This window comes from Mucilaginibacter sp. FW306-07-L, assembly GCF_058782065.1.
The window spans coordinates 344,738-402,408 of record NZ_JBYSXI010000001.1 but is presented as its reverse complement, the minus strand read 5'-3'; the positions used below and the strand labels follow the sequence as shown (position 1 = coordinate 402,408).

48 protein-coding genes and 1 pseudogene (2 of these 49 running past the window's edge) are annotated in these 57,671 nt (G+C 42.2%); 22 read left to right on the top strand and 27 right to left on the bottom strand.

Going from position 1 to position 57,671, the window contains the following annotated elements:
• From AC3WJC_RS01745 to AC3WJC_RS01730, 4 genes and pseudogenes are all read right to left on the bottom strand, one after another.
• Positions 1-1,643 carry the 5' portion of an AAA family ATPase gene (locus AC3WJC_RS01745; protein WP_492397346.1) on the bottom strand. Its footprint begins 538 nt before the window's first position, so the window shows 1,643 of its 2,181 coding nt (coding positions 1-1,643); the start codon lies at positions 1,641-1,643; the stop codon falls past the left edge of the window.
• A gap of 4 nt (positions 1,644-1,647) precedes the next feature.
• Entirely contained in the window at positions 1,648-2,964 is a 1,317-nt protein-coding gene (locus tag AC3WJC_RS01740; RefSeq protein ID WP_492397345.1) for a hypothetical protein, read from the bottom strand.
• A 3-nt stretch (positions 2,965-2,967) separates the two neighbouring features.
• Positions 2,968-4,929 (bottom strand): ATP-binding protein, encoded by a 1,962-nt coding sequence (locus tag AC3WJC_RS01735; RefSeq protein ID WP_492397344.1) that lies wholly within the window; start codon positions 4,927-4,929, stop codon positions 2,968-2,970.
• 2 nt (positions 4,930-4,931) lie between these two features.
• Positions 4,932-5,474, bottom strand: a pseudogene (locus AC3WJC_RS01730) (DNA adenine methylase); the annotation flags it as partial.
• A gap of 24 nt (positions 5,475-5,498) precedes the next feature.
• On the opposite strand from AC3WJC_RS01730, the gene AC3WJC_RS01725 reads away from it, so the two are divergent.
• Both AC3WJC_RS01725 and AC3WJC_RS01720 read left to right on the top strand, forming a co-directional pair.
• A complete protein-coding gene (locus AC3WJC_RS01725) occupies positions 5,499-5,666 on the top strand; it encodes a nucleoid-associated protein (protein WP_492398979.1) in 168 nt (55 codons plus the stop codon).
• A gap of 5 nt (positions 5,667-5,671) precedes the next feature.
• Positions 5,672-6,811, top strand: coding sequence for a hypothetical protein (locus AC3WJC_RS01720; RefSeq protein WP_492397343.1), 1,140 nt, complete (start codon positions 5,672-5,674; stop codon positions 6,809-6,811).
• 192 nt (positions 6,812-7,003) lie between these two features.
• Here AC3WJC_RS01720 and AC3WJC_RS01715 read toward each other — a convergent pair whose 3' ends face one another.
• Positions 7,004-7,138, bottom strand: coding sequence for a hypothetical protein (locus tag AC3WJC_RS01715; RefSeq protein ID WP_492397342.1), 135 nt, complete (start codon positions 7,136-7,138; stop codon positions 7,004-7,006).
• Between the two features lie 38 nt (positions 7,139-7,176).
• On the opposite strand from AC3WJC_RS01715, the gene AC3WJC_RS01710 reads away from it, so the two are divergent.
• The 3 genes from AC3WJC_RS01710 (at position 7,177) to AC3WJC_RS01700 (ending at position 10,069) form a co-directional block, all read left to right on the top strand.
• Complete coding sequence (locus tag AC3WJC_RS01710; RefSeq protein WP_492397341.1) at positions 7,177-7,830, top strand: hypothetical protein; 654 nt, start codon at positions 7,177-7,179, stop codon at positions 7,828-7,830.
• A gap of 617 nt (positions 7,831-8,447) precedes the next feature.
• Positions 8,448-8,831: an Arm DNA-binding domain-containing protein gene (locus tag AC3WJC_RS01705; protein ID WP_492397340.1), complete on the top strand. Its 384-nt coding sequence runs from the start codon at positions 8,448-8,450 to the stop codon at positions 8,829-8,831.
• Positions 8,819-10,069 carry a site-specific integrase gene (locus AC3WJC_RS01700; protein WP_492397339.1) on the top strand — a complete coding sequence of 417 codons (1,251 nt, stop codon included), beginning with the start codon at positions 8,819-8,821 and terminating at the stop codon, positions 10,067-10,069. The genes AC3WJC_RS01705 and AC3WJC_RS01700 overlap by 13 nt, the downstream gene beginning before the upstream one ends.
• Positions 10,070-10,548: 479 nt before the next feature.
• On the opposite strand, the gene AC3WJC_RS01695 is transcribed toward AC3WJC_RS01700, so the two are convergent.
• Genes AC3WJC_RS01695 through AC3WJC_RS01670 form a run of 6 tightly spaced genes read right to left on the bottom strand, consistent with a single transcriptional unit; the run spans position 10,549 to position 16,652 of the window.
• A complete protein-coding gene (locus tag AC3WJC_RS01695; RefSeq protein WP_492397338.1) occupies positions 10,549-11,058 on the bottom strand; it encodes a hypothetical protein in 510 nt (169 codons plus the stop codon).
• A gap of 35 nt (positions 11,059-11,093) precedes the next feature.
• Positions 11,094-12,314: a hypothetical protein gene (locus tag AC3WJC_RS01690; protein ID WP_492397337.1), complete on the bottom strand. Its 1,221-nt coding sequence runs from the start codon at positions 12,312-12,314 to the stop codon at positions 11,094-11,096.
• A 4-nt stretch (positions 12,315-12,318) separates the two neighbouring features.
• Positions 12,319-14,358: a secretin GspD/PilQ domain-containing protein gene (locus AC3WJC_RS01685; protein ID WP_492397336.1), complete on the bottom strand. Its 2,040-nt coding sequence runs from the start codon at positions 14,356-14,358 to the stop codon at positions 12,319-12,321.
• A complete protein-coding gene (locus tag AC3WJC_RS01680; RefSeq protein ID WP_492397335.1) occupies positions 14,264-15,691 on the bottom strand; it encodes a GspE/PulE family protein in 1,428 nt (475 codons plus the stop codon). The genes AC3WJC_RS01685 and AC3WJC_RS01680 overlap by 95 nt, the downstream gene beginning before the upstream one ends.
• A gap of 8 nt (positions 15,692-15,699) precedes the next feature.
• The gene (locus AC3WJC_RS01675; RefSeq protein WP_492397334.1) at positions 15,700-16,179 is read right to left on the bottom strand and encodes a hypothetical protein; all 480 of its coding nucleotides are present in this window, start codon (positions 16,177-16,179) and stop codon (positions 15,700-15,702) included.
• A gap of 50 nt (positions 16,180-16,229) precedes the next feature.
• Entirely contained in the window at positions 16,230-16,652 is a 423-nt protein-coding gene (locus AC3WJC_RS01670) for a type IV pilin protein (RefSeq protein ID WP_492397333.1), read from the bottom strand.
• Between the two features lie 55 nt (positions 16,653-16,707).
• Here AC3WJC_RS01670 and AC3WJC_RS01665 point away from each other — a divergent pair, with 55 nt between their 5' ends.
• The 7 genes from AC3WJC_RS01665 to AC3WJC_RS01635 are packed head-to-tail and all read left to right on the top strand — an operon-like array spanning position 16,708 to position 22,093.
• Positions 16,708-17,658 (top strand): fibronectin type III domain-containing protein, encoded by a 951-nt coding sequence (locus tag AC3WJC_RS01665; RefSeq protein ID WP_492397332.1) that lies wholly within the window; start codon positions 16,708-16,710, stop codon positions 17,656-17,658.
• Positions 17,659-17,662: 4 nt separating this feature from the next.
• Positions 17,663-18,172, top strand: a complete 510-nt coding sequence (locus AC3WJC_RS01660) for a hypothetical protein (RefSeq protein ID WP_492397331.1) — start codon at positions 17,663-17,665, stop codon at positions 18,170-18,172.
• Positions 18,142-18,822: a toxin-antitoxin system YwqK family antitoxin gene (locus tag AC3WJC_RS01655; RefSeq protein WP_492397330.1), complete on the top strand. Its 681-nt coding sequence runs from the start codon at positions 18,142-18,144 to the stop codon at positions 18,820-18,822. Before AC3WJC_RS01660 ends, AC3WJC_RS01655 begins: the two co-directional genes overlap by 31 nt.
• Before the next feature lie 3 nt (positions 18,823-18,825).
• Positions 18,826-20,085 (top strand): hypothetical protein, encoded by a 1,260-nt coding sequence (locus AC3WJC_RS01650; protein WP_492397329.1) that lies wholly within the window; start codon positions 18,826-18,828, stop codon positions 20,083-20,085.
• Positions 20,073-20,444 carry a hypothetical protein gene (locus tag AC3WJC_RS01645; protein WP_492397328.1) on the top strand — a complete coding sequence of 124 codons (372 nt, stop codon included), beginning with the start codon at positions 20,073-20,075 and terminating at the stop codon, positions 20,442-20,444. The genes AC3WJC_RS01650 and AC3WJC_RS01645 overlap by 13 nt, the downstream gene beginning before the upstream one ends.
• A gap of 19 nt (positions 20,445-20,463) precedes the next feature.
• Positions 20,464-20,943 carry a PulJ/GspJ family protein gene (locus tag AC3WJC_RS01640; RefSeq protein WP_492397327.1) on the top strand — a complete coding sequence of 160 codons (480 nt, stop codon included), beginning with the start codon at positions 20,464-20,466 and terminating at the stop codon, positions 20,941-20,943.
• Positions 20,930-22,093, top strand: coding sequence for a type II secretion system F family protein (locus AC3WJC_RS01635; protein WP_492397326.1), 1,164 nt, complete (start codon positions 20,930-20,932; stop codon positions 22,091-22,093). The genes AC3WJC_RS01640 and AC3WJC_RS01635 overlap by 14 nt, the downstream gene beginning before the upstream one ends.
• A gap of 35 nt (positions 22,094-22,128) precedes the next feature.
• Here the strand turns inward: AC3WJC_RS01635 and AC3WJC_RS01630 are convergent, their stop codons facing one another.
• From AC3WJC_RS01630 to AC3WJC_RS01605, 6 genes are all read right to left on the bottom strand, one after another.
• On the bottom strand, positions 22,129-22,590 hold the full coding sequence (locus AC3WJC_RS01630; RefSeq protein WP_492397325.1) for a hypothetical protein: 462 nt from the start codon (positions 22,588-22,590) through the stop codon (positions 22,129-22,131).
• The gene (locus AC3WJC_RS01625; protein WP_492397324.1) at positions 22,590-28,352 is read right to left on the bottom strand and encodes an RHS repeat-associated core domain-containing protein; all 5,763 of its coding nucleotides are present in this window, start codon (positions 28,350-28,352) and stop codon (positions 22,590-22,592) included. Before AC3WJC_RS01625 ends, AC3WJC_RS01630 begins: the two co-directional genes overlap by 1 nt.
• Positions 28,353-28,378: 26 nt before the next feature.
• Positions 28,379-28,759, bottom strand: coding sequence for a hypothetical protein (locus AC3WJC_RS01620; protein WP_492397323.1), 381 nt, complete (start codon positions 28,757-28,759; stop codon positions 28,379-28,381).
• An 83-nt stretch (positions 28,760-28,842) separates the two neighbouring features.
• Complete coding sequence (locus tag AC3WJC_RS01615; RefSeq protein ID WP_492397322.1) at positions 28,843-34,287, bottom strand: hypothetical protein; 5,445 nt, start codon at positions 34,285-34,287, stop codon at positions 28,843-28,845.
• Positions 34,288-34,302: 15 nt separating this feature from the next.
• The gene (locus AC3WJC_RS01610) at positions 34,303-34,896 is read right to left on the bottom strand and encodes a hypothetical protein (protein WP_492397321.1); all 594 of its coding nucleotides are present in this window, start codon (positions 34,894-34,896) and stop codon (positions 34,303-34,305) included.
• Entirely contained in the window at positions 34,893-35,459 is a 567-nt protein-coding gene (locus AC3WJC_RS01605) for an OmpH/Skp family outer membrane protein (protein ID WP_492397320.1), read from the bottom strand. Before AC3WJC_RS01605 ends, AC3WJC_RS01610 begins: the two co-directional genes overlap by 4 nt.
• A 322-nt stretch (positions 35,460-35,781) precedes the next feature.
• Here AC3WJC_RS01605 and AC3WJC_RS01600 point away from each other — a divergent pair, with 322 nt between their 5' ends.
• Positions 35,782-36,339: a hypothetical protein gene (locus AC3WJC_RS01600; protein WP_492397319.1), complete on the top strand. Its 558-nt coding sequence runs from the start codon at positions 35,782-35,784 to the stop codon at positions 36,337-36,339.
• A gap of 78 nt (positions 36,340-36,417) precedes the next feature.
• Positions 36,418-36,684 carry a hypothetical protein gene (locus AC3WJC_RS01595; protein WP_492397318.1) on the top strand — a complete coding sequence of 89 codons (267 nt, stop codon included), beginning with the start codon at positions 36,418-36,420 and terminating at the stop codon, positions 36,682-36,684.
• A 156-nt stretch (positions 36,685-36,840) separates the two neighbouring features.
• On the opposite strand, the gene AC3WJC_RS01590 is transcribed toward AC3WJC_RS01595, so the two are convergent.
• The 3 genes from AC3WJC_RS01590 to AC3WJC_RS01580 form a co-directional block, all read right to left on the bottom strand.
• The gene (locus AC3WJC_RS01590; protein ID WP_492397317.1) at positions 36,841-37,755 is read right to left on the bottom strand and encodes a helix-turn-helix domain-containing protein; all 915 of its coding nucleotides are present in this window, start codon (positions 37,753-37,755) and stop codon (positions 36,841-36,843) included.
• Positions 37,756-37,765: 10 nt separating this feature from the next.
• Positions 37,766-38,695, bottom strand: coding sequence for an alpha/beta hydrolase family protein (locus AC3WJC_RS01585; RefSeq protein WP_492397316.1), 930 nt, complete (start codon positions 38,693-38,695; stop codon positions 37,766-37,768).
• Between the two features lie 399 nt (positions 38,696-39,094).
• Positions 39,095-41,338, bottom strand: a complete 2,244-nt coding sequence (locus tag AC3WJC_RS01580; RefSeq protein ID WP_492397315.1) for a GH92 family glycosyl hydrolase — start codon at positions 41,336-41,338, stop codon at positions 39,095-39,097.
• Between the two features lie 333 nt (positions 41,339-41,671).
• Here AC3WJC_RS01580 and AC3WJC_RS01575 point away from each other — a divergent pair, with 333 nt between their 5' ends.
• The 8 genes from AC3WJC_RS01575 to hemN all read left to right on the top strand — a co-directional run bounded on the left by AC3WJC_RS01575 (position 41,672) and on the right by hemN (position 51,723).
• Positions 41,672-43,276 (top strand): glycoside hydrolase family 31 protein, encoded by a 1,605-nt coding sequence (locus AC3WJC_RS01575; protein ID WP_492397314.1) that lies wholly within the window; start codon positions 41,672-41,674, stop codon positions 43,274-43,276.
• Between the two features lie 39 nt (positions 43,277-43,315).
• Positions 43,316-44,869, top strand: coding sequence for a hypothetical protein (locus tag AC3WJC_RS01570; RefSeq protein ID WP_492397313.1), 1,554 nt, complete (start codon positions 43,316-43,318; stop codon positions 44,867-44,869).
• 362 nt (positions 44,870-45,231) lie between these two features.
• The gene (locus AC3WJC_RS01565) at positions 45,232-45,807 is read left to right on the top strand and encodes a hypothetical protein (RefSeq protein ID WP_492397312.1); all 576 of its coding nucleotides are present in this window, start codon (positions 45,232-45,234) and stop codon (positions 45,805-45,807) included.
• Positions 45,808-45,956: 149 nt separating this feature from the next.
• The gene (locus AC3WJC_RS01560; RefSeq protein ID WP_492397311.1) at positions 45,957-46,880 is read left to right on the top strand and encodes an AraC family transcriptional regulator; all 924 of its coding nucleotides are present in this window, start codon (positions 45,957-45,959) and stop codon (positions 46,878-46,880) included.
• Between the two features lie 116 nt (positions 46,881-46,996).
• The gene (locus tag AC3WJC_RS01555) at positions 46,997-48,187 is read left to right on the top strand and encodes a PAS domain-containing sensor histidine kinase (protein WP_492397310.1); all 1,191 of its coding nucleotides are present in this window, start codon (positions 46,997-46,999) and stop codon (positions 48,185-48,187) included.
• Entirely contained in the window at positions 48,184-49,233 is a 1,050-nt protein-coding gene (locus tag AC3WJC_RS01550; protein ID WP_492397309.1) for a response regulator, read from the top strand. Before AC3WJC_RS01555 ends, AC3WJC_RS01550 begins: the two co-directional genes overlap by 4 nt.
• An 80-nt stretch (positions 49,234-49,313) precedes the next feature.
• Positions 49,314-50,342, top strand: a complete 1,029-nt coding sequence (locus AC3WJC_RS01545; protein ID WP_492397308.1) for a 2-hydroxyacid dehydrogenase — start codon at positions 49,314-49,316, stop codon at positions 50,340-50,342.
• A 13-nt stretch (positions 50,343-50,355) separates the two neighbouring features.
• Positions 50,356-51,723, top strand: coding sequence for an oxygen-independent coproporphyrinogen III oxidase (gene hemN, locus AC3WJC_RS01540; protein ID WP_492397307.1), 1,368 nt, complete (start codon positions 50,356-50,358; stop codon positions 51,721-51,723).
• Positions 51,724-51,793: 70 nt separating this feature from the next.
• On the opposite strand, the gene AC3WJC_RS01535 is transcribed toward hemN, so the two are convergent.
• The 7 genes from AC3WJC_RS01535 to AC3WJC_RS01505 all read right to left on the bottom strand — a co-directional run.
• Complete coding sequence (locus tag AC3WJC_RS01535; RefSeq protein WP_492397306.1) at positions 51,794-53,572, bottom strand: hypothetical protein; 1,779 nt, start codon at positions 53,570-53,572, stop codon at positions 51,794-51,796.
• Positions 53,573-53,649: 77 nt separating this feature from the next.
• A complete protein-coding gene (locus AC3WJC_RS01530; protein WP_492397305.1) occupies positions 53,650-53,997 on the bottom strand; it encodes a hypothetical protein in 348 nt (115 codons plus the stop codon).
• Positions 53,998-54,093: 96 nt separating this feature from the next.
• On the bottom strand, positions 54,094-54,780 hold the full coding sequence (locus tag AC3WJC_RS01525; RefSeq protein ID WP_492397304.1) for a sulfite exporter TauE/SafE family protein: 687 nt from the start codon (positions 54,778-54,780) through the stop codon (positions 54,094-54,096).
• Entirely contained in the window at positions 54,777-55,217 is a 441-nt protein-coding gene (locus AC3WJC_RS01520) for a FixH family protein (RefSeq protein ID WP_492397303.1), read from the bottom strand. The genes AC3WJC_RS01525 and AC3WJC_RS01520 overlap by 4 nt, the downstream gene beginning before the upstream one ends.
• Positions 55,204-56,595 (bottom strand): cytochrome c oxidase accessory protein CcoG, encoded by a 1,392-nt coding sequence (ccoG, locus tag AC3WJC_RS01515; RefSeq protein WP_492397302.1) that lies wholly within the window; start codon positions 56,593-56,595, stop codon positions 55,204-55,206. The genes AC3WJC_RS01520 and ccoG overlap by 14 nt, the downstream gene beginning before the upstream one ends.
• A gap of 12 nt (positions 56,596-56,607) precedes the next feature.
• The gene (locus tag AC3WJC_RS01510; RefSeq protein ID WP_492397301.1) at positions 56,608-57,501 is read right to left on the bottom strand and encodes a cbb3-type cytochrome c oxidase N-terminal domain-containing protein; all 894 of its coding nucleotides are present in this window, start codon (positions 57,499-57,501) and stop codon (positions 56,608-56,610) included.
• Positions 57,498-57,671: the 3' portion of a hypothetical protein gene (locus tag AC3WJC_RS01505; protein ID WP_492397300.1), read on the bottom strand. Its footprint extends 18 nt past the window's final position; only the last 174 of its 192 coding nucleotides appear in the window; its start codon lies off the right edge, out of view; it ends in the stop codon at positions 57,498-57,500. Before AC3WJC_RS01505 ends, AC3WJC_RS01510 begins: the two co-directional genes overlap by 4 nt.

The window sequence follows — 57,671 nt, the reverse complement described above, 5'->3', positions numbered from 1 at the left end:
ACAAGCACAACGCCTTGCGCTTCTTCCATCGTAGCACCATCCCGTTCGAGAATTTGCATGATATCTACAACCAAAGCAATAACACTCTTGTAACCATCACTCATTTTATCGAGTGTGCTGATCGATCCATTGTGGGTAATCAATATTTCATTAGCAGTGGCGCTCTGTTCGATCACATCCTCATTTCGCAAGAGCAGGGCTTTTTTTAAACTGCGGGCCATATACTCAAATCTTTCAGGCGGTAATTGATGTAACCAGCCTGTTGCATCATTTAACGCTATCGTGGGATCGAAGAGATTTTGAATTCGGGCCTGCCCTTCAGCGATTTCTGGTTGAAGCTTCCCCTGCTGCATAAGCCTGGTAGAGCCATAAGCTAATAAATAGTTGCCGAAATTTGTTTCTGAGTACCGAAAAGAATGAGCGTCAAAACGCAGGCTCACAACGTCCCTCTTGCCAACTAATTTTATCTTAACATAACCACTTTCACTGTAGTGATTTAAAAAGGAAGTTGGGCTGATATTCCAACGCTTACAATATTCATTACCCGCCAAGGCAAGAGCGATGGCTTGAAGAATTGAGCTTTTGCCTAAACCGTTTTCGCCAAGAAAAAGTAACCAACCCGCGCGCTCATTTTGATGAGATTTAAAAAGAAGGTCTATTCTTTTAATCCCTTTGAAATTTTTGATCTGAATACGTTCGACGCTATCCAGTTGACTGAACAACGCCGAATTTTCACTGTCGATTGTTTCTGTAGGTTTTGAGATGCTCGCGGTATATTTTCTAAAACTACGCGCATTATCTAGCGGGAACTCTAGTTGCGTTTTCAGACCTTTATTATCTCTAAGAAAACGAATAACGTAGCGACCTATATTTACATCTTCAGCCGACCATTTAAAAAAGAAATACCGTTTTAGGCCGGCAAACTCCAGTCCGCAATTCGTCTTAAAAACCGCCAGGCAACGTTCTTGTGGTACTTGTTCAACAACGCTTTTATTGGGAGCATGCTTATAGATCAGTGATGCAGTGCGAAGTAAGTCAAAATCTGCCCGGTATAATTTGAGCGCTCCTTTGCGGGCTTTTACCAGGTTTTCCCGGTTCAACTTCAAAATTTCTATGGTGATTTCTCCACGCTTGCTGCAGGCAAGTACTTTGCCATCATCATTAAAGTAAAGGTGTTCTTGTGGTTCGTCATAACAGGGATCTATTATAGACGGGTTTTCCTTCAATAGGTCGATACCAAACGTATGCGGCTGAGCACGTATGCCCGTGATCGGGAACCACGTTCCTTTTTGAAAACTACACTCAGAACATGCCAAATTAAGGTTATCCCATTCGTAAGCGAGCCACCAATAGTGGTCATCGTAAAAATCCCTGTTTAAACCGCGTGCACCACGTTGCGGTCTAAAATTGTCAGCCGCAGATGGTGAGAATGAGCCAAGCTTTGATTCACAGTAAACACACTTTTGCTCGAATTCCTCTTGCAATGAAACTTTACACTCCGAAGGTAATTCGGGAAATCTGAAATTATCCTGCCTGCGCTCTGACGTTTCCCTTTTGTAAAAATCATTAACAATGCTTTTTAACCCATATATGGATTCTGAAGCAAAAGACACAGGCGGCGCCGAACGGTAATGTCTGATCATCTTCTTAGGAATGTCGTTGTGAGAATAGTTCTAAAGCTTTTGCTGATGGGTAGGTAGACAATGAAGCAATGCCCTGTGCCAACTCCATAGGCAATAAGGCACCGGCGTATTTATTACTTAGAATTTTAGGCAAAGTAGCAATGATGTTATTGATCGCAATCAACTTATCCACTGCTGGCGAAAGCACACTTTCGTACGTTTCTCCCGTCGGGATATTAAGCAGCAACTTATGGAAGTCATCAAATTTAATAAAAACCTTGGCACCATAATTCGTGTACTCGCCATAAACACTATCGGTATTCGTGTGGAATACTTCGTTTTTGATATATTCGCTATCCGGTATGAAAACAGAACCTTCGGGGGCAGCATCAGAAATTATGCTGAAATGATCATAAAACACCCCTGATTTTTCATATCCGATCATAGCTACTTCATAGCCATTTTCTTTTGCAAAAGAGAAGAAACGTTGTATTGGAGCTTTTAGTTTAGACAAAGTAGCGCGTAAAGAGAGGGGGCCTTCCTTGATCATCAAGCTGCTGCTTAAATTGGCTTTGTTATTTTCCCAGAAATAACGAATCGGTGAGAAAATCATCAGTGTTTCGCAGACGGCCATATAATCCGTGGCCACTTGATTAGGAGCGTAATCTTCTTGAGTGATGTTGAAATGCAGACCAAAAAGATCTGTAATCAACAATTCTTCGGCGCAATTTGAACATTTCCCTTTTTCTTGGTCATAGCTTAATGTCGCGACGTTTTCCCCACAATGCGGACAACCAAAAGGTGTAAGCCCTTTCGCAGTGTCCCCGGTCCATTTTTCATAAGCAATCCACTTTAGCGTTTTCATCATATCACCACTCAGCGAATTATTTAATCCTGCATCATTGATGGATTCAAAAATTATTTCGCGAATACTATTAAGCAGGTTTTTCCCAGGCACAAGTACATGGCGCAAGGGAAAGGCAGTCGAATGGAATAACGCCGAATCCTTCATAAGATCGCGAATAGCGAAAGGGCTAGGGTTCCGCTGATCGAGTTTAGAGATCGCGTATTGATCCAACCTTAATAAAGCCGATTTAACGAAGGCGATAGCTTTGTAAGGCGGAGTCATCGACTCGATCGCCTTATAAGCACTACTGGACGAAAAAATGATACTCAGGGGTTTTCCCGCAACGGGCAACGGTTGCCAGTTAGCCTTTAAATTATTTTCAGGGTATCGGACATCTTCAAAATTGGCACAAAGTTTCTTTACCAAGGGACTGCTGATAACCTCCAAATGGCCTAACTTACTTTTCTTTTCGGAAAATACCTTCTGCTGACTCATCGCTTACGTGGTTTTGGGCTCAAACAGGCGGGCTTGCATCGAAACTACGAAACGATGGGATCTGGTCAACATCCTCACAAAACCGACCGTTTTCGCTTTCAAAATATCTTCCTTGATCGATTCATAAGCCACATTGATTTTTGCCAAGCGATTGACATCATCGGTGGAGGCCAAGTGAAGCACGAAAAAGTTTTCGGTTTGAGCCAGCAAATCCGAGTTCACCGTGGAAGGAGATTGCGTTGAATAGACCATTCCGATGTGGTATTTCGCACCTTCTTTTGCAAGTCGACGATAAATTTTGGTGTCATCGCTGTTATCGTTATATCCAAATAAATTATGAGCCTCCTCAAAATAAAGTTGAATAAAGTGATCACCGAGCTTATTATTTGTAAATTTTTCTGTTTGACGGTTGAATACGGCAGAAGAAAGTTCACGAGAAAAATACTTCATAACTTCCTCATTCGCATTACCCAAATCAAGAATGACGGTGCGGCCGTTGTTTAGTTCCTCTAATATTTCGTTTACAAAATTGCCGGCCTCATGATCGTGATACTTTCTCAACGACTGCAGCATCCCGGGACCGGCGGCAACCGCAGATTGCGGGATAAAAAAATCAAATAAGGCATTATCGTCTGCATCGAATAAATCTTTACCTTTTGTAGAACTTTGAAGTTTACTTTGTCTGTCCTTTTCAATTACAGGTCTTAAATACTTCGCTAATGAGTCCAGACCAACTGGTTTCGGCCATTTGGTCTTATCGTCGCCGAATACGGTTTTGCAAACATCATCGCTAAGTCCCATATCAAAGGCAAGCTTACTGCTCAAAGTGGATTCATCTGCACTAAAGCCAGCAGCATGTAAGATTGTCCAATAAATCAGAATTTTCCTGGTTGCCCGTAATTTTTCACCTCTCTGCATCTCGTTTAATTGAGCTAAAGAGGGCATGTCCACTGACAAAAATCGCTGGATATATATCGAGGTTTTTCCAGATTCGCTCAAAAGAGTGCTTATAATGCGATGGGAACTTTCCGGGTGCTCATAAAAGTTGATTTTAAGCGGCTTAGAGGGCGTTTGATCTTTCTTTGTTAAGGCGTATACCGTACACGTGTTAGGATAGGCTCCTCTTATCGACAAATTCTTATCCTGGGGATTATCGTTAGCGTACTCGCCATTTATATCGAATATCAACTGCCCTACTTTTTGAGCAGAAGTTTCAATAATGCTTTGCGCAATCAACTTAACTACGTTACTTTTACCTAAGCGGGTTTTACCGAACATAGCAGTACGACAGCCCCGAAAATCATCGGTGGATAAAAATATCTTCACATCCGGTTGGGACTTCCCCGGTAATGGCAGGCGTGATTCCGTGAGCCTTAGTTTCCCAATTTGAAATCTATTAGTTTGCGGGACTATCGCATTGTTGATCAAATGTAGTAAACTATTATCGGGTGCGTAGATTTTATATTTATGGGCACTGACATAATTATTCAGGTCGCCTGAAAATTCTATTTTGGTATTATCGCCCGGGTCAACGTAGAACATACCTAGCACTTCCGTCATCAGCGCCCCCCATTGCAACTGATTTTCCGTAAACACATCGAGTTCAGGCATAGAACGCTTATGAAGTTCAAAAAAAGTCTGCTGATCTTCACTCGAAAGTGGTGTAGGTGCCGCGTCCAATACGCGCAGGATCGTAAAATGTGGAGAAAGCAATTGGCCTTGATATTCATAACTATCCGGGCACATGATTAACAAAGAATTACGGGGAACACCGCCCACATTGACCTTAAAATTATCTGTGGTCGTGATTTTAATCTTGTCGTAACCAATATCAAGCACATAACCTACGAACCTTAATAAGTCATATGCTTTTGCTACTTCGTATTGCTTTTCCTTTTTCAGAAATTCTATCAGATCACGTAACGGGTTTCCAAGATTGCCGGCTTGTTCAAAAAATCCTTCCATTCCTAATAATTTGATATCAAAACTTCATTTGAGTTATTAGAAAAAACGCCAACCACGTTACTGGTACCTTTAGGTATCGTCCGGATTTTGAATCCATCGTAGAGATTGCGGATATCTGGGTGGGCTGAATTGGTCATTAGCCATTTGACATCGCTGTCAGCAGATACTTGTTTCAATTTCGCGGCCAGTCGTTCCTGCTCGGCGAAAGTAAAACGTCCGTTAATGTAGTGCGCGTGATCCATTTCTTTTTCACCTGGCTTGTAGGGAGGATCGAGAAAAATGAAGTCACCAGCCCTAACACTGTTTAAGGTCTTATGAAAATCACCGGAAATAATGTCTGATTTTCTTAAAAGTTTAGAAAGATCGATTATATTCTCGTGTGAAATTACCCATCGGCGTTCCTCTCCACCGTAGCCAACATTAAAATCCCCCTGTAGGTTATGACGCCACATACCCTTGAAACAGGTTCTATTAAGGTATAAAGTCCGGGCGGCTCTGTAATAAAGCGGAGCATTTTCACTTTTTTCATTCCTGATTTTATAGTAACCCGACTTACCAGAAGGAAATGAATAATATGTGGCGTCTTAAAAAAGATCAAATATGTTATTTATAAGGGAGATAAATACAACATTGAATTTGATACGGCCCTTATTGGTAAGGAAATATTCTATAATAATTCAAAAAATGAGCTGACATTCAAGCGCATACCTCAAGAACTTGCTGATCAGATCAAGTAGTTGTCATGTTGAGGGAAGTCGTAAAGCTTATTTTAAGTGCTGGTACTACATTTCAAGATGGGACGGTATTTGCAAGTGGTGTCTTAGTAGATAGCGACATGGAGAAAGTCATCGATTTTTTGAATGATCGAGATATTATTGAAAACACCAATTACGAGAATAAACTTGGCAACACAGTTGATTTGGAACTATCTATATCTGGATTAAACAAGATTGGTTACTACCAGACGAAGGATGATCTAATCCAAAAAAACCGCTATAAATACCCTTCAGATTTGTTTTGGGTAGCTGATTTGAGACATTTTAGCGATGAATTAATTGCTGCCTTTTTCGGCAAATTTGAATTAACAATTCGTTTGATCGACGCCATAATTCAAATTGCGAAGCATAGTTATACAGATGTTGATCTTGATTATGCGCTGATTACAAATGATGATAAAGCGCTGCTAATTCCGTTGAGATACAGTTCAGGCCAGGTTGACGCACTTAGTGTTGTTGATTATGATCAGATCAACTTAGTGATCGGCGTTTTTGAAGATACTAATACAGAAAAGAAACTAATTTTTGTAAATGAATTAATTGATTATTTATCGCCTGTCACTGAACTCGAGAGATTTGGAACACTCCTGAGAACGGTTGCCGACTTCACAGATAAATGCCAAAATGCTTACCAATATTACCTGCGTGATTTTTCTTACAATAAGCTCAAAATCGAACTCGACTCTAAAGCGTTGGAGTTTACGCAAAAGATACAAGGCGTTATCAACGATTCGCAGACAAAATTAGTTACAATTCCCACAGCATTTGTTTTGGTTTTTGCTGCCTTTGATTTTGAGGATCTAAGCTCGGTGAAGAATCTGATTGCCGTCGTCAGCTTATTTATTTTCGCTATACTTATACAGGTGTTCCTTAATAACCAATACAGTTCACTTAATTTCACAGCCGCCAATGTTGCTGCGTATAAGGAAACTTTCTCTCTGCATAACATCGCTAAATTTCAAGACAAATTTACTGTGGTTGATGAAGAACTTAACAAACAACGTGGCAGATTGTGCTTGATCACTTGGGTGCTTTGGGCTATCCCTTCAAGTTTGCTTGTCATTTGGTGTATTTTATTACTAAGCTACCATCCTGCACCACATTAACCATAAAAGATTTAGTTGAACATATTTTTTCAATCTACAGCGTTCCAAAAAGTTATATGCTCAATCAATAAAAGATAACTATTTATTATCATTGATAGTTAGGAAGCAAGTAATCAAATCCCTATTCGCGCAAGTCAGCCAAGAAATAGTTCGAGAAATGTTCAGTAAGGGCTACTTAAGGACATACCATATTTACGGTATTTCCTCTTTTATGCCGATAAAAATTTGAGGGCCAAGAATGTTATAAACAGCCCAACGGTTGTTTCGGCAATTCATATATTTTCCCATAGACTCTTCAGGCAAAAAATCTAAAACATCAGTTGGCATATAGTGGAAAATAATTGATGTAAAGTTATTTTTGCGTAATGGAAAGAAAAGTTTACTACCATGACTTAAGTGAAGAGCGATCTACTTGGAACGCATTTTATGAGTTATCCGAAAGGTACGATTTTGAAACTCATAATATAGGGGATGAAGATATTTCTAATGTCATCGAGCAGTTGAAAGGATTTGTAAAAAAATCCCCACGTTATTTAGAGCCTTACATTTGGCTTGAGGAGATTTATTTACTTAATCGCCGCGGGAGGTCTGCAGATGCAATATTTAAGAAAGCATGTGATAAGGCCTTTAAGATGGTTTTAGGTAGGGAGAGAAAATGGCCAGATGAAATGTCTTGGGGAGATATGGAAAATCGAACACTTATCCGAATATTTCTTCGGAATGCAGATCAACTTTGGCATAAGGGTCAGAACGATCAATTATTGTTAGACCAGGCTTTAAATATTTATTTAAATTTACTCAATAGCAATCCATATGATCAGCCATGCGCAAGAATCTACGCGCTCGCCATACTTGAAGGGATTTCCAACAATGATTTTTATGATGAGTTTATGGGTAATAATGAGTACGGAGATTATGTATTCAATGAGGATGTCTTCACGTGGTTCGAGCAGAATGGTCCAAAACATAATGCATTATTAAAATGGTTTTCTTATGCTAAGAAAGAGCAATTGATGTAAGAAAGGTACCTATACAACTGAACGTTTACTACAGGCACTTTTGAGGATGATTTGTGCATCCTCGATAGCCTGAAAATCCTCAAAATGTTGGACATTTCGCCGCTTCCCCCTAAATGAACGAGGTAGCGGGGAGCAGGATCGAATTTATACGTGAATTAAAATAATCTCATTGTTTACCACACTGGCTAAAATAATTTCATTTTTCTCAATATAATTTTTTAACTTGGTTATAGTATAAATCAAATTAATACAGAGCAAATTATTCGGTTAACATCTCGGTTAACAGATGATTTCGAGAGATACAACTCGTTGAATATAAGGTTAAAATATTAAGTTGGCACGGTCCCGTCCATTCCGCTTAGAGAGTTTCAAAACTCACCAAAACCGCTTAATTCGTTGAATTAAGCGGTTTTTTTATGTCAAAACCACTCGCTTCAAATCATCTAAAATGCCATCCTCGGTTAACAGCTCGGTTAACAAGGAAGGCCAGTTATATTTGTTAACCGAATAGGCTTTTAATTAATTGATTTATAAAGTTTTAGAGCGAATAAAATCGATCTAATATGAACCAAAATGTATCAATCAATTCAATTACAAAGGCTTAAAAGGAGCAACAAATGAAGAATGCAGGCAATTTATCAGTTTTAGTATGGGCCAACAGGGCGAGGAAGTCACCGGATAATCTCGTTCCACTCTACGTCAGACTTACCTATTCAGGAAAACGGGCTGAGATCTCAACAAACCTAAGAATTGAATTGAATAACTGGAGTACGAATTATGGTTTGATGATGGATGGAAGCGCTTCGTCAAAAAAGATCAACACAGAAATAGTTGTTATCAAAAAAGAAATTGAGCGGACTTTCGACAGACTTATTAACGCGGACGTGGCTGTTTCGGCAGAACTCATCAAAACAAAATATCTTGGTAAAGACAAACAGGTTGATGCGCGACGGAAATTGCTCGAGGTGTCGAAGAGCATAACTCAAAGATGTACGAATTGATCGGCAAGGGGGTGGTCAAGGCGACGCATACGAAATATGAGACCATCAAGGTCAAAGTCGCTGAATTCCTGAAATACCAATACAAAGTCCCGGACATGTACCTTGATGCGTTGAAGTATTCGTTTATAACTGATTTTGAACATTATTTAAAAGCACATGATAATATCAGTCACAACGTAACGATGAGTTACATCAAACGGGTAAAGCGGATCGTCAATATCACTTGCCAAAATAAATGGATCACCCACAATCCATTTGAAGCATTCGTCTGCACTATCCATAAGGTTGCCCGTACCGAGCTTGAGGCGGAAGAGTTACAAATTCTTGAATCCAAAAACTTCACTACTGACCGTCTGAAAGAAGTTGCTGATTGTTATTTATTCTCTTGCTACACAGGATATGCCTTTGTCGGTGCCTGTAAACTGACGCCCCAGCACGTCGTTCGTAAAACAGACGGTGAACTTTGGATCATTACAGAACGCACCAAGTCAAAAATTGAAGCAAACGTACCATTGCTGCCCAAAGCTATTGCGATCATCGATAAATACCAAGATCACCCTAAATGTGTCACAAGAAACAAATTGTTGCCCATGCGAAGCAATCAGAAAATGAATGAGTACTTACAGGAAATAGCGGAATTATGTGGCATCAATAAAAAGCTAACTACCCACACTGCCAGGCATACCTTTGCTACAACAGTAACTTTAGAAAATGGGATACCAATGGAAACAGTTAGCAAGATGCTGAGGCATACCAAGATCACCACGACGCAAATTTACTCTAGGGTTAAAGACAAAAAAGTGAGTAATGATATGAAAGCACTGCCATATGCCTTAGATGCAAAACCTAGCCATGTCTTACGATCAGGGCAGGTTGATATGGCGAACGCGCCTTTCAATGTAACCGAAGTGCGAAATAACGCATATGAAGATACCATAGCTTTTATTGCACCTATTCTCCGGGAGTTGGACGAGTTCAAGGGCTTGAAAGTTTCAATCAGCCGGGTTTCTTACCGCGAATATTTACAATCCCGGCAGAAAAAATTGCTCACATGGGATGCCCGACTAGAAGGCGAACCTACCTTTGCGTTAATAATTAACTATTTTGGCCTGTCGAAAAAACTTGGGCATGTTACACAAACACTTGATTCCTCTTTTTATTTTTTAGAAAGGAACTTGAAAGCAAAATTGGTTTTAAACCCGACTGATGATAGTTTGCATCGGTGGATCTCAATTTAATTACGATTAACAACTAATCATTTAATCGAAGCCAAAGCTAAATCCAGCTAGGTGTTTCAAGTTTTTATAAGTTGCTAGCATCCGGATCTATCAACCTTCAAGCGTAATGTGATAAATTTTTGCTTGCAGCTTGAACTTTGCCAAGTTACCAATGAGTTGTTCAATTCTTATTAATACATCTTTGAAATACGATCACTCTTAAACCCTACGTTTTTCAGCCGTCAAGAATATCATCTCGTTATTTAGGCCGAGCAGCGTAACAGTGAACCTGCCGAAGCGTTACCTGAGATAATTAATATTTGAGTCGATTTTATGTGAGAGCCCTATTGATTACAGCGTTAACAATGATCTCTCATACTAATTGGATGTAATAAAGCTTCTTTTTAAGTAAATTATGGAAGAGGGCTGAATGATCAGCAAACTATAACTTGAACATGCTTGAAATGTACTTTCGAAAAGGTGTTAGCAGAAAGGCGGTATTATTGCTTTCTATGATATTTATGTCTGCCAAAAATCCAAATCTCTAGATTTATATGACTGTTAGCTTCCTTACTTCGTGATTCTACTAATATCCACTTTGATGTTCTAAGTTTTCCAATTCCTTCTGTATTTTCTATTAGATAAAGCACCTTGGTTAGATCAAAAAAGCTACCGGTTAAAACAAGTTTCTGTATCAGAATTGAATTTGTCGCAAAAGTTGTGTCTGATGACGGAATACTCACCAATTTAACTCTCTCTCTTTCTACTATTAACGATATTTTGTTAATCAAAATAGATCGAAAGTTCGCGGTATCAACGTCATATCCCTCTATTATATGGGTCATGTTTATCAGTTTTCTTTCGCCGTATCCTTTTAAGTAGATAGAAGCAGTATTATTTTGAGCTAAAGTATTTAACAAATGACGTTGAGTGCTCCAAGCGCCAAGGGTTTGTCTAAAAGCAAAAACATACCCGACTAATAATAGTGCTATAGCCCCTCCTATCAGCATAAAATCAATTCTTAAGTACCACCGATTCATCAAGATTAAAAATTAATAAGTACTACAAATTCACCTGCACCGCGTTCGCTATCAAAATCGTAATTTAGTAATTGTATTTTTTTCACCCATCGTTTATTTCCAGCTTTAACTATCCATTCGTTGAGATCAATAATTCGCTCCGCAAAACCTCGTATTCTTATAGATCGGCTTCTAAATGTCAGGCCTTTCTTTTCCATCCCCCGATCCGCATTTATCGGGTTTACTTCAATCGATGTCCAAGTCACATTCCTTGGCAATATTGAGGCCAGTTGATCTATCAAAGCACTTTTAACAATTCCGCTGTCCCAACCTAAATCCCTCAGTAAATTCTCGCTTTTCATGATCTTTTCTTGCAGCCTACCCATATTATCGATCTGTTGCGAACTAAGGTTTAATTGCGCAGCTAAATAATCATTTTTTGAGGTCAGCCAAGAAAAAAGGGAAAAGTTTATAAGTAGAATTAAGAAGAATAAGGCCAAAAGCATAGATCCAAAAATCTTGAGCTTTCTTCGTGCAACCGTCTTTAATAATTCTATCTCTAAATTAAAGATAGGTGCAATAATCGAATCAACAGATTTCCTTAGGGCCAGTTGAAACGCTATTGCGTAAGGAACCAAAAGGTTATGATTAATCTTTTCAGATTCTATTTTTAATGGAAAATCAGTTATTTCGGCATTTTCCTGCTGGCAAGAAAGCCAATGTCCGTGCTCATTTAGTGTAATACGATATTGATCAACAACTATTTCCAAGCCATAGTGATTTAGCTGATCAAGAATGTTAGCTATCGGAAACACGCCAAAACTCAAAGAAAGAGGGACCAACTTAATCGAACGAATTGCTGTTAACCATTTATCAGCCTCCCTGGTTCTACAAAGTGAAATGAAAGATTTCTCTCCCGACACAAATTGCTGTAGGTAAAAGTCGCTAAACTTTGCGTTGGGGAGAATCGCCGCAAAACCGCTTTCGGTTACAGCCTCCACGGTTTCAATCATTTTTTGTAATACACCGCGGCCAGATATATTTACAGCGACTATTGTGCCTGGATCGAAATGCTTGGCTAAATCATTAATATTGCGTATTCCTTCAAGCTTTTTTTCAAAATCAAGCTTACCATTACTAATCGTTATACGGCAAGCATTGATTATTAATTCTCCGTTTCTATCGAAAATAAGATGTATACCAGCGACTTTAGAAAACTGATTATACGAATTAAGAATTTTGTTCATACCACTATCGCATGATGCTCGATTTGATAAAAACCACGCTTACCACTTTGGCATTTGTTTTTGAACGACTACTAAATAACCATTTTAAAACGGGTATTCTTGACAACAACGGCACGCCATCCGTTGACTCGGATTTCTCAGTACGTTCAATACCCCCCAAAACTATGGTGTCTTCATTATTTACACGTAGGCTGGTATGAAATTTACTGCTTGACACCGGTGGCGGTGATCCATCTGTCGGGAAAAATATAAAGTCGGATATGTTAACGTCGATACCTAAGGTGACTTGGTCGTCACCCGAAACAACTGGTTTTATCGCAATGGTAAGGTCAGCCTTTGTCTCCCTATAATCATTGATAAAGACAGACTGCGTCGAGGTAGTTGTTGGATATAAGTTTTGCGTTACGTTGCGGTAATACCGCGTGCTACCAATACTTAATGATGCCGTGTGTCCGTTAAGCGCCGATAGCTTGGGAACAGATCGAACGTCAACGTTTTCATTCTTTTCAAGCGCGCTAATTGTGAGATAAAAGTTCGGTGTCACCCTGCCCAAGTTGGTTGATGTTAGCTTGCCAACATTCTTCAGAAAATCGTTAATGGATTTAGCGCCAAATGTATAATCAATTCCAGACAACACTGTACCGCCGGTTTTAACGCTATCAGAAATCCCCGCCTTTATCCCGGTTGATATAGACCGTGTTTTGCGAACATCCAATAAAGTCACTTCTATTAATACCACCGGAACCAATACATCAAGTCGTTTGATAAATGCCTCTACTTCGGCTATCTGGGCCAATGAACCTGATAATAACAAAGTATTTTGTTCACGGAATTCTTTAATTTCCATATTTCGTTTCCATTCTGAAGGAATCATGGTAAGAACCGTGTCAATGGAACGGTGTTGGAGTTGCACAACCTTAAAGGTCCTCAACCCTTCCATTTTACGATCACCTATAAGATATACATTATCTGACACTTGATAAGTGTATTCCGTGCCTTTGAATAAAATACTTAAAAAGTTTTCATAGGAAACATCTTTCACATGTAAAGATATCGAACCACGTATTTCCGAATATAGCGAATAGTTTATATCCAACTCTTGTGATACATGCTTAACAAGGTCTAAAATACTGGCGTTAGTCGCATCGGCTGAAATCAGTTTATGCCCGTTTACTATTCGGCTGAAGATACCACCAGAATATCCGCCCCCGCCGGGTGTAATCGGTTTAAGCGCTTTCCGAACTGCGGTGTTCTTATCGCCATTAATGTATAGTTCTTCATTCTCTTCAAGACCTTGCAATAAATAAAAGCTATCACTGGTCTTTATCATTTTTAGCTCATTGGTAAACGCTAATTTTTCAAGGGCTGTTGTAAAATCTGCATTACTGATGAAGGCCGTTACACGTTTTTTTTGAAAAGCCATCGGCACAACCACATTTTTTCCAGACACCTGTGTTATTTTCTTGGCGACAGCTGGCAGACTATCATTTTCCAATTCGAGCGAAAGCGTATTGTTAAGCGCGTTGTAGCGTATGTTAATTTCTTTCGCTAAAGGTTTAGCGGAGATCAACGGATCTTGATAGGGCGTAATGTAGATAATTGATCCGACTACATTGACTTCAAGATTATACTTCTTTGCCAGAAATACAATAATATTCGAAGCCGACACATTATGAAAGGTGTCATATATGGTAAAATTAAGTTTAGGATCAGCGCTAATACTCAAATTATTTGACCGGGATATAGCACTCAGGTATTCTTGAAGTGAAATACCGGAAACTAACAAGTGAACTTTTTGATTTAGGCCTGGAACCTTCGTTGTTAAAGAATTCAGTGTTTCCTGTATTTGCTGCGTTCTGTCTACCTGCTGGGCTGCAGAAATGAGCGGCAAAAGACCGATCAATAAAAAACTGAAAAAACAGGTAAGCTTTCTAAATGACAACACGATATCAATAATTAAATAATAGAGGATAAATTTCTTCAAGTGAGGTTTCTCCGTTGCCAAAAAGATTAAATGCGTTTTCAGCCAGCGTTTTGATGCCACGTGTATTCAGGTGATCGTGAATAAACATTTTCCCGTTTTTAACTTCCATTGATAGCTCCTGATCTATAGGAATAACCTCATAAACTGCCTTTCTCCCTTTGTAACCGGTATAAAAACAATATTCGCAACCCTCGGCAATGTAATGATTATGAATTGTACTAAATGGCTTGAAATGAGCAGGAAAACTTTCTTTATTAAACTTAACTTTCTTCTTACAAAACGGACATAGCAACCTTATTAACCGTTGAGCTGCTGAGGTATTCAATGTACCAGCTACTAAAAACGGCGGTATCCCCATATCAATTAACCTGGAAATGGTACCCCAGGCTGAATTTGTATGAATGGTAGAGAGAACAAGGTGACCTGTTAATGCGGCCCTAATGGCCATATTAGCCGTTTCTGGATCACGAATTTCTCCGACCATGATAACATCCGGATCCTGTCGAAGAAAAGTACGAAGGGCAGACGCAAAATTCAACCCGATAGATTCCTTTAATTGCACCTGATTAATTCCTTCCAGCGTATATTCTATAGGGTCTTCAATAGTTAAAATATTTCTGGTTTCTTTATTTAAAAACTTCAGGGTAGCATACAAAGTCGTTGTTTTTCCTGATCCAGTAGGCCCACTCATCAGAATGATTCCGTTCGGTCTGCGAATACCGTGCAAATAATTTTCGAGATCGTGCTGGGAAAAACCTAATTTGTACAAATCGATTGATGTTGCATCGTTATTAAGTAATCTCATTACGATTTTTTCACCGTGTAAAGTGGGTAGAATCGATACGCGAATATCAAAATTATGTTCACGGGACTTAAAATGGATTCGACCGTCCTGTGGCAACCTCTTTTCGGCAATATCTAGATTACCAATGATTTTAATTTTGTTGATCAGGGCTGGATACTCATCACGATTAAGCAAACGACGTTCAACCATCATACCATCGATGCGAATGCGCACACGACACTTTTGCTCATAAATTTCAATATGAATATCGCTGCTTTTTAAACTTTGCGCTTCATTAATCAGCACTTCAAGGAAATCTTCTGCATCAACAGCAGCAGGAGATTGCAAATCTTTTTGTACAATAGGATCTTTAATATAGTGTGTTGACAAAAGCCTGCCAATTTGCTTACCCGGCAAAGCTTTAAGCGACACAGGCATATCAAACAATACTTCCAGTTCAGCCGAAAGGCTATCACTGTTGACTGTATCTTCACAGTAGATATTAAATACTTCTGCGGATTTCCAAATTGGCAAAATACGGTAGTGCCATGCTTGTTCAGTTGTCAGCAGGTGCAGGGCTTCAGTGGATAATTTCAAGTCGTCGGTCATTATCATCATCAGAGAAGGTTGAAGAGCCAGGCATCTGATGAGAGATCAACCCATGTGGATTTCAGGTCGATTAATATCCAAATGACTAAAATGAAAGCTTGATATCCAGCAAGTGGAATGGTCTTGTCTCTATGTGCCCCATCTGTATATTGCCATACAATCCATGTAAACAGGGACAGTAACAAGCTTGAAATATAAAAGATTATAAAATTCACAAAGGACAGATAAATAGCCAAAGTAAAAATAAACAGAACATCACCTATTCCTAATAGCTCTGAGGTAATCTTGACCGTCCTTTTTTTCTTAATAGAAAACCAAACCCATAAGAATAAAAATTGGAAACTTATAAATAAAAAGTTGAATGTGATGTATCTTAAAAATAAGTTAGCATCAACTGTTCCAATTAGCCTGGTAACAACTTCCAATACCGCAATTAAAGGAAACAAAACCCAGTACACTGTTCTTGATTTAATATCTTGAAAAAACATAAATAGCAAGCATATTATCAAGAATGAATTGAGAATTAAATTCATAACGACTAATCGACGGTAACCTCTCGCAGATTTTTGTCTTGATCAATCTCCCAAACATTGAAAGTACCGTTTCCGTTAAAATCCACGATGGCAATTGCTTTTGCGACAAATCCATACGTGGCAGATGATGTAATCTCAACCCTGTAGTTTGCCCTGCCATCTTTCTCCGTGCTAAGTTTATCCTGCACGAACCCAATCTCTGTCAAATCATCAGAATACCTTGAATGTTCGTAGAAATAATTCTTTTCTAATGTGTACAAATGTTCTAATTGCAATTTCGCTTCTGTACTTTTTGCTTTCGTTATAAGCGGCAATAATACCGGTAATGAGAGAAGCACCAATATACCGATGATTACTAAAACCACCAATATCTCGGTGAGAGTGTAAGCTTTTACTTTGGTTGTGAGAAGGTTGGTAACGCGTTTCATTTAATAAAAAAAGATTGACTAAAATAAAAAAGATTATTTAATTTAGTGCATCAAAATGAGATTTAAATCTTTACTTAGCCTAAGCCTGTTATTCACTTTTGTAAGCTCCTGTAAGGAATTTATAGAACCGTCTATCGAAAAAAGCATTATCCGAACTTTAGCTCCTGCAGAAAATTTTCAAAGCGAAAAGTACACAGTCAGCTTATGGTGGGAAACGTTAGATGATGCATTACATTATCGATTGCAAATCGTTCACCCAACCTTTGACTCGCCGGATAATCTCGTTGTGGATTCCATCATAAAAAGCGACAAATTTTCAATCACTTTGGAACCGGGTCTATACCAGTGGCGTGTAAGAGCAGAGAACGGTAGCACACACACAGCTTTTACAGTAGCCCGTCGAATTACAATAGTGCCAAGCTCCCTGGCATTGCAAAAAATGCAGTTGTTGTCTCCTTCAGACGATAAATTGACTAATGAATCAATGATGTTATTTAAGTGGCGTAGTCTTTACGGTGCTACAAACTACAGAATACAGGTTGACACCAACGGATTTAATAATGAGGCTGATCTTATAATTGATCGAATAACGCCAGCACTTCAATGGAATTTTACTGTAACAAAAAATAAAATATATCAATGGCGTGTTAAAGCAATGAATAGTCTTGAAGAATCCCCCTGGTCTGCAATATACGCTGTCAATTTTGACAATATTCCGCCGGAAGCCCCGAAACTTTCGTGGCCGGAAAATAACGCACAATTACAACAATCGGTTTCGTTTAAATGGCAGTCAGTTAAAGATGGTACAAAATATAAATTGTACTTGTTTAAGGGTAACAACAATAACGCTACGCTTTACAAAAATTTTCCGGTAGAAATTTCTTCAACCAATTACGATTTTACTGCCGAAAACATTGGCGAACAGTTTTCCTGGCGTGTAACATCCTTAGACGCAGCTGGTAATGAAAGCATTCCCAGTGAACCTCGAAATTTCAGAATACAATAATATCATGAAAAATAAGCGTATTACTTATTTTTTGGTAATTGCTGTCGTCTTAATATGGGGTATTATCATCTTTCGTTTATATTTATCTATTAACGTAAGTGACGATGCCAGTATAGTGCTGCAAAAGCAGATTAGGGAAAAATACGACGACTTTACGACGCACCGAGATACTGCTAGACTAATACTTAACTATAGAGATCCATTTGGATTAATGGCAAAAATAACAAAGGACACCGTAAGCCAAATTTCTATAAAGCATAAGTTACAGCCCGCGAAGATCATCACACCAGTTAAACCTACAATTGATTGGGGCTTCATAAAATATTCGGGTTATATACGTAATCCTGATTCTAAACGGTTGATCGCCATCCTGAAAATAAACGGGATTAACAGAATGTTGTCCGAGGGAGAATTAACGGATGGCATCCTCCTAATTAAAAACATGCGTGATTCACTAAAAATCAAATACAACGGCACAATCAAATGCATCAATCTTCAGCCCGCTTCGCTTTAAAAATTTTGTTGATCTTATCTATTTTACCAAGAATTTCCCTTGCCCAACAATTTCCGGGAAATGCCTTTGATAGAGTAAAGTTAACATTAGATGATAGGGTTATATTAGCTAATCTTTCTACTGTTAGTGATTTTCCTGTTGCTAAGGCTACATTGACCTATTTTTGGTATCGGGCTAATGCTATATTTACAACCCAGGGCGGTTATAGCGGAAAACTCTTAAACGGAGAATATACGGAATATTACCTGAATAAAAATTTAAAAGAACAAGGTCATTTTGAGCACGGTCTAAAAAGCGGATCATGGAAATCCTGGTATGATAATGGCCACTTGCAGTCTATTTATACTTGGAAAGATGGTATCAAAACTGGCGATTTTTTTGTATACGACGATGCCGGAATTTTAACACAAACAGGAAAGTATAAGAACAACCTCTTAAAAGGGAATGTTACAGCCTATATATCTCCTGACAGCACGCACACAGTCAAATATCGTCAGGGAAAAATCTTACCACCAAAGCCTAAAGACACTACAAGTTTCTGGCACAGAATCAATTTATTAAACAAAATCTTCATAAAAAAAGACTCATCGAAGAATGTTGACTTACTTGAAAAACGTAAAAAAGACAAGAACGCCAGCGAGCACCTTTAAATAATGTTAAAAGCATCAGCGCTATATATTGCTATCATCATCGCCCTTGTCATAGGTATTTTATGTGCTGCTTTAGTTGCCACGGCCTACTTTTATAAAATTCAGTATTTCGTAACTTTTAAAAAACAACAACTTCAAAACAATGTATCTTCAGGCGTTAACCTATTACTTGTAAGTGATGATAACGACTACTTCGACGAGAAAAAGGCCGATCTTTTTGTCGACAATAATGATTCACTTTCCATAAAAAGAGTTTTTTGGGGAGCCTATGATATTGGTGTAGTGAGGGCTTTTATAAAACAAGATACGTTATCCTGTGTATTCTCAATCGCCAGTATACCCGACTCGGCTATGTGGGCTGCTTTATACCTAAGTAATGAAGACCGGCCTTTGACTGTATCGGGGGAAACATTAATTAAAGGCGATGCTTATTTACCTTCAGCAGGCATTAAAAAGGGCTACATCAACAATAAGTTTTATACCGGTGATGAAAGGTTGATTATAGGCAATAAGAGTATAAGCCAACGGAAACTACCCGGATTAGACAATAAACGCCTTACAAAACTCAATAGTTATCTGCAGCCTGTTTATGGAAATGATAAGCAGTTATTAAATGATTCTATTACTAACAGTTTTCTAAATGAAACCTTAAACTTTGACCTAAGAAAAAATGCTGAGCAATTAAAATATCTGAATTTAAGCGGCAATATTATTCTGCACGCAGACACGACGATTACGTTAGACAGCACAGTTTCACTAAATAACGTCCTGGTGTTTGCACCCGTAATTATCGTTGGTGATGCATTTAGAGGCACCTGTCAACTATTTGCGTCCGACACCATTAAAATTGGAAAAAACTGCGTATTCTCCTATCCGTCGTGTCTGGGCGTAATTAAAATGAATAAATCCTCCAATCATGAAGCGGCAGCCCAGTTATATATTGGTGAGAAAAGCATTATCCATGGACTGGTAGCAAGCTATCAGGAAGATGATATAAACAGCTTTCCGGTAATAACATTGGCCAAAGACGTAAGAATTTTTGGCCAAGTTTATTCTCACGGTGTACTCCGGTATGAGGATAAGTTTGAAGTTAATGGCAGCCTTTATACGAGAAGATTTATGTACACTACTGAGTTTGACGCAAAAGAAAACGTACTTTTTAATTGTAAAATCAATTTTAAAGGTCTATCATCATATTACCTAAACAGCGCACTTAGTCCTTCCGCTTCAAGTAAGAAAAAGATATTACAATGGCTAAAATAACTATAGTATGTAAACGGGTAAAAGCGTCTTCTATATTAGAGGTTGTTGTCGCCATGGTGATAATTGTTACCGTTTTCGGATTAGCAATGATGATTTACGCCAACGTATCCAGACTATCATTATCAGAAACAAAAATTCACGCACAGGCCCTGTTGTTGAAACAGATGAATAGTGCGGAGTCGGGAAAGAATCTTTTAGACGAGTCGCATATTGAAAATGATTTGGTGATACAACAGACGATATCAAACTATAATGGCCAGGATAGCTTACTGGTAGTTACACTTACGGCTTATGATAAAAGCGAAAAAAAGATCGCTGAGATAAAAAGGGTAATTATTAATAACGATGTTCAACCGTAAATTACCTGCATATACGTTAATGGAAGTTACCGTCGCGATGTTAATATCCGCAATAGTAATCGGTATAACTTACACGGCCTATACCATTGTAAGCAATTCATATGCATCCTATAAAATTAAAAATGACGAAATGTCAACCTTATTGAGATGTGACGAATTATTGCATAAGGACTTCCTTAATGCAGATACAATATATTGTGACAGCAAAAACGACATTATTTTTGAAATTGACACCCAATCGGTTATTTACAACATCGACACTAACTTTGTAATCAGAAAAGCGGGGATAATAGATACAATCGATGTAAAAGTAATTGATAGATTTTGCCTGTTTGAGGGTGTGGCAGTTCCTGCAGATAATCCTACATCAGCTTCAACACAATTATTGGATGAATTACAGCTTATCATTCAATTTCATGGTAAAGCTATGCCATTTAATTACCGGAAACTATATAGTTCGGCAAACCTTATCAACAGACTCACCAATGCCATCAATTGACATAAGCCGTTACGAAAAACGGAAACAGGGCAAACCTATTGCTCAAATAAAAAAAAGAACTGACGAACCCAAAGGTATTATTGCTTTTTTAAACAAGGATATTCGTTTTGGCGGTAAAGAACTTGCTGACAAAAAAAAGGAGGCACTATACCTGGAATTAAGTTCCCTTTTGCAAGCCGGTGTCAATTTAAAGAGCAGTTTAGAGCTTATTACCGATGATCAAAAAAAGGATGCTGACAAAAAGCTATTAATAACTATTAAAAGTGCTGTGTTGAATGGGGCATCATTATCAGGCGCTATGCAGCAATCAGGTAAATTTTCGTTGTATGAGATATATAGCCTGCAAATTGGTGAAGAAACCGGAAAACTCATTGAAGTACTGCAAGACCTCTTTTCATTTTATCAAAATAAGATAAAGCAGCGGCGAAAAATAATATCGGCTTTAACTTACCCCTGTATTGTGTTTGCAACTTCTATTGGAGCCGTATTTTTTATGTTAAAATTTGTTGTGCCCATGTTTGGTGATGTTTTTAAACGCTTTGGCGGCCATTTGCCCTGGATCACCGAAAAAATTATTGATATATCTAAAGCGATGGAGAATAATTTTTTATGGTTTTTTATGGTTTGTTTAACAGTGATAGTCTTCCTGTTAGTTACGCGAAAAACAGAACGTTATCGCCGCATTATATCCGGGATTATATTTCGAACCCCGATGGTTGGCAACCTTATTCAAAAAATTTACCTGGCGCGCTTTTGCAACTCGATGCGTTTGCTTATCAATGCACGCCTACCACTTTTAAAAGCGATTGCACTTTGCCGGCAAATGATACGGTATTATCCCCTGGAGGTTTCCCTGTTAAAAGTAGAACAGGATATAATGAATGGAAAAAGCCTGCACGAAAGTATGCAGGCCTTTAAAGTTTACCCCGGTAAAATGATACAACTGATTAAAGTGGGCGAAGAAACTAACCAGCTCGACTACTTTTTCAGCAAGATATCAGACCAGTACATTGACGAAGTTGAATACAAAACCAGCACCCTCAGCAGCATGATGGAACCACTTATCATCATCTTTTTGGGATTGATAGTGGGTGTAATTTTAATTGCTATGTATTTGCCTTTGTTTCAGATGAGTAATGGGTTTCAGTGATAATATAGAATGCCGTTGTTACGGTTTGATTGATTCTATTTAAACGGATCACTTAAATCACGATATTTCTTTTTTTGAGGAGATCGGTCGATGATTTCATTGATTGTTATAAAATTTAAATCAACTAAATTACACTCCTCATCGAGGATTTTCAGTTTATTGATTATACAGAAATCAATCACATTTCTTAGTACTATCTCATAGTCAGTTCTAAAGTCGATCCGTAACGTAGCGTCCGTAATATTTTGTGTTTTTGCATCATAATGTATTTCTATATTATTTGAGCTTTGATTGCCGTACAAATCTATGTAGTCACTCCAAGAAATATTTTTTTTCATTATCTCTTTTACATTTAAAAACAGACTTCTATCGAAAAAAAGACCTTTCCAAAAATCTCTGTTAGTTAAATCTTCCTCATTTATCAACATAGTTTTTCGATCGCGATCAGATATTAAACGATCACTAACAAAATAAAACGTGTATTGCCAGACTGCCATCAAAATGTAGAATAAATTAAATCTTCGATTGTTTTATAACCAGCATAAGGCAAATAAACTTCTTCAATGGGAACTGCCGCCATTCCTAATTCCTTTGCAGCTCTTAAACGGTGATGTCCGTCAACAACATATCTAATATTTTTATAAATTACAAATTTAATTGTCTCCGTTATGCCGTTCTGTGCAATATCAGCTTTTAGTTTTTGAAATGCATTTTTTGACTTTGTTAACCCATGAGTTATCTCTAATTCAAATGGGCTTAATTCAGATACAACTTTGGCTGCGTCATTAGACGCGAAAGACAACGTTCTCATTTTAAAAGCTCTTCTTGCCAATGCGTTCTCAAACGCGTACTCTGCGGCAATTTCACCCGCCATACCTGGTTGCAGACCAATTGCAACTAATTCTAATGATGTTTTACTTGCTTGTAGTAAGCCATCATGTTTATTATATCCGCTTTGGAATCCAACCCACGACTGTGACCATTCTTTTATCGCAGGAGCATATGCACTTGAAAAGCCATGGTCCTTCACCCCCCAATACATACTTTCGGCTACTTTATTAGGTAAACCATTTTGATACTGCCATTTGCCATCAACTTTTCTCCAATTCGCACCATATTTATCCACCGTCCATCCGCCTTCTGCATATATACTAATGTCACCACAACCATCACAATATCCACCTGAAGGATCATAACCACTTACTGGATTGTTCCCCATACCAACATAAGGGGAATAAAACTGCCCTTCAGGATCGACTGACAAAAAGCGGCCGATCCTTCCATCATACATGCGCAGGTCAAAGTTATTCCAGCCAGTGATCGGGTCCTTTTCGGCATACAGGCCCTGATACTCATATTTGTAATCCGCCCCACCCTGCCTGGCAACGCTACCAAACGGGTAATAGTCGTTATACCGCTTTACATCCAGTTGCCCGCCTATGCGCTCGCGGTTAATCACAACCCGTACGCTGCCCACATTATCGCGCATCTCGTATGCGTAATCACCGGTAGTCGCTCCGGTAAGAGTATACATCCCGAGCCGCTCCGCACCATAAATGGGCACATCACTTAAGCTTGAACCTGTGCTGCCTATATAGGTGGCCAGCACATTGCCTATGCCATCATATACCTGGTAAGTAGTGCCGTTGGCGCTGCTTGTTTTTATACGGTTACCGCTTTCATCATAAGTGTAAGTAATCAAGGCCGTCGTCATCGCCTGATCGGAATATACGCCGATAATTTTTCCGGTAACATCGTACTTCACATATCTTGTATTGCCGCCTTTGGTTTCCGATTTCAATTGACCTAATTCATCATAAGTATAAGTGGCATAACCGGTTACTGATGTCAATTTGTTTGTATTGGTCTGGTATTGAAAGGCATTCAGAAAGTTGTCGCTTAAAGTACCACCGGCATTTGTTCGCTGTAATGATTTTATGTTACCATTGGCATCATACTGCAATCCCTTCTCCTGGAACATGTTGTTAGATGAAGCGGCAAAGGCATTCGTTGTAAAGTTTGGCGTTCCCCATGTAGCTGCACTTAACTGATATTTATCATCGTAGCTATAAGCATACATAGTTGGCGCGTTCAGCCCGGTTATGGTTGCCGGTTTTTTACTTTGCCAGCTTATACCATTTATATTACCATTATAATAATTGGTTTGCCCGGTGTTAATGCTGCTGATATTGCTGCCGCTGCGGCTGTAATCATTCGGATAATATTCTGACTGCATACTAAATGCATCAGGCAGAAACAGGCTGCTGCCATAACCATCTTTCCCCGGATCTTTAGCCGGGTCACCGCTGCTATGGTTAATGCTTTTCAACTTCCCGTCAGCGGTGTATACATAATCCAGGCCCTGCAGGTTATCTCCCAGTTCCACACGTTTTAATGGGCCGTGCAGGTAATAATAGTATTTGGCATGCTGCAGCAGGGCACCGTCGTCCCCACGCTGGGTCTTTACAGTTACCAGCCGGCCGTCAGCATCGTAACTGTAATGGTGCCTGAAGCGTTCAGCCGGGGTATTTTTTTGAAAGTCAACCACCGTTATATTGCCTTTGGCATCATAGGTGTAATTAACCGTTTTTTTGCCGGTCATTCCGGTTAGCTGTTTAACCAGCCAGGTTACACGCCCCTGATCGTCATAGTTATACCAGGTTGTACTGTTAGCGTTTTGCGTATAACTGATGTTTCCTTTAAGAAAGCCTGGGTCCTGTGCAAAGCCTAAAGGCCCCATTTCAGCCAGGTAATCGGCTGTACTCTGGTCATAATAATTATTAATTGTAAACCTCTTGGTGCCACCTGTTAAGCCGCCTGTGGATGAAACAGATTTTATTACGTTAGTATCCGCCTTAAGGCTGGCAAATGTCTGTGTACCGCTTAACGGCACCGCGTATTCTCCAGCTTCGGTAACCCGCCCCAACTGGTCATAATTGGTATAGGAAAATGCTTCTTTTATGGTATTATCGATCGGCGTAGTTGTTTCGGTATCAGCACCGTTAACCACATTGATTTTTTTATTCCGTTGAAGTCTGTTTTGAGAGAAGCGTATCTTGCCATCCTCCCGATATATGAACTCGCTCCGCCCACCTTCAGTAGAAGTGGTCGCTGTCATGTTACCACGCAAGTCATACTCATAGGTGGTCACAAAAGGTATTGAGTTAAGGTTTGCATAGCCTGATGGGTTGGTCAGATACGCTTTTATACCATTTGGCGCGATAGTTGCAACCACCTGGTTTAACGAATTATAATAATTAAAGCTCAGGTCGGAATAACGATTACTGTAACTTACCGTTACATTGGTTCCGGTTAAAGCGACCACTTTATAATATCCTTTGGCTAACGTATTACCACTTGTAAAACCTACAATCGGTTGCTCTGTTTGCATGTTATACAATGTGTAACTACCGCTTATTGTTACTGCCGTTGCGTTTGGCAGGTGAAAATATTGCCATGCAGGGGTTTGGGTTTCTTCTTTTACCGGCGCGAAAGGTCCTACCGTACGCTCCCCTTGAAAACTTGAGCCGTACCAAACCGCTTCGTAGCAATAATAATAAAAAGGATAAATTGAGACAATCTCAAAAATACGATCACTATTAGCTGTGGAAACATCCGCCAAATTGAACGCATTCCCTTTACCTGTATAAATCAATCCACCATCTTTATATACCTTTACCTCTTGATCCGAAATTATGGTAAATCCACTGTAATTTTCATCACTGCTTGTGGTTACCAGTGATCCCATTTTAATGGTTCCCTTAAATGTGTTAGGCGGTGTATTTAGCGTGAAGCTGTTATTTACGGTCATCCAGCCAGCCGGGTCGGCCCGCCCTGTCATGAGGGTTTTTCCTGCCAGGTCGGTTACCGAGATCATTTGCTGCCCATTGGCATCGGATGTGATGGTTTGCAAGGCTTTTCCGGCCATTAAAGCAGGCGCCGCGCCCAGCGGTGTTACCGCATTAATCTTGTTACGTAATTCCAGGTATTGGTTCAGTTCATTGATGACCGGAAATGCATTTTGGGTAACTTCATGACCGGCACCCATCTTCAACGCCTCGCCTACCCCTGCACCACGTTTCCCCATGCCCGTACCATCGTTATAGAACTCCGTTCTGCTATACGGGTATGCCGTGGCAGCGATGTAGGGCTCCATGGAATTATTATTACTATAATACCAACCCAGCGTTCCGATCGCGGTGTTTGAAACAGCATCCGGATTATTGACCTTGCCTAAATAAGCAGCACTGGCCGGGTCTGGGTTGCCGTCGAAATTAGTATAATTATATATTCCTCCTGACGGGTTTCTAACAAAGTCAGGCTTATACTTAAAGTCAGTTGCGTTCATGGGTGCAACTAAGGTTGAACCAACCGCCCGGTCCTGAAAGTCGTATAAAGGCTGGCTGGCCAGTACCTGCCCCCTGCTCTCATCCAAAACCTGGGTTTGCAACGGCTTGCCATTATTGTCAAAAAATTCCTTTGAAGCACCAGTCTCATTACCATCTTCATCATATTGAACGGTAGATATCCAGTTCATGTAAAAGTCACTGGATGACGGAGTAGTTACAGCAATGCTTAAAGTATATGAAGCAGTTACAAATTCATTGTAGGCCGTTATGGTATAATTTTTTGCGGGAGATGTCACCGTCGGTGTACCGCTGATAACCCCGGTTGCCTCGTTAAAAACCAGCCCTTCCGGAAGCTGGGGGCTGATCGAAAAAGCCTGACGGATTACCTTTCGGATCGAGTTGTTGTAGGTATCGGCAACGTAAATATTACCTTTACTGTCAAATGATAGAGCATAGGGCATATTGAACCGGACAACATTACCTGTCCCATCGACTAAACCGGCACTTAATGCACCGGCAAAAGTAGTTACTCCCCCCGATTGAGCAATGCGCCTGATCTTATGATTATTAGGATCTGCTACAAATACGTCACCTGTTTTGGGATCTACTGCCACAGAGTTTGGGGGGTCAAAGCTCGACAATGTTGATGTAGGGTGATCAACCGAACCAGGAGATCCAATCCCCGCAACGGTAGATACTGATCCTCCAGGCGTTACCTTTCGCACCTTATAATTCAAACGATCTGCTACCCAAATGTTGCTTGAGGCATCCAGTGCGACCGACATCGGGTTCTTAAACGAAGCAAATGGACCGATGCTGTTGTCCACTGAGCCTATAGTTCCATCGCCAGCAAGCAGGGTCACTGTACCGCTAGGTGTTATCTTTCTGATACGGTGATTACCATAATCCGCCACATAAACATTGCCTCCGGCATCCACACAAAGCCCGGTTGGGCTATTAAACATTGCGTTAGGACTATTCTGATAACCTGCCGTACCTGTACCCGCCAATGTAGATACGCTACCACCGTTGGGTGCAATCTTTCTGATCTTATGGTTGATCTGATCTGCCACGTAAACGTTACCGGCAGCATCTACTGCAACTGCGGCCGGATGGTTAAAAGTTGCCGATAGGGCCGGGCCATCTTCTGAGCCCTTGACATTTAAGCGGCCTGCATAGGTCGTCACATTACCGAAGGGATCAATCTTACGAATCATCTCGTTCTCGCTATCTGCTACATACACATTTCCTGCGGCATCTACGGCGGTGCCTATCGGCGTATCGAAGCGCGCTGCGCTACCTTGCCCGTTATTATTGCCAAGAGACCCGTCGCCGGCCAAAGTAAACGTGGTTTGTCCTAAAGACGATGGTTGGCTCCCTGATATAGATGGATACAATGGATTGATGACCGTTCCCTGTGTAAAAGTCTGAGGACCTGGATAAGTGATCACCATCGGTTCGGAGATATTGACACTTAGAGAAAAATTGATGATACCGGAATAGTTCGAATAACCTTCCGCATCAACGAAATATGTTCCCGGTGCCAGATTGAATAATGTAACCTGCGATTGCATACCACTGCACGCCTCCTGATTATCATCATTGCTGCCCACCTCTGTTCCGCTACTGTTAAGCACACGCAGCCACGTATCAAAATTACTGCCGCATAAAGATACCACCACTGACGTTGCTTCAGTATTGATCGTAAACTTATACCATACATCATTAGCGGCATTGCCATAGTTATTTGTATAACCTCCTGTAGCACTGTTTCGGCTGTCTGAATACGCTCCACCTGAATTATAAAAACCGGCGTTGATTGCGTTGCCCATTGAATAGCCCGCAGGCTGCGCAACAACTGTACATATCGTACTGCATAGCAGCAGCAATAATATCGTAATCTTTTTCATGTGTAAGGTTGGGGTGTTCGTATAATTTAATTATTGCTGCCACTAATCGTGCTGTCCGCACGCCTGAACCGACGACGTCGCTCCGTCATGGGAACTATTTTATTACGCTGTTGTTCTATCGGAATAAGCGACTCTAAGCGGCTATTTTTTACTTCAATCAAAGAATCGATTGATTTCCTTTTAGCATGAGCACTTAACAAAGGGTTAGCTATGATTGCCTTTGCTGCCGATTTATATTGCGCCTGCACTTCATTGATTTTTCTTGCTACCGTTATATCAACATTTAAATACTGACTAGTATACTTGATTGGAATGCGCTTAGCACTATCTGCCTGACCATGTACATTTACGCTGAATAATAACGTAAATACCAGAAATGCGAAAAACTTAATTTTATTATGTAGCATATCTCTTATATTGTAACTAAAAAATCGTCTTCCATCCGCCAACCTTAAAGAAGGATCTTGAATTTCATTTTTGACGCGTAGTTCTATAATAGTGTCCTTTTCTTACCGTAATTATATTTTATAGAACTTACCGGCACCTCTCCTTTCCCAATGACCTCTTTATAACTTCGAATCAGCCTGCCTCCTCCATCGTACTCAAAGCGCGTATAGAGATTGTCGTTGTTTAGTATATGGGTCAATTCACCCGTAAGGTTATCGTAAACGTATGCCGTCGTAGATGCCGTAGTTGGTTGAAAACGGAAGTCGTCGAAATATAGTCCTCCGGCCGTACCGGTATGCCTACAGCCGACAATTAAATTTTCAGTAGAGGTTGCATAGACACTGCCGGGAACAGTCATTTCCAGCAAATACCAAAGACCCGCTCTTTTAGTGTACGCTTGCGCCGGTATAACCACTTCGCCTGTGCCCATCTGATAGAAAAGCTTCGCTTGTTCTAATATGGATGTTGATCTTACCCAAACTGATACATGATAGCTTTTGGTAGAACTGTTTCGGCCAGCCTGGGATATGGAATAAGTGAATCCGTTCTTACCAAATGGAACCTGAAGCGAGCGTTTGCCGGTATGTGTACGACTACTGTCATTAACGATGGTTCCTCCACCCTTGGTTAAATTGATGCTAAAATTGCCATTAGCAATTAACGGATCTTCTGCCCCGGAGTAAGCGATTTCGTAGTATTTAGCCGGAGCTCCGGTCAATAATACCTTGCTTAAATTATACCCCATTCGCGTAGCAGCATAATTGTTGTTCATGTCATAAGACTCGAGTGCAGCAGAAAAAACGTTATAACGTGTAAGTTCCGTAGTCCTTTTCCATTTTCGATTACTTGCTCCACCAGCAGCGAAGTAGCCTGTAAAATCAGCTATCGGACTTTGGTCCATCCACACAAAATTTCTTCGTATCCGCCAGTTGTTTGCTTGCCCCGCTGTGGTTGTTGCTCCGTTTTCATCTAATAAGGAAAAATTGCTTTGCCATACTTGAGCGTTAGCTGCAATTACACTCAGTGGATTATTATTAGTGTCAACACGAAAGGTATAGTTTGATGCCTCTTGTGTCAACATATGCTTGTTACCCGGAGATGAAGTTTTAAGTCCCATACCGGCATACTTTTGATAGGCCGGTGTCACTTCATTGATAAATCGGTTACCATAGCTATCAGAGGTTTGAGTTTTAAGAACAGAGCCGGAAAAATAATCAAATCCCAATATCCGCTGTTCGATTTTTGTACCATTCTTATAATCGATCTGTGTGGATCCTGTTTGTATGGACGGGTAAACCTCCCTGGTATTCATCACGTATTGCTCCTCGGCAGTAATAAGGTATCTTGCTTGATTCCATTGGCCATTTCTATATAATAAGCGTGAATTGGCGAAACGCTCCTGTACTACACCTTGATTATTGTACATGACGCCGTTATACCCATTATTGAGTCTTGACTGATAAGTTGGTACCTGTTCTGTAAACCGTATATTATTTATATCGTCATGTAAATAGTGGTTGATTGACTCCGTCAATTTGTTCCCCTGAATATCATAGTTGACTACGCGCTTTAAGTTGCCAATCCGAGATGTCATATCCTGCAGCAGCAGATTTTTTCGGGAAGATTGTGCCACCTTAAGGTCGTGGTAAGGCGAAGCAACCGGCCATGGCTGAACAGGGCCGTTTACTTGATCAATGGTAAAGTTTAAATCTCGAATTCCAATCATGTTGCCTTTAAAAACTTCATACTGGTACAGCGTTTTACCTGTGAGCGGCACTGAAACCCCGTCCGGTGTAACCTTGATTGTTTGCATTGAAACATATTCATACATTACACCAGGCGCCGGCACCTCTCTGGCAATTGCTAATAAATAATTAATTTTTTGGTAAAGCCTTGACCTGTATGCCTTTTTAGCATCCTCTGAATATCCTCCTACGTTATCGGCCTGGAATTTTAGTGGCTCATAAGCTGTAACACCAGAACTGTGAGATTCACTAATCGGAAAGCCAGGAATACCATAATTGTAAACGGTCTTGTTGATCTCGCCACTCAGCTTTGTCAATGATATTTCTTTTACCCGCACACCTCCACCTTGATGATGATTTACCTGAAAGTCGGTATTGCCAGTAAGTACCTTTCTTGATTTAGTTGATGAATTTACCGGATGGAGGGGATCATTATTTACAACATAACTAAAATCATTTAATTTATTAATAATATAGTCATTGAGCCTCACCGTCAAAGTCTTACCTGATATTCCTACTATAGTGGACGTGCCATTTTCACTTAACTTGAAGGTTGGAAAATTTTCGAAAGTTTTTTCACTGCTTTGAACAGATTGTTTAAACATCATAATAGACTGAAGTTGATCACCTACCTGATAGTTATCAATAACTTGTTGTTCCGTAAGCGAATTCAAAGCGAAACTGATCTGTTTAGTAACCATATTTACATCACCTCCCGCATCCATGATCACCGAATTATTAGTGGTCAAAACAGATTTGTTGTATGTGTCACCTTCATAATTGATACAGATATCAGAACCCAAAGGAGACTTTATTTTACGCAATGACCAAACATCCGTTGATTGATTTGACACCTCGCTAACGCTGCGAACTAAATTCTCATTATCTCCATTGGAAAAATCTGATTTATAACAACCCCACATGTCATACGCATCTTTGTTATATGGGGGGTTTTTGGTCTTTACGGCCTCGTAGAGCTGCGAACCCGGGGTGGGCGATTGATTTAAAAACCTTACCTCAAAAGAGTTAGATGCTGAACCAGGTGCCAGCAATGTGCAATAATACTGCTTATTACTTTGCTTAAAGGTAAGTATGTCACCCGGTTTGATCAAATTACTCGACGTATTGCGCACGATTACGCCGTTAGAACCGTTTACTGATGCAATCTGTATATTGGTTTTATTTTCTGAAGCGGTGGGGTCCAGATCATATTCAAACTCCGTCAGCGGCTGCACTTCCGCGCCTGCCTTGCCACGGATATCAACAGAAGTTAACGTTAACTTGCCAAGTAATGGTGCAATACTTGGATTTGAAACGTAAGTACTTGTACCCTCCGGATCGTAACTATTGGGTACGCCTTGACTCATTGAATAATCGTAATTGAAATTAATTCGCCGCAAACACTTTGCAAACATTGCAGTAGATACGTCAAATTTGTCAATTACATTTTCACCCATGTGCGGCTTTTGTAATTCTGTACAATCTTGTCCTGTAGACATCTGATGCTGAAATACAATTGAAGAACTGTAGTTGTTACTGCCCTGCCTTATGGTATTAAGATCGGTTGTTAATTGCTCGTTAGTATAGAGTAATATGGTATTTAACCGTAAAGAAGCTTTGGGAGTTGTGTAATATATGCCATAATTATAAGTGTTACCTCTAGGATCACTTGAGTCCACAATGGTTTCAGGGCAGAATTGACCTTGCGAAGGCCTATAAGTGTTGCCATTGTAACTTTTGCCATCTGCACGTAGTTCTTTAACAAAAATGGCAGTATGCGTTCTTGTCCTTATGGCATCAAGATAGAAGACTTGCTTCGCTCCCTGAGAATAACTTTCAAATTCGTTATCAATATCTCTACTGTATTCTTCAGATGGGTTTCTCCAACCGTAATCTTCAACCCATTTGCCATAATCGAAAGCGACCCAATATCCCCAATCGCCTGTATTTACTTTACCGTCAGCATTACGGTCAACATAATCGGGGCCGGTTATTGCCGTAAGATACCAGGTATAGGCATATTTTTCCGCCTTACTTAATCTGTTCCAACGTGTATCGTCATTCCGTGGTCTGGTAAATACGGTTTCACCATAACTGTATGCTGGTAAAGCATAATGATAGGTAACACCGCTGGCATTGGTGATCATGAAACCGCCGATCTGTTTGCCCAATACTCCTGAATTATCTCTAACAAATCCCGCTGCGGCACAATCTATAAAGCCTTTTGCCTTAGCACCTGCAGTTGTATTGTCCATAATCTGAGCATTGGTAAAATACTCGATATGTTTCGATCCTTCCAGCCTGTTTTCGCTCGCGTTGTAGCCCACCCCATCATTTTTACCATAAACCGGTGTATTGAATTGAAAGCTTTCAGTATTGAAATTAAGTGAGCTTTGCGTGTAGGCATTAGAGAAATCATTTACAAAACGAAACTGCTTCTTCGTGGTTGCTGTTGCATTCGTTGCCTTGATGTTTTGATATATATTTTTCGAGTCAGCGTTTTGCACGAATTTCTTATTCTGGCTATATAACACCTCCTGAAACATATAAGGGCGCATACTGCCGCTAAGCCCTTGAGCAGAAACAGAATAGTCGTCGTAGCTTGGAAACGTCCCCCCCGTCAAGCGCTCGGGATCGGGCATATCTGCAACATTTCCATTTAATGGATCTAACAAATAGTAATTATCCTCTGCCTCATTATCCATCGTGCCAACTGAGGTTAATAAATTTCTTTTGTACAAAACACCATTAGTGGCTACAGTAGCTTTCTCGTCTGACCAATACCGAACATAGTTATATCCAATCCCAACACTAACTGGCCCAATCGGTATCCCAAATGACCAACCGGACGATTCAGTCTGTATCCGGCCTTCATTTGCGTTGTGAACAGAAACACTTCCCCCGCCTACTGTAAGTGATGGTTTACTGTTTGATGAACTCATAGAGAGTTCCATAACTGACACACGGCTCCCGCTTACCTTCCCGTCAGGCCCTTTCTTCCTATCATCATAACTTATTCCACCGCTCGCCCCTACACCTACACTTTCAAAATTTGTTGATACACCTAAATTGGCGCTTGCAAAAAGGTTACCGTCGACCTTTTTCGAAACACCTATATCTATCGATGCCCCGGCGTAACTTTCGCCATAAGCTGAAATACCAATTGACAAACCTCCGCTGAGACCAAAAGGCGATTTTCCAAATCCGTATGAGAAACCGACTCCAATTGACGCTCCAACACCGAATCCTCTATAAGTATCCTGTGAAAAGGCTAAACCAAAGTTGACTGATGCAGGCCCCATACCAATTCCTACGGAAACTTTGATTGTTTCAGTTTGTCCACCATCCCAATATGATCTGCTTACATTAGCTACATGATCCCAATCATCAGCATATCCGTTTACATTTCTATTTATAGCGCCCGGATTTAATGACCAACCCAAGCCCACCCAAGACGCCTCTTCATTTGGCTGTATACCAGCGTGATAAGAAAGCGACAATGGATACCCACCTTCCGGACCAGGCACTTCAAGCAAGGGCATATTGTAAGTAAAGTCCCCTGTTAAAGGGTTGACCATATCAGTTGTATCAATTGGCTCAAAACTTGTTGCTTCTGGCGACGTTGGTCCCGAGGTTAGCGCATAAGCCACCGATGGTGCAGCTAGTTGATTTATGATTATAACGAGCAAAAAAAGTGCAATACTCTTTTTAAAGCGAGTACCTGTTCTTCTTGTAAATGGCATGAGGTTTTGGCGGTATTAGTTAATGTGTATATCGGAAATTCTATTTATATCACTTGTCTTAAAAATGAACGTCAAGTCTCCTGTGTCCAGGCCAAATTCTTTAATTACAATCTGAACATTTTCGGCCTGTTTAAAGGATTGTTCGTCAAAAACTATTAATAATTCATTCGCATCTGCAACTCCGTACGTCGGGAGATAAAAACAACCTGCGGGGTCAATTGGCTTACCATGATCAGCTATCGCACGAATGAATTCAGGCATCCGAAATGCAAATACCTGAACCATTTCGCTATATTTACTAAAGGGCAATTGCCGGAGCACCTCTTTTTTATCTGCGGAAATACTAAATACAAAATGATAAAATTTTTTTTCGACGGGTAATCGCTTCTCCTTTTTGTTAACTGGCGATGCCAACATTAATTGACGAGGCTTAAACATTATCGAAGACTTCATATTTCCAACGTCGTGAAACTTTAACAACCCATTCTCAGGATCATTTATATAGGTAGCTAATTCTTGACGTGTCTTAATAGCCGGTTTACAAGCAACGCTTGAAGCAACAAGACCAAGTAAGATCAGTTTGCAGAATAGGGGTTTCCACTTACTCATTTACCAGGCAAGTATTCGCTATTAAGTTCTTTAAGTACATCTTCAGTGATATCTAACCCTTCACGGGCGTAGGCAATTGTACCTGATTGGTTAGCGATCAGGATCAGCTTGAAGTTATGACTTTTGCCGTACTTTTGTAAAAACGCGTTAATTTTTGACACAACCGATTGAGTTAATTTAGCATCTTCCTGCCGCGCGTTTTCTCGAATACTTTTTTGATAATCTTCAAGCTTTTGTTGCTTGTTCTGAATTACTTGTTTGTATAAATCCTGCTCCTTCGCTGACATTGAGGCTAAACTTTTTTCATAATTCTTCATTGCCTGCTTGATTTCGCTGGTTAGTGTATCGATATTCGATTGCCAAACTTTTGATTTTGACTGGAATTCTTTTTTTGCTTCCGCCGATCCTTGAAAGTCATTCAATATTTTGGCTGAGTCGACATAAGCTATTTTTTCATTGTTTATAAAATAGTGTGACAACAAAAAAACAACGCTTATCAATAAAATAACGTTAAAAAAAAACTGATTTTTTTTTCTAAAAAAGTAATTGGGGTTATTGTTCATGAATTGTATTAATTGATATAAGGCAAGGGTTTGTATGTTGACGAGTTAAATGTCAACTGGGATCAAAGAGGATGATACTAAACACGGTTTCGATAAAGTTTAAATTATGCCGCTAATATGGCATTTTTTAGCTTTTTAACCAATTTTTATTTTATTTTCAAATTGCGACCGATGCAATCTGGAAGTGTATGGCTTAAATAACCAGAAGATCATACATTTTACATAGAATTTGATTGCAACCATCGGTATTTATTGTGTAAGAAATGCCACTTGTTTAATACATAGTCAATTTCAAAGGCATTCGACCAGCTACCTGTTATAATTGCTACCACATCCCGAAACAGGCAATAATGGTGGTGTTAAAGTTGAACCGGCCGATGTGCCTATTGCCACCTGGAAAGAACATTGGTTTGAACATGTACAAAATCTTGAGCGCATATCATATGATACCAGCGTGGTGATTTATTATGATAAGGATGTTAGCCGCGATATAGTATGGCCCAAAAAGTATATGGCTGAGGCCTGGAACTATACTAAAAAAACCTATGGCTCATTCGGGCCTGATCCGCGGCTTTATGCCATATATCATGCCGGTAAATACTCCGGCGGGCACCCGCCAACATATATGGATGAAAGCCATGACTACCATAACGTTACGGATTGCGGCTCGGACGATGTTAATGCCTGGATAAGTGGTAAGGACAATGACATTGACCTGAGTACGCACGAAATAGGGCACATTGTTGAAGGCGCATCAAAAGTGTGCATGGCTCACCAGCATTTGCTATATGGCATGACAGTAAGTTTATGGAGATATACCAATACGATGTTTACCTTGGCCTTGGCCGTAATGATGACGCTACACGTTGGCATAACTTAAAACTGCAAACTACGGATGATTTTCCGCGCCAGGGTACGCATTGGTACAATGATTGGTTCTACCCTATTTATAACAATCATGGCAAATCCAAAAACATTAAACGGATTTTTCACTTTGTTGGCCAAGTATTTTCCTAAACGCACTTTTAACAACGGAAAACAAAATTATCCTGAATATTCCCGCGATTTAAACTTAGGCGAGTTTATTCACTTTTGGAGCGGTGCCGCCGGTACCGACCTTAAACAACTTGCACTTACTGCTTTTGGTGATAAAGATGAGCAGGGTATTGATTGGGCTGCCCAATTGAAAAAAGCCAGGATCGATTTTCCGGCCATTAAATATTAATTTGTTAGAAAACTAATCTATAAACCAATAACGCCGTTCAATTGCGCGGCGTTATTGGTTGATAATTTGGTGATTATTATGCTCCACTGTTTATTGAGCTTGCGCACCATTTATAGGTGAAGTAGCCTTGATGAGGAAAGTATATTTTAGTATGCTTTAATTGAAAGAACGCCTGAAATCCAAAGGAGACATATTGGTTTTGAGCTTAAAAAATTTACTAAACGACTGGGGATGCTCGAATCCTAATTGATAGGCTATCTCGCTTATGGAGGCCTCACGCGTTGATAACTGTTCCTTTGCTTTCTCGATCAGGTGGTTATGAATGTGCTGTTGTGCATTTTGCCCGGTGAGGGATCTCAGCATATCGCCTAAATAACTGGCACTGACGTTTAACCGCTCTGAAAGAAACTGAACAGTTGGAAGCCCCTGCTTTTGTGCGTTTGGCGACTGAAAGCAGGCGTGCAATATATCTTCTACCTTTTGAAGCAGATCGCTGCTTACTGCCTTGCGGGTGATGAATTGCCGGCTGTAGAACCGGTTGGCATAATTCAGCAGCAATTCTATCTGGGAAATTACAACGTCCTGGCTAAAATTATCAATCCTGTCTTTTAACTCCTCTTCAATATTTTCAAAAACAGTTATTATCGTGGCTTTTTCTTTTTCTGATAAGTGCAGCGCTTCATGGGCAGAATAGGAAAAAAATCCATAGTCTTTGATCTTCCTGGCGAGTTCGTAACCCAATAAAAAATCAGGGTGAAAAAGTAACGTATAGCCGGATTGGTCACTGATCGGCTCATGGGCTCCGGTGATCTGGTTCGGCGAAACAAAGAACATTCCCCCCTCGTCGAAATCGTAATAATGCTGTCCATATTTGAATTTTCCCTGGAAGTTCATCTTATAAGAGATCTTGTAAAAATTCAAAATATGAGGGCTGGGCAATTTTTCCAGCGGAATGGTACCGGCAGCGTTATTGATTAAACTCACCAATGGGTGCATAGGTGCCGGTATGTCCAGCGCCTTATGCAACCTTGATAATGAATTGAACCGATGGTTAGACATTTCGTCCTTCATATTGTCTTTTTTATGATTTACTTTCAATGCTGCCTAATGCACCCTCTACACTGTTAAGGCTTATCTTAGCTTCATCCCAACTTGCATCATTCGGATCGAATGTACTTCGAATATAGGCAAGAATGCTTTCACATACAAAGGCAACACGCCCGGGGTTTTCATCACTTGTCTCGCGGGCATCGTATCCTGATATGCCACCAAAAATGTGTTCGGCACCGAACACGGTCAGCAGGTCTTTCGGGCCCGGGCTTTGGTAATAAGCATCCGCACGCCAATTGTCCACATCAGAGAACATGAGGTTGATGTCTTTGTCCCCATTCACAACAAGTGCCGGCAAGGTCATGGTGCCGAAATTGCCGTTCGCCAACACCGGATAGTGCTGCCTGGCGGCTCCGTTAAAACCTTCTGGTCCGCCTGAAGCGCCGATAAGCACCAGGGCTTTTAATCTTGGCTCTGCGGCATTTACTATTTTACCTGTCGCGGGGTCAGTTACCTCCATGCCGGCCAGCATGGCTACGGTCTGCCCGCCCATAGAGTGGCCGATGGCAGCAATGTTTGTTTTATCAACCCTTCCGGTTAATCCGGGTACAGTGGCAATTATTTCGTCTATATGATCAAGGATATACGTCATATCCGCTGGCCGCGAACTCCAAAACAAGGGTGCTTCCGGAAGGGATGCGGGAAGCGCGAGTGCTTTGGAATTTTGATGAGTAGGTTGGATAACAACATACCCTGCTGCAGCAAAAAAATCTACCATGGGGCTATACCCTTTGTACGAAGAGAGAAAGTTAGAGGGGCCATGTCCATGCGATAGAAGTATAACCGGCAGGTTGTTTCCGCTTGCAGGGGCGGTTACTTTCATTTCAAGGTCGACGTGACGGCCGGCAACAGGTAATACAACGGGACTAAAACTGATGATAGGTGTTTGTGACTGTTTCATTTTTTTATTGTTTTAATTTTGATAAGTCAAAGATCATCAGATCCCGCCCCCCCGGCGTAGTGAAATCGGGGCATTACTTAGCCAAATTCCGGAAAAGGCACTATTGCCAATGAAGAATGTTACAGCTTTAACTTACTTCCTTTGTTTGTGAAATAGCATTATTAAAAAGTTCTTTATCTCTCTTATTTAAGATAACTCCACTATGTGACTTGAACTTCTTAGTTAGCTGTTTTAAGTTTTTCAACCCTTTGTTAACGGCATTTAAAGAAACGAAAGTAATTTTTCTAATCTCTCGTAGCGGTAGCCTGGTAAATATATTTTATCAGATGTATACACCTGCATATACTAACAAAGCCGCTCAATAAGCGGCTTTGTTAGTATATGCAGGCAGAATAGTGATTATTCTACACCCCATTGTTTGTTGGGCTTAGGCCCCATTTCCAGCTCGAGAGTACCACCATTTACCAGATCAGTATGGCTGAACCACGGTGTGTTGAGCACCTTTCCGTTAAGTTTAGCGCTCTGTATATATTTATTTTCGACTGATGCCTTGTTGGCAACCAGCTTGAATTTTTTACCATTTGGTAAATCAACCGTAACATTCTCAAACAGCGGACTGCCAATAGTATATACCGGCTTGCCGGGAGTTACCGGGTAAAAACCCATTGACGAGAATACCACAAAAGCCGTCATACCGCCGCCGTCTTCGTCACCCGGTATACCGAAGATGTTATCCTTGTACCAAACATCTAACAAAAAGCGGATGCGTTTTTGTGTCTTCCAGGGTGCATCGGTAAAATTATACAAGTACGGGATATGGAAGCTTGGCTCGTTACCCATTGAAAACTGGCCAACTATACCGGTAAAATCCGGAAATTTGGCTTGTAATTCATATTTGCTTCGGCCTAAGCCTTCGCGGAAGAGCTGATCTAAACGGGCTTCAAACTTTTGCTTGCCGCCCATTAAGCCCACTAATCCGGGTACATCGTGTTGTACCTGCCATTGGTAGGTCCAGCCGTTGTTTTCGTCGTAGTAATCGCGGCCGCCCATACCGCCATCAAACTTAGGGTCGATGTTTATAAACTTGCCCTTATCATCCTTGGGCATAAACAGCATATCCTTTTCGCTCCACAGCTTTTTGTAGTTGTCGGCACGTTTAATGAACAGGTTATAGTCCGCAGTTTTGCCTATGTTTTTGGCGTATTGTGCCAGTGCCCAATCGTCATAAGCGGCGCCAAGTGTTACGGCCACAGCCTGGCGTTTTTCAAAATCATGCACGCCGGGTACGGTTTCCTTTTCGCCTGGGTGCAGGGCCGGGATGTAGCCGTTTGCATAGTAAAAATCTTCCAGAAACGGACCCTTCGGGCCGTTCATCCAAGGCATCATGGTAGCCTGGGTAGCATTTTTGCGCATACCCTCGTATGCCACTTTGGTATCGTAATTACGCAAGCCCTTGTTGTAGGCATCCAAAAAGGTAACGGTTGAGTGAAATCCGTTCATGCAGGCATGGTCGCCAAACAACACCGGGAAGGTAGGCACCCACCCGCTTTGCTGGTACATGTTTACGTAGGAGTTCAGGATATCCTCTTCCTGCACCGGATTAAGTATGGTACGCAGGGGGTGATGCGCCAGGTAGGTGTCCCAGGTCCAGTCATCTACATAAAAGGTACGTTTGCTTTCATGTATCTTTTTATCATAACCGCTATAATATTTATTGCCTTCGGAGATGTTTACCGGGCGTTCATAGCAGCGGTATAAGGCCGAGTAAAAACTACGCTTTTGCGCTTCGGTACCGCCTTTAACATCTATCTGGTTAATTACCTTGCTCCAGGCCTGCTCACCGGATTGCTTCAATTGGTCAAATCCCCGATCTCCCTTAAACTCCGCCTCAAAGTTTAACTTTGCCTGCTCCGCGCTTACAAATGAAACGGCATATTTCAATTCTACGGTGTTACTTGCAGCATTAGTAAAACTGATAAAGGCTTTAATGTTTTTGCCGTTAACAGATGTGCCGGCCGCAGGCGTACCATTATTCAGGATGCCCGGAGTACCTTTTTGGCTGAATGTGCCATAGGTATAAATCTTTATATCATCATGATAAGTTTCGACACCGGCAACCTCGTTTCCATTGATGTTCCATGAGGAGGCATCGCCATTATAGGTTGCAAGCAGGAGGTTCTTCTCTCCTTTTGCCGGGAATTCAAATTTATAGATGCCTGTTTTTATGCCGGGCACATATTCAACGGTAATATCCTGATCTATCAAATACGTTTTATAATACCAGGGGCGGATTACCTCCAGATCATGATCGTACGTCATGCGCTCATTAAAAGCCTTGCCGGTAACCGCCTCGGTAGTTGGTTTGATGCTGAATGCTTCGCCCATACGGTGCGATACGATGAGCAGCGGAAAACTGTTGATCTGATCGTCCAGGTAATCCTTACGTATCGGGAACATGCGCATCATTTGGTTGGGCAACTGCACTGTAGGCCTGGTCGGCTCGAGCAGGGCACCAACGTTACCAACCCGCGGGTCAACATATTTCAGGTTTCCTTCACCTGAATTTTGCTGGGCCAGCACTGGCATATAACAAGCCGAAAGTAAAGTTAACGTTGACAGGCAACGCTTAATTTTTTTGATCATGGATATAGTTTGTATTGGTTATTAAGCAAACATCAGCTTGCTTAAACGATTAACCAAAGTTATAATCTGTACTGACATGCCAAAGCTTTATTGTATATAATTTTTGTGACGGAGCGATTTTATCCGTTTTTATTGAAATAGAACAAACGTTTGCGTAGCCTATGCAAACGTTTGCACTGCACCTTTTTTGCTTTTGATAAGTCCGCTCCCTTTTTTTAACAAGTGATTTAGTCCAACTTTATTGTATTACAAACAATTAGGCCTTACCGTTTCTCTAACCGCATCAGCATGATTAAAAACAAACCGCTTACCTGCTCTTATAAATTTTTCAAAATGAACCAGTTAGTTCCGGCTGCATTCGCCATCCTGATATCAGGCACCATGGCCGCATCAGCCCAAAAAACTACCATTAATATAAAAGCAAATGAGCATTGGTATGGCGGAGTAGTTAACGAGGCGCATACCATGCCTTTTAAGGATGGATATACCTTTGACCTGTTCGCTAATACCGGCACCAACCAGGCGAGCCCGCTGCTGCTATCAACCAAGGGGCGTTATATCTGGAGCGATGAGCCTTTTAAGTTCACCGTAACCGGCAATCAATTACTGATTTCAGGCAACAGCCAAGCAGTTGAGATCGACTCCGCAGGGCATAACCTGAAGGAGGCTTTTATCAACGCAAGTAAAAAGCATTTCGCAGCTAAGGGCAAATTGCCCGATACGCTTTTGTTCAGCCGACCGCAATATAATACTTGGATAGAACTGGTATACAATCAAAACCAAACCGATATATTAAAATATGCCCGCGATATTGTTGCCAATGGTTTCCCTACCGGTGTGCTGATGATAGATGATAACTGGGCCGATTATTACGGACGATTTGATTTTAGAAAAGACCGTTTCAGCAATGCTACGGCGATGGTTGATAGCCTACACAAAATGGGCTTTAAGGTGATGTTATGGATCAGTCCGTTTGTGTCACCGGATACGGAAGTATTCAGAGAGTTATTAAGTAAAAAGCTCCTTTTATACAGTGCGGACCAAAAAGAAAAGAACGATTGGGATAAGGCCGTTAACCCGGCTATTATCAGTTGGTGGAATGGCTACAGTGCCGTACTTGATTTTACTAATCCGCAGGCCAAAGAATGGTTCAAAAGCCGCTTAGACCACATGGTGAACACCTACCATTTGGACGGTTTTAAGTTTGACGCTGGTGATGCCGATTTTTATCCGGCCGATGCTATCTCCTTTAAAAAAGCCACGCCTAACGACCATAGCCGTTTGTGGGGCGAAATTGGGCTAAACTACCCGCTGAACGAATACCGCGCCATGTGGAAAATGGCCGGCGAACCACTGGTGCAGCGCCTGCGCGATAAGCAGCATACCTGGGTTGACCTGCAAAAACTGATACCCCACATTACCGTGGCCGGTTTGCTGGGTTACAACTTTACCTGCCCTGACATGATAGGCGGCGGCGAATACGGCTCGTTCATCGGCCGTGATAAGCTGGATGAAGAATTGGTAGTACGCTCGGCACAATGCTCGGCGCTGATGCCAATGATGCAGTTTTCGGTGGCGCCGTGGCGGGTATTAAGCAAACCCAACCTGGCGCTGGTAAAGCAAGCGGTAACTATCCGCACAAAGCATACACCATATATAATGCAATTAGCCAAACAATCGGCCACAACCGGGCAGCCCATTGTACGCAGTATGGAGTATGAGTTTCCAAATCAGGGCTATGCCGAAGTAAAAGGCCAGTTTATGCTGGGCAGTAAATTAATGATCGCCCCGGCATTAGCCAAAGAACTTAAAAAAACGATCTACATACCTAAAGGCAAATGGCGCGATGATAAAGGAAAAGTTATAAAAGGCCCCGTAAAAATTGAGCAGGAAGTACCGTTGAACAGGCTGCCGGTGTTTGAATTAGTGAGCAAATAGTCAGGAATAAATATTCACCAATTAACCAAATAAGCACTTATGAGAAACTTACGATTACTTATTGTTTTACTCATCGCTCTGGGAGGATGTAAAAAAAACAGCGAAAACCCTGCACTAACCGAGTCAAAAACCGGCCCAAAGAAAACTACTTTCGCGGTAACTAATTACTATGTTAACGGGGCATCAGGCAATGATGCCAACACCGGGCTAACCGCATCAGCAGCATTAAAAACCATACAGGCAGCCTTATACAAAACCACCAACGGCACAGGCAGCAACATTTATGTGGCGGCAGGTACTTATAAGGAGCGGCTTTACTGGCCAAACTCGGGCGCATCAACCGCCGAAAAGATAACACTGACCAATTACAACGGTGGCATAGTGATACTGGATGGTGTAAATGCTACCAACGATGCACAAAACGCCATGATAGGCGTAGCCAGCAAAAGCCATATCAAAATAGACAACATCAGGATTGCTAATAACACACGCAGCTTTGCCTCGGGTATTTATGTTTCCGGCTCGGGTACTGACGTGCATATTACCAATTGCAAAATCTATAATATCGGCTGGACAACCAACTCATCAGCTATACCTACAAGTGCCGACAATGCCAACCCGCTGGTATTATTCGGCACCACGGCAAACTCCTATAACGAGATTTACATTGGCGGCAACGAGATATACAATTGCAATACCGGTTACAGCGAGGGCTTAACCCTGGGCGGCAACGTAGAAAACTTTTTGATAGAGCGCAACATTGTGCATGACATTAAAAATATAGGTATTGACATGACCGGCCATTACGCCTGGACGGGTGCCCCGGCCAACGTAAACTTTGCACGCAACGGCAATGTAAAATATAACACGGTTTACCGCTGCGTATCGCCAGTGGCCACATCGGGTGGTATTTATGTTGATGGCGGTAAATGGATAAACATTGAGGGCAACACCAGCTATGAAAATTATGCCGGCATAAGCGTTGGCTGCGAAAACAATAACAACAATGCCGAAGGCATAAACATACGCAGCAACTTTGTTTATAATAATATTGAAGCAGGTTTGCTTATCGGCTCTAACCAATCAAACGGCAAGGTGATCAACTCCACCGTAAGCAATAACACGCTCTACAAAAATTATTCAAAAGGCGGCTGGGGCGGCGAGATACACATGCAGAACATGGCCAATGTATCGTTTGTAAGTAACATCATCCACTCACGGAGTAATATTGTGGTGATCGCGTCATTAGGATATACCTCCACCGGGCTTAGTTTTAACTATAACAAATACTATTCATCATCGGCTTCAGCAGCAAACGTAACGTTTGATTGGGGCGGCATTAACAGCACTACTTATACCACCTTTGCCGCGTTTAAAACAGGCACCGGGTTGGATGCCAATTCAACGTATGGCGATCCGGGTTATGTATCAGGCACCTTACCAACACCCAACCTGCATTTAAGCAGCACATCGGCATCAGTAAACGCAGGCTTGCCTACCTATGTAGTGCAAACGGGCGAATTTGATATTGACGGCGGTGCCCGTAAAGTAAATAACCGGGTTGATATAGGCGCTGATGAATCGGCTTACTAAAACATAGTTATTTAAAAGCCCGGCATTATTTATGGCCACCTGTACTTACCGGTACAGGTGGCTATTTTATTTCATCCAAAATCATTTTCACAGAGGCTTAAGCATAGATTTTTTCAATCAGGTGCCTTTTATTTACTATTACTTGCCAATTGCTGACACTTACCGGAAAAATTGGTTAGCATAACCGAATTTTAGGAATTGCCCACCCTCTGCTTTCATTCTACTTTTGTTGTGTTAAATCTATGTAGCAAATAAACAAGCATAGAGTTACAAGACAAGGCGACGCGAAGCCGGCTCCGGAACCCTGTCAAAAAACAACCTGCCTCAATTTTTGGAGCAGCAACTAATAGCATAATATCAAGATGAAAACTTTAATCAAACTAAGTGCACTGACACTTGCAATAGTATCTTTATTCTCAATTAACGCCAACGCACAAGATGGCGGCAAAACAACCACCACAGGTTCAGGTATCCGTTTAAGCGTAGGGCCTGACTTTGGCTTGCCGGTAGGCAGCTTTAAAGACAGCTACGACTGGAGCGTAGGCGGATCAGTTCAGGCTGAATTCCCGATAATGAAAGACCAGTTATATGTTACCGTTAACGGCGGTTACCAAAACTACTTCGCTAAAGAAATTAATGGCGTAAGCGGTGAGGATCTGCAACTGATACCAGCTAAAGCCGGTTTAAAGTACTTCCCGGTACAAAACTTTTATGTACAAGGTGAAGCCGGTGCCGCTTTCCTGACCAACAAAAGCGATGTAGGCGCAACCAAATCAGCAGCGTTTGTTTACGCGCCGCAGGTAGGTTACCTGTTTAATGTAGGTGGAAACAACTACATTGATGCCGGTGTACGTTTTGAAGGCAACTCCAAATTTACCGACAACGGTAAAAGCAACAACCTGATTGCCTTACGCTTAGCTTACAGCTTCGGGTTATAATTTTACAATAGTGCTTAATATAGTTTAAAAGACCTGCCCCACAAGGCGGGTTTTTTTGCGTTGTATGACATTTGGCTTACCTTATTATGAGAATACGCTTACCACTTATATGCGTATTACTCCTTCTTTTGCTGAGCTAAATAAGATATATGAAACAAAGCTACCTTACAGATCACTTTGTTGATACCCGGTTACCTGAATCTGCCCAGGCTATTATAACCCCCGGCAGCAATCAGGCTGTTAATGTAAAAGGCCACCTGGATGAGTTGATGACCATACATCATCATACCAATGAAAACGCACAACACCATTACCACGATACACATTATCACCTGCTTTTGGGCAAGCAGGGTTATATCGAAATTATTGCAGGCAACCTGATACATAACTTTACCGCAGGCAGCTTGCTTTTGCTCCCACCCGGGCAAAAACCGGATTACCAAAACAGTTCTGACGGCTTGCAGATCACCATACTGTCGTTCAATAAAAAACTACTGGGCAGCAGCCTGATCAAACAAGCCGGCATACTTGAAATAATTACGCCCGGGGAAAGGGTTACCCCTTATTGCGAGCTATCAGCAGACCGGGCAAGAATAATGCGTGAACTTTTTGACAAGCTGGAAAAGGAACTTTACGGCACACGCATCTTTCATGAGCAGATGGCGTACCTCACCTTTATTGAACTGATGCTGCAAGGTTACCGGGTATGTACCGAGCCAACAGTAGTGAGCCACGCTAACAATCGCGCTATGCAGTTAACCCAGCAATTTCTGCAACTGGCCGATGAACATTTTTTAGCCAAACGCACCGTGCAGGAATATGCCGACGAGTTAGCCGTAAGCGCCAAGTACCTGAGCGAGGTAGTAAAAAACGAAACCGGTCTCAGCCCGCTGCACCACATTCATCAGCGCTTGTTTAACGAGGCGCGGCATTGGCTGGTATCGGCAAATTTATCCATAAAACAGGTGGCTGATAAATTAGGGTTTGATACCCCCTCGCATTTCAGCCGTTTTTTTAAACAATATACCGGCCACAACCCGACATCATATCAACTGATACATGCGGTGATCTAAGAACTGTGATACGCAGCCTTAAAAAATGATCCCGGTCACTTTTTGGGCTGTATGTTATCATTTCAGGATAACCTTGCTTATTATGATATTTGTGCGCAATATCATATTTTAACCGCATGGACAACGCCGCATTGTTAAACGCAATTATTCAGAACGCTATTGACGGCATCATTACCATTGATGATCGCGGCCGGGTTGAATCCATTAATCCGTCGGCTTGTAAGCTGTTTCAGTATGAGCCGGAGGAAGTGATCGGGCACAATATTGCCATGCTGATGCCCCCGCCCGACAGGGAACAGCACGATAGCTACATCCACCGTTACCAACATACCGGGCAGGCGCATATCATCGGTATTGGCCGCGAGGTTAAGGGCTTACGTAAGGATGGTTCGGTATTCCCGTTCAGGCTCGGGGTAAGCGAGGTGCAGTATTCAGGCCGTAAAATATATACCGGCTTTATACATGATCTGAGCCGCGAAAAAGAAGCCGAAGACCGCCTGCGCGAATATGCCGCTAATCTGGAGCAGCAGGTTGAAGAACGCACCTTATCTCTCAAAAAAACGGTTGATGCCCTGCAAATTGCTAAAGAAGAGGTAAGCCTTTCGCTGGAAAAAGAAAAGGAACTCGGCCAGCTAAAAAGCCGCTTCGTGTCCATGGCCTCGCATGAATTCCGTACGCCGCTGAGCGCTATTCAGCTTTCGGCCGTGCTGATCGAGAAATATGCCTCGCAGTTTCAAAATCCAAACATCACCAAGCACATCAATAAAATAAAGGGTTCCATTGGCAACCTTACCAGCATCCTGAATGATTTCCTCTCGTTAGAGCGTTTGGAGGCCGGCAAGGTAGAACCTGTATTTACCCCCTTTGATGTGGTGAACTTCGCCGAGGAGATAACCGAGGAAATGCAGATGATAGCCAAGGAGGCACAAAACATCGTTTATCAGCATACCGGTACCACCAGCTTGGTAAGTCTTGACCAGGGTTTGCTGCGCAACTGCATCATCAACCTCATCAGCAACGCTATAAAATACAGCGGCGAACATACTTTTATCGAATTTAATACCGAGCTCACTGATAGTCAGCTCATCATTGTTATAAAAGACAATGGAATAGGCATTCCTGAAAGCGACCAGAAGCATTTGTTCGAGGCGTTTTTCAGGGCGCATAATACCGGCAATATACCGGGCACCGGCCTGGGGCTTAACATTGTAGCCCGCTACGCCGCGTTAATGAACGGGAAAATAGCCTTTGAAAGCAAAATAAATCAGGGTACATCTTTTACACTCTCATTTCCTGCACAAGCATGACAACCATATTAATAATTGAGGATAACAACGACATCAGGGAAAGTACCGCCGAGATTTTAGAGCTGAGCGGCTACAAGATTTTACAGGCTAATAACGGCAAAGCTGGTGTCGACCTGGCTTTTCAGCATAGGCCTGACCTGATATTATGCGATATTATGATGCCCGAACTGGATGGCTACGGCGTACTGTACATGCTGGGCAAAAACGCGGAGACCGCGGGCACGCCCTTTATTTTTCTGACAGCCAAAGCCGAGCGGATAGACTTTAGAAAAGGTATGGAGATGGGTGCCGATGATTACCTCACCAAGCCCTTTGACGATATTGAACTATTGAACGCCATTGAATCGCGCCTGAAAAAGAAACAGCGGCAGGAAGAATACTACAATCAATCGATAGATAAGCTGGAGAAACTGGCCAGTGGTAACGGGCAGGGCCTGGCTGAATTAAGGGAGATGATAGCCGGGCGTAAAGTGCGGCAAATCAAAAAGAAGCAGATCCTTTATTATGATGGTGATACTCCCCAAGGCCTATACCTGGTGCTGGAGGGCAGCGTAAAAACCATAAAAATGGCCGAGGACGGTCGCGAACTGCTAACCGGAATGTACCGGGCTGAAGATTACCTGGGTATACATGCCCTGTTGCTTGACGAAAGCTATACCGATACCGCCGAGGCGGTAGAAGATTCGGCCGTGTGCTTGTTGCCTCGGGATATGACCATCAACCTGCTTAACAAATACCCGGATGTGGGGCAGCAATTCATCCGCATACTGGCCAACAACGTGCGCGAAAAGGAGGAGCAGTTAATTGAGCTGGCCTATAATTCGGTACGCAAGCGTTTGGCGCAGGTGCTTATCCGCCTGAGCAAACAATCGGCTGACCCGGCGCAATTCAAAGTATCGCGCGATGAGCTGGCCGCCATGGCGGGCATGGCTACTGAAACGGTTAGTCGTACGTTAACCGACTTTAAGGAAGAAGGCTCTATAGAAAAAAAAGGCAGCCAGATAACCATACTGGATATGAACCGCCTGGTAAAAATGAAAAACTGACGAATATCATTTTTTGTGCTGACGGCACGCATGTTTTAGCTGTAACCGCAGGCCTACCTTTGTAGCAAAGCAGTTAACAGATGAAAGTTGTAGCCTACAGTATAAAAGCTTTTGAAAAGGAATTTCTGGCAAAATCCAATCAAAAAAAGCACGATATAACCCTCATATCAAACCCGTTAAGTATTGAAACGGCCGCCTACGCCCAAGGCAAAGATGCCGTAGTGATATTTACCAATGATGATGCCTCGGCACCGGTTATCAATAAACTGGCAGATATGGGTATTAAATATATTGCCACCCGCTCCGTAGGTACCGATCATATTGACAAAGCTGCCGCCGGTAAACGTGGCATTAAGCTGGCTAACGTGCCTATTTACTCGCCACAAGCCATTGCCGAACATACCCTGGCGCTTGCCCTTGCACTTAGCAGGCATATCCCTGCAGCCCATCAGCACAGTATAAACTTTGATTTTAAGCTGGATGAGCTGATCGGTTTCAATTTTTACGGCAAAACCGTTGGGCTGATCGGTTTGGGGCATATCGGCCTGGCGACGGCTGCTGTTTTTAAGGGGCTTGGCTGCCGGGTTATTGGTTATGACGTACACAAACCCGACCGTTTGCAGGGTATCGAACTGGTTACGCTGGATGAATTGCTGCAACAATCTGACGTAATATCGCTCCACGCGCCGCTTACGCCCGATAACTTCCATATCATCAACGCCGAAAGCATCGCCAAAATGAAACCGGGTGTTATGCTGCTGAATACTTCACGTGGTGGATTGATCGATACAGAATCGGCCCTATTAGCAATAAACGCGGGACAGATAGGCTATTTAGGTTTGGATGTTTACGAGAATGAGAAAGGCCTGTTCTTCCAGGATCATACGCATGACGCGCAAAAGGATAGTTTGCTTACCCGTTTAATGGCTCACCCCAATGTGATCGTTACCCCGCACCAGGCATTTTTAACCAACGAGGCCTTGCAGCAGATCTGCGATCAAACCATCAAAAACCTCAATCTGTGGCAGCAAAACAAATGTACCGGCAACGCCTGTGCCTGCGCCAACAGTTGCCGTACCGAAGTAGTGCCTGTTAAAATCATCGCCTAAAAAGCCCAAAGCCATGCCCGTACCCGAAGCACTTACTGATAAATATAATGTTGCCGCGCCGCGCTACACCAGCTACCCTACTGTACCTTATTGGGATAACACCCCTTTTGATGCCGCAGACTGGGAACGCGCCGTAAAGGCATCATTTACGCAAACCAATAATACCGATGGCATCAGCCTGTACATACACCTGCCCTACTGCGAAAGCCTGTGTACGTATTGCGGCTGCAATACCCGCATTACCAAAAACCACAGCGTAGAGCAACCCTATATTGAGGCTGTATTAAAGGAATGGGGCATGTATAAAGCCTTGTTTATGGAGCAACCTGTGATACGTGAGATACACTTAGGCGGCGGCACACCAACCTTTTTTAGCGCGCAAAATTTGAGGACGCTGATAGAAGGTTTACTTGAAGGATCGAAAGTTCACCCGAATGCTGAATTTGGTTTCGAGGCGCATCCGGGTAATACGACTACAGAGCATTTGCAAACCTTGTACGATCTGGGTTTTCGCAGGTTAAGCCTCGGCATTCAGGATTTTGATCCGAAGGTGCAATTCATCATTAACCGTATTCAGAGTTTTGAACAGGTTAAAAAAGTAACCGACGAGGCACGTGCCATTGGCTACACCTCTATAAATTACGACCTGATCTATGGCCTGCCGTTGCAAACCGTAGCGAGCATGGCGGATACCCTGCACCAGGTTGCCCTGCTGATGCCAGACCGTATCGCCTTTTACAGCTACGCCCATGTGCCCTGGATAAAACCCGGACAACGCCGCTATACTGAAAAGGATCTGCCCAACGCGTTCTTAAAACGTAAACTGTATGATCTGGGTTGCGAGCTGTTTCAAAACATCGGCTACCACGATATTGGCATGGACCATTTTTCGCTAAGTACCGACAGCCTATACCAGGCGGAACAAGAGGGCCGTTTACACCGCAACTTTATGGGTTATACCCATCAGTACACCCAATTGCTTATTGGCCTCGGCGTATCATCCATCAGCGATTCATGGTATGCTTATGCGCAGAATGCTAAAAAGATTGATGAGTACCTGGATCTGGTCAATGCCGGCCGTTTGCCGCTTATTAAACTGCATCAATCTACCGACGAGGATATGCTGCTGCGCCGCCATATACTCAACATCATGTGCAAGGGTCAAACCTGCTGGAACCACCATACCCACCATTCTGCCGGGTTATTAAAAAGCATTGAGCGATTGGAGCCATTGCTGGATGACGGCCTGATAGAACTGAACTCCTGGTGCCTGAAAGTTACACCGCTTGGCAAACGTTTTTTACGCAATATATGTATGGCATTTGACGATAAGCTATGGCAAAACAAGCCAGCAACGCAACTATTCAGCATGAATGGTTAATAGATATTGATACCCGAACCCAATCCATTAACAATTAAGAAAAGCGGCTTTTGGCCGCTTTCCTGGTTTATTACCTGATGTTATTAAGCTGTGCTTCGCAGGTTTGCAGCATGGCTTGCATCTCCTGCAAATACTCCCGGGTTTGGTTGCTTATCTGGGGTATCAGTGCCTTATAATAATCAATACCCTGCTGTAGCTGCTGCCTGAATTTGTCGAGGTATTTTTCCTTTTTGGTGTTCATGTTATTTACCGAGCGGGCAACCTCCTTGTTCAGGTACTCCAGGTAAAGGTTCAGCTCGTTAATGAACAGGTTAGGGCGGTTCACATTTTTAAGCAGGTTGAGCTTGCCGTAGATGTGCTTTACCATTTCATCTAACGAGTAAGTAGCCTTAAAATAAGCCAGGTTCGGGCCCGGGCAAATGGCTACCGACTTGTTTTCGCGGGGTTTTAGCAGGTTGTTTTTAATATAGGCTGATACGGCCAATCCTTCGCAAAGGCATATTTTTTCGGTTACATCATTTATCTGTCGGGTCAGTTCTTCAAAAGGCAGATCAGCCGCCATGAGTTGCTCAATTTTTAAATGCTGATACTGGCGCGATGCTGTGCAGATGGGCTCGGCCGTAAACTCGGTATTGGTACACAAATACTTTTTAGTGCAGGGGCTGCCCGGGCGGTGCGCAGCTATACGCTTTAACCGCAACTGCTGTATGCTTGCCGGTTTAAAGTTGTTAAACAAAACACCCAGCGGAGAGGCCGCACTCACGTAAAAATCATCCGGCTGAGCATTGGTTAGCTGATTAAGTGTTTCCTCATCAACATTGGTAGCCTCGGGCACCAGCAAAAACGGGCTGCCCCAGCCGGTGGCATCCAGCGCGTAGTGCTCCAGCAAAAAGCTGTTCTCAGCAGCGGTGCCTATCCCCCCTTGTACACTGATGCGCGTTGACGGGTTATTAACAACGCTATATCCTTTGCCATTTAATGCCTGCAGATACATCGCCTGCAATTCATTAAACATGTCCTGGCGCTTTTCGCTAAACTCCTGCAATATGGGGCCAAGCAACAGGCCATCGGTTGCAAAGGCGTGGCCGCCGCAGTTCAGGCCCGATTCAATACGGAACTCATATACCCAGATGCCTTTTTTAGCCAGAAATTTTGCCTGTATCAATGCCGACCGGTAATCGCTCACCTTCAGTATCACCCGCTTGCGGGTATTGCCATCAGCATCCGGAAAAAAATCGCTGAACTCATCCAGGTAACTATACAACCGCGGGTTCATACCGGCTGATAGTATGACCGAGGCATTCAGGCCGCTTTGTGCAAAACCACGCAGGGCGGCTAAAGCATCCGTGTTGATCTCTCCTGTACTATGCCCATTCTTGTCAAAGTTCATTTTATCAACCTTGGCCATAATATTTACATCAATACTGCCGGGTTGCATCTCGCTGCACAGTTGCTGCTCCAGTTTGTGTCTCAGTTCGGCATCCTGGGTTTGTTGCAGCAACCCGTACTTTTGTTTTAATGCCGAGCCATCAGGCAGCAGATCAAAATAACGGTCAATATCGTAACCCTGGCCAAATGGCTGTTGCTTTAGCGCGATCATCTGCCGGGCAACATAGGTGTTCAGCATATCCAGGTACGCGGTTATTCGCCGGGCACGGTAATCGTGCTCATTTTTTTTGATCGGGATGTATTCATCGTTATGCTCACGAATGTGAAACTCGCGCATGCGCTCTACCAGTTCATCATTAACTATTGAAACTACGGATGATATGCCATAGCGGGCTACTTTAAGCGGTGTATCAATAGAAAAGGCAAGCCCTAAAACGGGAATATGAAAGTTGTGCATCATTATTAAAATCAATTATTATTCAATAAAAAAAGCGGCTGATAACCGCTTTTTTATTCATACCACACTAATCCTGTTTGTTAAACTATTACAATGATGATCATTGCCACGTGAATTAAAATACTGGCCGCGAACAGCTTGAGCACGGTACGGATACCGCCACCAGCCATATTGGCGATCAGGTTTGCAAAAAAGCAGATCATGGTTACGGCTAACACCGCGGCAGAGCCGTCAAAGTAGTAGCTCAATACTGCCGGGATGGGTAAAAATACTACGCCATGCACCATCAGTACTAAAAAGAACCATAAGGTTTGGTTGCTTTTTTGCGCGTCGGCAAACTCATTAAACTTGCTCCACAAGTTAAAATGCAGGGTTGCCGGTTGATTGTCACTTACAAAATGCGGGGTTATTGTTTTTATAGTTGCCATAACATTTATCGTTTTGTTTACAATTCAAAATTGCGGATAAACGCGTACCTGCACCATGACAGCCATCATTACAAAAAGTGACCTTACGCACATTTTTTATTTGCACAGCGCGGGTGCATCCATTGCCGGCGGACTAAGGTATGGCACATTAAGCGCCAGGCCCCGCAGCACAAACCACACCCCCAGGCATAGCATAAAATAAGGCACCACTATATTCAGCTTTCGCCTGAGCGATACGGTAAAAAAACCGCTGCCAAGCGCGGCGGCGAACATCAGCGGCAGTGTGCCCATTCCAAACCAAAACATAAACCCGGCTGAGTTTAAAACCGTACCGATGTTAACGGCGCCTACCAGTGCCAGGTAAACAAAACCGCAGGGCAGCAAGCCATTAAGCATACCTGTAATTAAATGCCCGGCACGCTTTTTTAGTGCCCATACCAGCATATTGTTAAACGGCTGCATCAACTTTACAGCGATGCCCGTACTTTTAACAGAGTGTTTAATTAAGCGGGATAAAGCCGCCAGTATGATGAGCACTCCGCTTACAATGCTCAACCCGTTCTGGATATTGGCCAGCCATATTTGTTTGCCTATCAACCCGATGATCAAACCGAGTATCACATAGCTTATGGTACGGCCCAACTGATAGATCAGTTTATCAAAAGCAAGCAGCCATGCCGAACGCCCATTGAAGGGCACGGCCAGCATTAACGGCCCGCACATGCCAATACAATGCACGCTGCCGAAAAGGCCGATAAAAAACGGTACCTGCCAGTCGCTCATGGTAAGGTGATCTCTTGTTTGTACAGGTATTGCCTGCCGCCTTGCTGCCAGTTAATAACCAGTTGCCACCGCCCCTGCTTAAAATCAGTTAACGGTACGCTGAACAAGCCACCCGTGCCGGTAGCCAGATCCATAGCCTTATCAAATCGTTGCCCTGATGGGCGGAGGAAGGTGAGTTTGCCGTTTGCCTCGCCGGTAAACTGTATATTCAGGGTGTTACCTGCTACCTTAATTACAGGCTCTGCATGATCTTGCTGTACATTTTTTTGCTGCGTGTATTCGCTGTTATAGGCCAGCCCTTTTTCGTAATAGCTGTTATCGTAATCATCGGCAGGCTGCCTTAACATGTAAACCGCCATGCAGATAATAAAGAGCATAAAGGTTACCATACCGGTAACCAGCCATTTGCCCCAATTCCAATTTTTAATTGCTTCCATAAACCGGTCCTATAAATGCTGTTGATATGGTGCTGAGCGTTTCATGGCCCCGCATCACTTTAATTTCAATATCTGTTTTAGCGCTTTTTATTTTGTTGGCAGGTATCATTAAAAAGAAAACCGCCTTGCCCTCGCTTTCGGCCTTTAAAGTACCCGGGGCCTGTATGTATTTTACTTTGATCTCAGGGTCATCAGTAACCAAGGTGATCTGTTGCGGCGTGCTGGTTTTGTTGATCAGATCGGCATTATAAATATTGCTGATGTAACCGCCCGGCTGCTCCTGGTAAAGCATCCCTGCCGACCGCAGTATGGTAACATCAACCGCGCTGCGTTTAAGCACAAACGAGGTAAGCACACCCAGCAGCACCACAATTACCGCGCTGTAAGCAACCATGCGCCCGTTAAACTTCGGCCGCTCCTTTTGGGCGATGCTTTCTTCGGAGTAAAAACCGATAAGGTTAAGCGGCTTGTTGATCTTTTCCATCACCTGGTTGCAGGCATCAATACAGGCGGTGCAGTTAATACACTCCAGCTGGGTGCCCTTGCGTATATCAATGCCTGTAGGGCAAACATCCACACACAATCCGCAATCCACACAATCGCCTTTTTTTGTTTGATCTTCCTTTTTAGAGATCTTACCCCGCGGTTCGCCACGCAAAAAATTGTAGGCCACCACCAGCGTGCTCTTATCAATCAGCACCCCCTGCAAGCGCCCGTACGGGCAGATCACGGTACACACAATCTCACGTATTTGGCTGTACACCAAATAAAACACCACGGTAAATATACAAATACTGATAAAGCCCGACCAGTGCATAGCAACCGGCTCGGTTATGATACCGATCAGTGTTTCTTTACCGATAATGTAGGCCAGGAAGGTATTGGCTATCAAATACGACAATACGATGAAGATGATATGCTTTGCTATTTTTTTGATCAGCTTTTCGCGGGTTAGCGGGCCTTCATCCAGCTTGCGGCGTTTTTTGGCATCGCCCTCTATCCAGATCTCTATCTTACGGAAAACCATCTCCATAAAAATGGTTTGCGGGCATATCCACCCACAAAATACCCGGCCGAACGCTATGGTGAACAATATGATGCACACCAACCCCGCCAGCATAGCCAGTACGAACAAAAAGAAATCCTGCGGCCAAAATACCTGCCCCAGTATTACAAAGCGGCGCTCCAGCACATTCAGCAGCAACAGCGGGTGCCCGTTTATACTGATGAATGGCCCTGCGAAAAACAGCAGCAAATAAACATAACTTAACAGGCTGCGGTACCGGTACAGCTTACCTTTGCGCACAACCGGGTACATCCATTTACGGCCACCGCTGTTGGTGGTGTTAGGCTGTTCGGTAAATTCGGCGGTAAGCATGTTCTTCAGTTTTTAAATAGATGCCGTTTTAGCGGCGGCATCACCATCCTTGTATAGATCGCCCTGCGCCTCTTTGGCACCGGCGGGTTTTGTTCCGTAAATTGATTTGATGTAGTTGGCTACATCGGCAATCTGTTTAGGCGTTAACTGTTTTTCCCAGTTAGGCATACCCTTGGCCTGCACGCCATACTTAATGGTTTTAAACAGGTCGTTTATTTTGCCGCCATGCAGCCAGTATTCATCAGTGAGGTTAGGGCCAACAACACCCTGCCCGTTCTCGCCATGGCAGGCGGCACAATGGGTTTTAAATACCGTAGCGCCCGATTGCAGCACCGCGCCATCCTTTGACAGGGTGACCGTATTTTCATCAACCCGGTTAGCCGATTTTGCCAAAAAAGCTTCCTTCTCTTTATTGGCGATGGTCATTTCAGTTTGATATTCCTCGTACTGTAACTGCCCCACGCCAAACACGTGGTAAACAAGAAGGTACCCGATAGCAAACACAATAGTGATGTAAAACAAGCCCATAAACCAGGCCGGTGTAGGGTTGTTCAGTTCCTTAATGCCGTCAAAATCATGCTCGGTAAGCAGCGATTCTTCTTCGGCCATTGGGCGTAAAGAGAGCAGCTTATTCACCAGGCTGTTTTTTAGTTGAGCGTGTACTAACTCGGCTTCAGGTTCCGCAGGTGAATTCTTAGCCTCGGCACCCAGCAGCAGGCGGGTGAGTACTTTAAATGTACGCAGCAGCACCAGCATGGTTACTACAAACAATACCAGCATCAGCATAATGGCACCGTAGCCAATGTAGTTCATGGTATCAACAGGCATCAGCGTATCATCGGCTGCCATTACAGGGGCAGTGCCTAAAGTTGTGATGAGCACAAACGCGGTCAATAGCTTTTTCATAGCTCTTGTATGTTTAAGTGTTTAGGTTGATTATCGCTCAGGGGTATATCGCTCATGTAGTCGGCATGTGGTTTTTTTATGCGGATAAGCATTATCGTTACCACGATAAAGAACAGCAGAAATATGGCTAACGAGGTGATGAGGTAAGCCTGGTTACCATCAATATCCTG

Coding starts and splice junctions, on each gene's coding strand:
- AC3WJC_RS01690 (WP_492397337.1), bottom strand. CDS start 12,314: ATGAACAAAATTCTTAATTCGTATAATCAGTTTTCTAAAGTCGCTGGT.
- AC3WJC_RS01700 (WP_492397339.1), top strand. CDS start 8,819: ATGTACGAATTGATCGGCAAGGGGGTGGTCAAGGCGACGCATACGAAA.
- AC3WJC_RS01590 (WP_492397317.1), bottom strand. CDS start 37,755: ATGAAGGACGAAATGTCTAACCATCGGTTCAATTCATTATCAAGGTTG.
- AC3WJC_RS01595 (WP_492397318.1), top strand. CDS start 36,418: ATGGCAAATCCAAAAACATTAAACGGATTTTTCACTTTGTTGGCCAAG.
- AC3WJC_RS01610 (WP_492397321.1), bottom strand. CDS start 34,896: ATGAGTAAGTGGAAACCCCTATTCTGCAAACTGATCTTACTTGGTCTT.
- AC3WJC_RS01530 (WP_492397305.1), bottom strand. CDS start 53,997: ATGGCAACTATAAAAACAATAACCCCGCATTTTGTAAGTGACAATCAA.
- AC3WJC_RS01560 (WP_492397311.1), top strand. CDS start 45,957: ATGAAACAAAGCTACCTTACAGATCACTTTGTTGATACCCGGTTACCT.
- AC3WJC_RS01525 (WP_492397304.1), bottom strand. CDS start 54,780: ATGAGCGACTGGCAGGTACCGTTTTTTATCGGCCTTTTCGGCAGCGTG.
- AC3WJC_RS01655 (WP_492397330.1), top strand. CDS start 18,142: ATGCATCAATCTTCAGCCCGCTTCGCTTTAAAAATTTTGTTGATCTTA.
- AC3WJC_RS01570 (WP_492397313.1), top strand. CDS start 43,316: ATGAGAAACTTACGATTACTTATTGTTTTACTCATCGCTCTGGGAGGA.
- AC3WJC_RS01565 (WP_492397312.1), top strand. CDS start 45,232: ATGAAAACTTTAATCAAACTAAGTGCACTGACACTTGCAATAGTATCT.
- AC3WJC_RS01740 (WP_492397345.1), bottom strand. CDS start 2,964: ATGAGTCAGCAGAAGGTATTTTCCGAAAAGAAAAGTAAGTTAGGCCAT.
- AC3WJC_RS01535 (WP_492397306.1), bottom strand. CDS start 53,572: ATGATGCACAACTTTCATATTCCCGTTTTAGGGCTTGCCTTTTCTATT.
- AC3WJC_RS01580 (WP_492397315.1), bottom strand. CDS start 41,338: ATGATCAAAAAAATTAAGCGTTGCCTGTCAACGTTAACTTTACTTTCG.
- AC3WJC_RS01630 (WP_492397325.1), bottom strand. CDS start 22,590: ATGGCAGTCTGGCAATACACGTTTTATTTTGTTAGTGATCGTTTAATA.
- AC3WJC_RS01660 (WP_492397331.1), top strand. CDS start 17,663: ATGAAAAATAAGCGTATTACTTATTTTTTGGTAATTGCTGTCGTCTTA.
- AC3WJC_RS01650 (WP_492397329.1), top strand. CDS start 18,826: ATGTTAAAAGCATCAGCGCTATATATTGCTATCATCATCGCCCTTGTC.
- AC3WJC_RS01675 (WP_492397334.1), bottom strand. CDS start 16,179: ATGTTTTTTCAAGATATTAAATCAAGAACAGTGTACTGGGTTTTGTTT.
- AC3WJC_RS01510 (WP_492397301.1), bottom strand. CDS start 57,501: ATGAAAAAGCTATTGACCGCGTTTGTGCTCATCACAACTTTAGGCACT.
- ccoG (WP_492397302.1), bottom strand. CDS start 56,595: ATGCTTACCGCCGAATTTACCGAACAGCCTAACACCACCAACAGCGGT.
- AC3WJC_RS01735 (WP_492397344.1), bottom strand. CDS start 4,929: ATGGAAGGATTTTTTGAACAAGCCGGCAATCTTGGAAACCCGTTACGT.
- AC3WJC_RS01695 (WP_492397338.1), bottom strand. CDS start 11,058: ATGCTGATAGGAGGGGCTATAGCACTATTATTAGTCGGGTATGTTTTT.
- AC3WJC_RS01550 (WP_492397309.1), top strand. CDS start 48,184: ATGACAACCATATTAATAATTGAGGATAACAACGACATCAGGGAAAGT.
- AC3WJC_RS01640 (WP_492397327.1), top strand. CDS start 20,464: ATGGAAGTTACCGTCGCGATGTTAATATCCGCAATAGTAATCGGTATA.
- AC3WJC_RS01575 (WP_492397314.1), top strand. CDS start 41,672: ATGAACCAGTTAGTTCCGGCTGCATTCGCCATCCTGATATCAGGCACC.
- hemN (WP_492397307.1), top strand. CDS start 50,356: ATGCCCGTACCCGAAGCACTTACTGATAAATATAATGTTGCCGCGCCG.
- AC3WJC_RS01620 (WP_492397323.1), bottom strand. CDS start 28,759: ATGCTACATAATAAAATTAAGTTTTTCGCATTTCTGGTATTTACGTTA.
- AC3WJC_RS01705 (WP_492397340.1), top strand. CDS start 8,448: ATGAAGAATGCAGGCAATTTATCAGTTTTAGTATGGGCCAACAGGGCG.
- AC3WJC_RS01585 (WP_492397316.1), bottom strand. CDS start 38,695: ATGAAACAGTCACAAACACCTATCATCAGTTTTAGTCCCGTTGTATTA.
- AC3WJC_RS01670 (WP_492397333.1), bottom strand. CDS start 16,652: ATGAAACGCGTTACCAACCTTCTCACAACCAAAGTAAAAGCTTACACT.
- AC3WJC_RS01665 (WP_492397332.1), top strand. CDS start 16,708: ATGAGATTTAAATCTTTACTTAGCCTAAGCCTGTTATTCACTTTTGTA.
- AC3WJC_RS01615 (WP_492397322.1), bottom strand. CDS start 34,287: ATGCCATTTACAAGAAGAACAGGTACTCGCTTTAAAAAGAGTATTGCA.
- AC3WJC_RS01715 (WP_492397342.1), bottom strand. CDS start 7,138: ATGCCAACTGATGTTTTAGATTTTTTGCCTGAAGAGTCTATGGGAAAA.
- AC3WJC_RS01605 (WP_492397320.1), bottom strand. CDS start 35,459: ATGAACAATAACCCCAATTACTTTTTTAGAAAAAAAAATCAGTTTTTT.
- AC3WJC_RS01520 (WP_492397303.1), bottom strand. CDS start 55,217: ATGGAAGCAATTAAAAATTGGAATTGGGGCAAATGGCTGGTTACCGGT.
- AC3WJC_RS01680 (WP_492397335.1), bottom strand. CDS start 15,691: ATGACCGACGACTTGAAATTATCCACTGAAGCCCTGCACCTGCTGACA.
- AC3WJC_RS01545 (WP_492397308.1), top strand. CDS start 49,314: ATGAAAGTTGTAGCCTACAGTATAAAAGCTTTTGAAAAGGAATTTCTG.
- AC3WJC_RS01635 (WP_492397326.1), top strand. CDS start 20,930: ATGCCATCAATTGACATAAGCCGTTACGAAAAACGGAAACAGGGCAAA.
- AC3WJC_RS01720 (WP_492397343.1), top strand. CDS start 5,672: ATGTTGAGGGAAGTCGTAAAGCTTATTTTAAGTGCTGGTACTACATTT.
- AC3WJC_RS01710 (WP_492397341.1), top strand. CDS start 7,177: ATGGAAAGAAAAGTTTACTACCATGACTTAAGTGAAGAGCGATCTACT.
- AC3WJC_RS01645 (WP_492397328.1), top strand. CDS start 20,073: ATGGCTAAAATAACTATAGTATGTAAACGGGTAAAAGCGTCTTCTATA.
- AC3WJC_RS01555 (WP_492397310.1), top strand. CDS start 46,997: ATGGACAACGCCGCATTGTTAAACGCAATTATTCAGAACGCTATTGAC.
- AC3WJC_RS01625 (WP_492397324.1), bottom strand. CDS start 28,352: ATGAAAAAGATTACGATATTATTGCTGCTGCTATGCAGTACGATATGT.